Source organism: Pseudomonas crudilactis (genome assembly GCF_013433315.1).
GTDB lineage: Bacteria > Pseudomonadota > Gammaproteobacteria > Pseudomonadales > Pseudomonadaceae > Aquipseudomonas > Aquipseudomonas crudilactis.
This window is the reverse complement of the sequence record NZ_WXVV01000008.1, coordinates 57,672-112,620: the sequence shown is the minus strand read 5'-3', so window position 1 is coordinate 112,620 and position 54,949 is coordinate 57,672. Positions and strand designations below refer to the sequence as shown.

The following is a 54,949-nucleotide window of genomic DNA, read 5'->3' as shown; positions in this document are numbered from 1 at the left end:
CGAAACGCTGGCGCACGTACACCGAATTACTCGTGTTGATCAGCTCGATATTGCGTTGGTACTCCTCGATCACCGTGCGCGACATGCGCCCGAAGTAACCGTTCTCCAGGTTCACGGGGCCAGGTTGAACATCGTATCTATCGCCAAACGTTTGCCAAAAGGCTTCGTCACGGGCGCGGCGGGTGTTATCGGGCATGGTCGGCTGACTCTAGAGAGGAGGGCGCTTCAATGGCGCGGGGCAGGTTTGCCGTGTTTGGCGCGCAGCGGTTCGAGCAGGTCCGAGAGGCCGTTATGGTCGATTTCCTGCATCAGCGCGAGCAAGCCACCGAGTTCGCCGTGGGGGAAACCTTCGCGGGCAAACCAGTTCAGGTATGGCCCCGGCAGGTCGGCAATGATCCGGCCCTTGTACTTGCCGAAGGGCATTTCGCGGGTGATCAGCAATTCGAGTTTTTCGGGATTCATCAGGGATTTCGTCTGGCTTCAAATCAGCTTGGAAAATACAGGCATTCTGCATGCAGGCCAAATGACAGATCATGCAAATAACCGTGATACAGATAGTTCACTTATCTTTAACTTGTTGATAAATAAAGAAATTTTATAAATAAAAAAGCTGGCACGCACACTGCAATATCCCTTGCATCTTCAACCAATCGCAAGGAATTGAAAAATGACCGACATGAATAAAGAAGCCATCTCTGTACTCAATGACCTGATTGAAACCAGCAAGGACGGTCAGGAAGGGTTCAAGACTTGCGCCGAAGACATCAAGCATCCAGAACTGAAAACCCTGTTCGTGACTCGCTCCGCTGATTGCGCCACCGCTGCAGCAGAACTGCAAGCCGAAGTTCGCAAGCTGGGCGGCGATCCGGAAACTTCCACCAGCGTCAGCGGCGACCTGCACCGTCGCTGGGTCGACGTCAAAGCCATGTTCACCGGCAAAGACGAAGAAGCTGTGCTGAACGAAGCCGAGCGCGGTGAAGACCATGCGCTGAAGGCTTACAAAGAAGCCCTCGAGAAAATCAGCAAGCACAATCTGGTAGGTATTCGTGACCTGGTTGAACGCCAATACCACGGCGTACAACGCAACCACGACCAGGTGAAAGCCCTGCGTAACCAGGCTCGCGCTCGTTCTTAAGCGCTTGTCGGTAACAAAAAACGCCAGCTAGTCTGGCGTTTTTTTTGTGTATGGGGGAAAGCCAAAGCAAGAGCCCCTCACCCTAGCCCTCTCCCGGAGGGAGAGGGGACTGAACGAGGTGTTCTTTCGAGCTACATCGACCTGAAATATCCAGTCGAACTCAAGATCTTAAAACAGCGGAGATCGGCTCCCTTTCCCCCTCGCCCCCTTGGGGGAGAGGGCTGGGGTGAGGGGAATCAGCCAATGCTGATCGGCGGCAAAGTCGGCAACGTCACCGTCTGCTGCTTGCGCGGTGCGAGGATTTCAGCCTCGCCATCCACCACCAGCTCATCCTTCTGGTTGAACACGCGAGTGGCAATGCGCACCCGAAACTTCGGCAATTTCTCGAGAATTTCCAGGCGCACGGTCAACGTGTCGCCAATCTTCACCGGCTTCTGAAAGCTCATCTGCTGACCGATATAAATGGTGCCCGGTCCAGGCAGTTCGCAGGCCACCGCAGCACTGATCAGCGCACCGCTGAACATGCCATGAGCAATGCGCTCCTTGAACATGCTCGCGGCGGCAAACTCGGCGTCCAGGTGCACCGGGTTGTGGTCGCCCGACATCGCGGCAAACAGTTGAATGTCGCGCTCTTCGACGGTCTTGCTGTAGCTGGCGGTCTGGCCGACTTCGAGGGCTTCGTAAGGGATGTTGGTAACCTGGGTCATCGGTCTCGATTCCTGTGACGGATTCAGTGAATCCACAAAAAATTATTCGCTGCGGTGAGGGCGCGGATGGCTCAGGGCCTGATCGATCCAGGCCAGCACATCAGCGATCACTTCGTCGCGGTTGGTTTCGTTGAACAATTCGTGCCGCGCTTGCGGGTAGATCTTCAGTTGCAGGTGCTGGCTGCCGGCCGTGCGCAAGGCATTGGCCAGATCTGTCAGACGCTTGCCTTCACTCACCGGATCACATTCGCCGCCGATTACCAGCAGCGGCAGGCCCGGGTCGATCTGGGCGAGATTGGACGCTTTGCTGATCTGCTGCAAGCCGCCGAGCAGGTCGATCCACAGTTGATTGGTGCAGCGAAAGCCACACAGCGGGTCGTTGGCGTACAGGTCAACCTCGGCCGGATCGCGGCTCAACCAGTCGAACGGTGTGCGCGCCGGTTTGAATTTGTTATTGAACGAGCCGAACGACAGCCATTCGATCAGCGCACTGCGGCCCTTGCCACCCTGACGGAGTTTTTCCAGGCGGGCGATCTGTTGCGCAGCGCGATACAGCGCAACGGGCTGAAAGTTGGAACCACTGAGGATCGCCCCGTGCAGGCTGGCGCTGTGGTGCAGTAGATAGCCTTGGGCAAGATAGCTGCCCATGCTGTGCCCCAGCAGAATGATCGGCACGCCGGGGTGCTGCTGGCCGATGTGCTGGTTGAGGCTGGCCAGATCGCCGAGCACTTTGCACCAGCCATCATCATCGGCGAAGTGGCCGAGGGTGCCGTGATTGGCGGTTTTGCCATGTCCGCGCAGATCCGGGGCATACACGCCATAGTCTTTGTCGCAAAACGTGTCGGCCAGTCCTGCGTAGCGACCACTGTGTTCCGCCATGCCGTGGGCCAGCAGGATCACCGCTTTCAACGGCGCCGTAGGCAGCCATTGATTGACGAACAGGCGGCTGCGGTCATTCGCGTCCAGCCATAGGGTGTCGTGGATCATGGCGATTCCTTTGCTCAGAGTCGGAACATTGTATAGCGCGTCTGATCAGCCCACGCCACGGCAGGAAGATTCACACGATCAATGACGGCTTTGCCCATATTTGCCTCGATGGCCATTGCTGCTAGTGTCCGTGAAGCTCCGCTTTTTCAGAAATGACAGAAAGCGGCCCGGATCGGCTCAGGTAAAGAGGACAAGAACAATGCAACCTGATTTCTGGAACGACAAACGCCCGGCCGGCGTACCGCTGGACATCGACATGGGTGAGTTCAAGTCGGTGATCGAGGTGTTCGAGCGTTCCTGCAAGAAGTTCGCCGATCGCCCGGCGTTCAGCAACATGGGCATCACCCTGACCTACGCCGAACTCGAGCGCCAGAGCGCCGCTTTCGCCGGTTATCTGCAGGCGCATACCGATCTGGTCCCGGGGGATCGCATCGCCGTGCAGATGCCCAACGTCCTGCATTACCCGATTGCCGTGTTCGGTGCATTGCGCGCCGGGCTGATCGTGGTCAACACCAACCCGCTGTACACCGCGCGGGAGATGCGTCATCAGTTCAAGGATTCCGGCGCACGGGCACTGGTGTACCTGAATATGTTCGGCCAGAAAGTCCAGGAAGTGCTGCCCGACACCGACATTCAATATCTGATCGAAGCGAAGATGGGCGACCTGATGCCCAGCGCCAAGGGCTGGCTGGTCAACACCGTGGTCAGTAAAGTGAAGAAGATGGTCCCGGCGTATTCGCTGCCGCAGGCGATCTCCTTCAAGAGCGCACTGCGCATGGGCCGCGGCCTGGGCATCAAGCCACTGAAAGTCAGCCTCGACGACATCGCCGTGCTGCAATATACCGGCGGCACCACCGGGCTGGCGAAGGGCGCGATGCTCACCCACGGCAATCTGGTGGCGAACATGCAGCAAGTGCGCGCCTGTCTCGCCCAACTCGGCCCGGACGGTCAGCCGCTGTTGCGCGAAGGCCAGGAAGTGATGATCGCGCCGCTGCCGCTCTATCACATCTATGCCTTCACCGCGAACTGCATGTGCATGATGGTGTCCGGCAACCACAACGTGCTGATCACCAACCCGCGCGACATTGCCGGCTTTATCAAAGAGCTGAAGAACTGGCGGTTCTCGGCGCTGCTGGGGCTGAACACTTTGTTCGTGGCGCTGATGGAGCACGCGGATTTCAAGACTCTCGATTTCTCCAGCCTCAAGCTCACCAACTCCGGCGGCACCGCGCTGGTCAAGGCTACCGCCGAGCGTTGGGAGCAAATAACCGGTTGCCGCATCACCGAAGGTTACGGCCTGACCGAAACCTCACCGGTGGCCTGCACCAACCCGTACGGCGATCATTCGCGGCTGGGTACGGTCGGTTTGCCGGTGCCTGGCACGTTACTGAAAGTCATCAACGATGACGGTGTCGAGCAGCCGATGGGCGAGCGCGGCGAGTTGTGCATCAAGGGCCCGCAGATCATGAAGGGCTACTGGCACAAACCGGAAGCTACGGCCGAAGTGCTGGATGCCGAGGGCTGGTTCAAGTCTGGCGATATTGCGTTGATCGAACCGGACGGTTTTGTGCGCATCGTCGACCGCAAGAAGGACATGATCATCGTCTCCGGTTTCAACGTTTATCCGAATGAAATCGAAGACGTGGTGATGGCTCACCCGAAAGTGGCCAACTGTGCGGTCATCGGCGTGCCGGACGAGCGTTCGGGCGAGGCGGTGAAGCTGTTTGTGGTGGCGCGGGAAACCGGGGTCAGTCTCGAAGAACTCAAGGCTTACTGCAAAGAGAATTTCACTGCGTATAAGGTGCCGAAACACATCGTGTTGCGTGAGTCATTGCCGATGACGCCTGTCGGGAAAATTCTGCGGCGCGAGTTGCGCGATATCGCGTAGCCCTTAACCGCTGCGCTTCGCGCATTCGCGAGCAAGCTCGCTCCCACAGGGAAAGAGTAATCCTTGTGGGAGCGAGCCTGCTCGCGAATTTTTTGTTTGATGTCCCCGAAAACCGGGGCTTTCAAGGAGGTCTAGGATTTTTGCTCTAAAATGACTGCTAGATAGTCTTGAGTCATGAATATGACTGTAGGGGCCGCTTTTGGCTCTAGTCGACCCTTGGCAAAGCTGCTACTCTCGGCGCGCTTTGTGACTTCTCGGCCTATGTAAAAGCCAGATTCACCAATACCAAACACACACCAATAATAATCGCATCAAATGCGGTGAAGAATTCGCGTTGCTGAGGAGTGGGCTTCCATGATCGAAGACTTTTGGAAGGATAAATACCCGGCTGGAATTGCTGCCGACATCAATCCGGACGAGTATCCGAACATTCAGGCAGTGTTGAAGCAATCCTGCCAACGCTTCGCCAACAAACCGGCTTTCAGCAACCTGGGCAAGACAATCACCTACGGTGAATTGTACGAATTGTCCGGTGCGTTTGCCGCGTATCTGCAACAGCATACCGATTTGCAGCCCGGCGATCGAATCGCCGTGCAACTGCCCAACGTTCTGCAGTACCCGGTGGCCGTCTTCGGTGCGATTCGCGCCGGGCTGATCGTGGTCAACACCAATCCGCTGTACACCGCGCGGGAAATGGAACACCAATTCAACGACTCCGGCGCCAAAGCCCTTGTTTGCCTGGCGAACATGGCGCATCTGGCTGAAACCGTGGTGCCGAAAACCGGCGTCAAACACGTCATCGTCACCGAAGTCGCCGACCTGCTGCCACCGATCAAGCGCCTGCTGATCAACAGCGTCATCAAGTACGTGAAGAAGATGGTGCCGGCCTATCACTTGCCAAAAGCTGTCAAGTTCAACGACGTGCTGAGCAAGGGCCAGGGTCAGCCGGTGGCCGAAGCCAATCCGCACAGCGGCGACGTGGCGGTGCTGCAATACACCGGCGGCACCACTGGCGTGGCCAAGGGCGCAATGCTGACCCATCGCAACCTCGTCGCCAACATGCTGCAATGCAAAGCGCTGATGGGCTCCAACCTCAACGAAGGTTGCGAGATCCTGATCACGCCGCTGCCGCTGTACCACATCTATGCGTTCACCTTTCATTGCATGGCGATGATGCTGATCGGCAACCACAACATCCTGATCAGCAATCCGCGCGACCTGCCGGCGATGGTCAAGGAATTGTCGAAGTGGAAGTTCAGCGGTTTCGTCGGCCTCAACACGTTGTTCGTGGCGCTGTGCAACAACGAAGGTTTCCGCAAGCTGGATTTCTCCGCGCTGAAAGTGACCTTGTCCGGCGGCATGGCCCTGCAACTGGCCGCTGCCGAGCGTTGGAAAGCGGTCACCGGTTGCGCCATCTGCGAAGGTTACGGCATGACCGAAACCAGCCCGGTGGCCACGGTCAACCCGATCCAGCACATTCAGATCGGCACCATCGGTATTCCGGTGCCATCTACTTTGTGCAAAGTCATCGACGATAACGGTGTCGAGCAGCCGCTGGGTGAAATCGGCGAGCTGTGCGTCAAGGGCCCGCAAGTGATGAAGGGCTATTGGCAGCGTCAGGAAGCCACCGATGAAATGCTCGACAGCGAAGGCTGGCTGAAGACGGGCGATATCGCGCTGATCCAGCCGGACGGCTACATGCGCATTGTCGATCGCAAGAAAGACATGATTCTGGTCTCCGGTTTCAACGTCTACCCGAACGAACTGGAAGACGTGCTGGCGACCCTGCCGGGCGTGTTGCAGTGCGCGGCCATCGGCGTGCCGGACGAGAAGTCGGGCGAGGCGATCAAGATCTTCATCGTCGCCAAACCGGGCGTGACCCTGACCAAAGAGCAGGTAATGGATCACATGCGTGCCAACGTCACGGGTTACAAGGTGCCGCGTTCGGTGGAGTTCCGCGATGCGCTGCCGACCACCAACGTCGGCAAGATCCTGCGTCGCGAGTTGCGGGATGAAGAGCTGAAGAAGATCAAGGCCAAGTCCGCCGCTTAAAACACCAAGCCCCGCAGATGCGGGGCTTTTTGTTGGTGCAGCAGGGTTTGAGATATCTGTTGTTCGGTTAAACCAGCCCCTCACCCCAGCCCTCTCCCGAAGGAGAGGGCTAGGGTGAGGGGCAGGGGGCTGCACAAATCCTACTGACGGAACGGCGCGAAATTCACGTTAGTTCCCGCCGGACGCATGTCCTGCAGATACGAGTCCTTGTCCGCACTCAATTCCAGGCTCAACGCGGCTTTACGCTTGCCTTCATTGCGAATCACCAGCCCTTCGAGCTTTTCACGCAAAAACACCGTCGGCACTTTCAGGTGCAGCAGTTCGCCGGTGGCCGGGGTGTGCATCAGCAGGTGAATCCACTCGTACTGACCGATGGCCAGGCGCGACACCGGCAGGTCGAACCACCAGATGTTGCGGTTACGGTTCAGTTCGGCGAAGTGGCAGTTGTTGGTGCCGAGCACGGCACCGCCCAGTTCCTTGTTGCGTCGGGCGATGGCCTGCGTTTTATCGAGTTTCATAACATTCCTGCGGGATCGGTTCCTGGCGCTTGGCGCCCATATGTTGCGCATTCTCGGGGCTACGCACGCAAACATAAAGCCCAACCTGCTCGTCGCGACGAAATGAACCTCCGAAAATAAATGAAACTTGGCGCAAACCCGGCCAGTCAATCATTACGTACTGACTTTTCCCCCTTAATGCACCAAGGAGAAACACCATGAGTAGCACAGGCGATAAAGTAAAAGGCATGGCCAACGAAGCGGTCGGCAACGTCAAGCAAGGCGTCGGCAAAGCCACCGACAACACCAAGCTGCAGGCCGAAGGCAAGATTCAAGAGAAAAAAGGCGAAGCCCAGCAAGCTGTCGGCAAAGCCAAAGACGCCGTCAAAAAAGGTGTCGACAAGGCGTAATCCAGCCTTGAACGAAATACACGAGCGGCCATCCAAGGATGGCCGTTTTTGTGTCGAAATCCTGCTGACACCCGGCAAGGTTCGCCAAACAGGCTACCTTGATGTAAAAAACGGCCCCTGAGTCGCCACGACTTCAACCTGTACTGCGGCGAAAGGAGACGCGAATGATATTTCCAGACATGAAAGGTCTGCCCCTGCATCGGGTGATGATGCGCACGGTCACTGAATTCGTCGACGACGAAATGTCGACCTACGCCTCGGCACTGGCCTACCAGATGCTGTTTTCGCTGTTCCCGTTCATTCTGTTTCTGATTGCCTTGATCGGTTTCCTGCACTTGCCGGACTTCTTCTCCTGGCTGCGCCTGCAATCGGAACTGGTCCTGCCGCCGCAGGCACTGGAACAGGTCAATCCGGTGATCGACCAGTTGCAGCAGTCCAAGGGTGGCCTGCTTTCAGTCGGTATCGTGATCGCCCTCTACACCGCTTCCGCCGGTGTGCGCTTGATGATGAGTGCGATGAACGCGGCGTACGACGTGGTCGAAGGCCGACCGGTCTGGAAGCGCTTCCCGTTGTCGATTTTCTACACCGTCGGCATTGCCGGGATGCTGCTGGTGGCCGCCGCGCTGATGGTGCTCGGGCCGCAGGTGATGGGCTGGATCGCCGCGCAGGTCGGGCTGGAAGACTTCATCGTCACCGTGTGGACCATCGCGCGCTGGCCGGTGATCGTGATTTTGATGATGGTCGCCGTCGCCCTGATTTACTACGTCATGCCCGACGTCAAACAGGAATTCCGCTTCATCACACCCGGCTCGGTATTGGCGGTAGTGGTGTGGATCATCGCCTCGCTGGGTTTCGCCTTCTACGTGAAAACCTTCGCCAACTACAACGCGATGTATGGCAGCATCGGGGCGATCATTGTGCTGTTGCTGTACTTCTACATTTCCGCTGCGGTGCTGTTGCTCGGCGCCGAGATGAACGCGGTGATCGAGCACATGTCCAGCGAGGGCAAGGACGCGGGTGAGAAAGTCCCCGGCGAACTCGATGAACATCCCAAACAACACGTCTCGGGCCTGGGCCGCGATCATTCGCTCAAGCCGGACACTGACGAAGTCTGATCATGATCCGTGAAATTCTGAAAATGGGCGACGAGCGCCTGCTGCGTATTGCCCCGCCAGTACCGGCCGAGATGTTCGACAGCCCTGAGCTGTGGCAACTGATCGACGACATGTTCCAGACCATGGAAAGCGTCGGTGGCGTCGGCCTGGCTGCGCCGCAGATCGGCGTCGACTTGCAACTGGTGATCTTTGGTTTCGAACACAGCGAACGTTACCCGGACGCTGAAGCGGTGCCGCAGACGATCCTGATCAATCCGCTGATCACACCGTTGAGTCCGCTGACGGAAGAGGGCTTTGAAGGCTGTCTGTCGGTGCCGGGTTTGCGCGGTGCGGTGGATCGTTATCAGCAGATTCGTTACGAAGGGTTTGATCCGAAGGGTGAGCCGATTGTGCGCGTAGCATCAGGTTTCCACGCACGGGTTGTGCAGCACGAATGCGATCACCTGATCGGCCGGTTGTACCCGTCGCGCATTACCGATTTCAGCAAGTTCGGTTTTACCGAAGTGATGTTCCCGGATCTCGATCCCACCGCTGACGACTGATCCCCGAGAACACCACAATTCCCCTGTAGGAGTGAGCCTGCTCGCGATAGCGGTCTGTCAGTGACATTTTCGGTGACTGACACACCGCTATCGCGAGCAGGCTCACTCCTACAGGGTTTTGTATTAGGCGGAGGGTCTCAGCTCCATCGCAATCATCGGCTTGCTCCGCGCATACCGGCTCAATCGCTCCGCCATCGCCTGGGGCAGCGCCGGGTCGAAGGTGAACCCGCGTCGCTCATAAAACTCACGCAAATCCGGATGACAGAAGAGCCACACCGGCTCGCTCAGATCCTGCACCGCCGTGGCGATCAACTGCGCGGCAACGCCCTGTTCGCGACACCCCGGCTCCACAAACAGCCCGGTCAACCAGTGCCCGCCAGACACCGGCCGCAAGCACAGCGCGGCAACAATCTCTCCCCGCCGCGCGACCCACAATTGCGCATCGCGAACCGCTTTCATCGAGGACTGGTGGCTGCGGTAGAACTTGTTCATCAACGGCCATAACGACTCGTCGAGCAAGGTGTAATGGGTGTCAGGCATGGGTTCGGACTGTCGGTGGGCAAAGCGGCGATTATAAAAGAACGCACGGCTCTGGATAGGTGTATACCTGACCTCACATCCCCTGTGAGTGGAGTACGCATCATGTCCAAAGGTATGGATTCAAAGAAAGCCGCGAAGAAGAAACCGGCCAAGACTGCGATTGAAAAACGCGCAGAGAAGAAAGCCAAGAAAGTCGACATCTTCGGTCATTGATCACGCCTTTCCGGAGCCCGGTTCTCGGGCTCCTGCCTTGACCTGAAAATAATCTGCAAGATCCAGCATCGTCGTTGCACAGAAGGGCAAGACTCCCGTTTGAGCAACGCCATGCCTCATTACTTCGACGCCGCCCATCGTCAGCAGATAGAAACCCTGCGCCAACGCTTTACTGCCCGCACCGAATGGCCGACCTGGCTGTTGCTGATCGGCGTCTATGCAGGCTGGTTTGCCATTGTGCTCAACAGTCACTGGCTGGGCCGTGCCTTGAGCACGCTGTTGCTGATTCCGCTGGTGGTGTTGTGGCTGTCGGTGCAGCACGAGTTGCTGCACGGGCATCCGACGCGCTGGGTGCGCCTCAACAAGATACTTGGCTACGCGCCCTTTGCCGTGTGGTATCCGTACACGCTGTATCGCGACAGCCATTTGCTGCATCACCGCGATGAGGATCTGACCGTACCCGGGCTCGATCCGGAAAGCCGTTACCTGAGCCGCGCTGGCTGGCAGGGCAGTTCTCTGTTCGAACGGAGCCTGCACTGGCTGAACAAAACCGTGCTCGGGCGTTTCGTGCTCGGCGCACCGCTGGCGCTGATGGCACTGGCCCAAGAAGAGTGGCTGCGGCTGAAGAATGGTGAGCGCCCGGCCTGGTCGATGTGGCTGACCCACGGGCTGTTCACGTTATTGATGCTGTGGTTCATCGCCCGTTTCAGCGCGCTGCCCGTCTGGCATTACCTGCTGCTGATCAGTGTGCCGGCGCTGTCGATCGCGATGATCCGCTCCTATTATGAACATCGCCCACATGCGCAACCGGAACAGCGCACAGTGCTCAATGAGGCCGGTTGGCCTTGGCGCTGGTTGTTCCTGAATCTCAATTTTCATCTGGTGCATCACGATTTGCCCAAGCTGGCGTGGTACGACTTGCCGAAGGTTTACCGGATGCATCGCGAGCAATGGATCGCGCGCAGTGGCGGGTTTCTCGTTCAGGGGTATGGCGAGTTCTGGCGGCGCAATGGCTTCAAGCCGATCGACAGTCCCGTGCATCCTTACCACTAACCCGAGAACACTACCGCCCCCTGTGGGAGCGAGCTTGCTCGCGAATGCGGCTTATCAGTCCAAAATGTTTTGAATGACTCACCGCTTTCGCGAGCAAGCTCGCTCCCACATTGGCTATTTGTAACTCGGGAAAAATGTGTATGACCCAACACCACACCGACCTCCTGATGTACATCGCCCCCGAGCCAATCCGCGCGGCGAATGAGCGCTGGATTGCACGCATTCTCGAACGCTTGGGGCGGTCGAGGCTTGATGCGCAAAAGCTTTCTCTACCCGAACTCTGGTTATCCCCCGATCTGCTGCTCACGCAAACCTGCGGCTACCCGCTGATGACTGCATTGCGCGGACACGTGCGCATCGTCGGCCGCCCCCGTTACGAACTCCCCGACGCCAGCGCCGGCAACCATTGCAGCCTGATCCTCAGCCGAGTTGACGACCCACGCAAAACCCTGGCGGACTTTCACAACAGTCGCGGGGTGATCAACAGCGAAGACTCCAATAGCGGAATGAACCTGTTGCGCCAGCGCTTGGCGCCACTGAATCAGGACGGACAATTCTTTGCCTCGGTCGGCATCAGCGGCGGCCATCGCGAGAGCCTGCGCTGGCTGCGCGAAAACCGCGCCGATCTGGCCGCCATCGACAGCGTCACCTACGCCTATCTGGCGCAACATGCGCCGGAAGACGTCCGTGCCTTGCGGGTGGTCGCGCGCAGTGCCCTGAGCCCGACCTTGCCGTTCATTACCGTCGCCAGCGCCACGGATGAGCTGATCGAGCAGCTCCGACAGGTAATGAATGAAACCTTGCGCGAACTCCCTGATGTCGCACAGACCTTGGGATTGCCTGAGGTGTTTGCGGCCAGTGAGCGCGATTATCAAATCCTGCTCGACTATCAGCGTGAGGCTGAAGAACTTGGCTATGGCCGCTTGCGCTAAAAGATCGCAGCCTTCGGCAGCTCCTACAGGGGATCGGTGTAGGAGCTGCCGAAGGCTGCGATCTTTTGATCTTTTATTTGTAAATGGAATATAAAAATTCGTTTTAAGTATTTTTAACGAATAAGGCGCCTTGTTACGATCGCGCCACCGGAACACCGGACATTCAGCGAGCCTTAACCAGGAGCCCCTATGTCCGGCGCCGAGCTTTCCCATCGCAACACCGTGGACGATCTGTTTCGCGCTCACTATCGCTGGCTCTGTGCTTACCTGCGCGGTCATCTGCACGACGCGGCCGGCAGCGAAGACATCGCCGCCGAAACCTTCGCGCAATTGCTTGAAGCCCCGTCGCTGAGGGCCATCCGCGAACCCCGCGCCTTGCTGACGACCATCGCCCAGCGCCTGCTCTATCAACGCTGGCGGCGCGGTGATCTGGAGCGTCGTCATCGCCAGCAACTCGATGTCGATTACGCCGTTTCGCCTGAAGATCTCGTCACCCTATCGCAAACCCTCAACCGCCTCGATCACAGCTTGCAACGCTTGCCCGACAAGGTCCGCACGACGTTTCTGCTCGCCCGCATCGACGGCCTGACCTACCCGCAAATCGCTGTCGAACTGGGCATCTCCCAGCGTTCGGTCAGCGAGTACATGAACCGTTCCCAAGCGCTGTGCGATCGCCACAGCGCCAACCAATCCCTGCAAGACAAGAGGTCCGCATGAGATCGATCAAAACCCTGCTCGGCACGTCGCTGCTGGCGTTGAGCCTGAGTGTCGGCGCTGTTTCGGCGACGGAAAAAACCGCGCCGATCCACTTCGGCGACATCACTTGGGAAAGCGGCAGTTTCATCACCGAAGTGCTGCGCCTGATCGTTGAAAAAGGCTACGGCAACCCGACCGACACGTTGCCCGGCAGCACGGTCAGCCTGGAAGCGGCGCTGGCGAAAAACGATATTCAGGTGATCGGCGAGGAATGGGCCGGGCGCAGTCCGGCGTGGGTCAAGGCGGCCGCCGAGGGCAAGGTGTTCGGTTTGGGCGACACGGTCAAAGGGGCCACCGAAGGCTGGTGGGTGCCGGAATATGTGATCAAGGGCGACCCCGAGCGCGGCATCAAAGCCTTGGCACCAGAGTTGAAATCGGTGGCCGATCTGCCGCGCTACAAAGACGTGTTCCGCGACCCGGAAGATCCGTCTCGCGGGCGTTTCCTCAACAGCCCGACCGGTTGGACTTCGGAGATCGTCAACAGCCAGAAGCTCAAGGCCTATGCGCTGAACGACAGCTTCGTGAATTTCCGCACCGGTTCCGGCGCTGCACTGGATGCCGAGGTGGCATCGTCGATCAAACGCGGTAAACCGGTGCTGTTCTACTACTGGTCACCGACGCCGCTGCTGGGGCGATTCAAACTGGTGAAACTGGAAGAACCGCCGTTCGATGCCGAGGCCTGGAAGACTTTGGCCGATGCCAACAACCCGAATCCAAAAGGCACCCGGTCGATGCCGGCGAGCCTGGCGATTGGCGTGTCAGCGCCGTTCAAGACGCAGTATCCGGAGCTGGTGACATTCTTTGAAAAGGTCGATTTGCCGATTGATCTGCTGAACCAGACTTTGGCGGGGATGAGTGAAAAACGTTTGCAGCCGAGAGTGGTGGCGCAGGCGTTTTTGCGTGATCAGCCGCAGGTCTGGAAGCCTTGGGTGCCAGCTGAGGTGGCGACCAAGGTGAGCGGAAGTCTGTAAGTCATTTCTGTTGTTTTTGTAGTGCTTCTCATGGCGCCTTCGCGAGCAGGCTCGCTCCCACATTGCAATGCGTTTCTCCTGTGGGAGCGAGCCTGCTCGCGAAAGCGCCCGCTCCGGCAACAATTCTCCCCGCGCTGAACCGTTTCTTGTGCAAAAAGTGCCAGATACTGGCCGACTAGTGGCCTTGCGCAAGGCTTGCCGCTGGCTATGCTTCTCGTAACTAACTATGTCGACCGTCATGTCAAAACGTGGCTGAAACGCAGGGTTGGTCCGTGAATTCATGCTGCCAGAGTGCGCAACCCAAGGCACCGACACTGAACCAACAAGGAGCGTCGCTTACATGGAAGTTCTTCAACGCGTTAGGGCTGGCCCGCGTGCGGGCTATCAAGAGAAGGATGTCTTGATTAGAGCGTCGCTGCATGGACTCTCCGATTGATCATCATTTATCACCTGACAACTTCCTCCCGTGGAGGAATGCGTGTGCCTGTTCTGTGGAACGTAGTGGTGGATCGTGAAAGAACTGAACTTTCATCAAATCAAAAGTCCGCGCGGAAGGTGATACAACCATGTTCAACCTACATCACAAGGCTGACCTGCAGCAGATCGAGCGATTCAGCTGCGCCTTGACCGAGGCCAACGCTAAGCTGGAAGCGATCAGCCGTTCAATGGCAATGATCGAGTTCACCCCTGAGGGCATCGTCCTGGATGCCAATGAAAATTTCTGCAAGACCATGGGCTACAGCGCCGATGAAGTGCGCGGCAAACATCACCGGGTGTTTTGTGAAGAGGCTTTCTATCGCAGCGAGGAGTACGCCAAGTTGTGGCGTGATCTGGCTCGCGGTGAGCCGATCAGCGGCACTTTTCTGCGCTTGAACAAGGCCGGCAGGGAAGTCTGGCTCGAAGCCAGTTACATGCCGGTGTATGGCCCGGACAAGCAAGTTCAAAGCGTGATCAAAGTGGCGGCGGACATTACCGCGCGGATCAACAAGGAACATGAAGAAGAAAGCATGCTGGCCGCGATCAGCCGCTCGATGGCGGTGATCGAGTTCACCCCGGAAGGCAATGTCATCGCCGCCAACGACAACTTTCTGAAGACCATGCAGTACTCGCTCAACGAAATCGTCGGGCATCACCACAGCATGTTCTGCCATCGCAGCGAAGCGGAATCCTCGCAATACAAGGCATTCTGGGCCTCACTCAATCGCGGCGAATATCACTCGCATCGTTTCGAGCGCAAGAACAAGTCGGGGCACATGGTCTATCTGGAAGCGTCGTACAACCCACTGTTCGACGCCAAGGGCCGCCTGTACAAGGTGGTGAAATTCGCCAGCGACATCACCCATCAGATGACCACGTTGCAGAACGCCGCCGAATCGGCCCACAGCACCTCGGTACAAAACGACGCCTGCGCGCAAAAAGGCTCACAGGTCGTGCAGCAAACGGTGCAGATCATTCAGGACATTTCCCGCGACCTCAATGAAGCGGCGGCGAGTATTGACGCGGTGAGCAAACAGTCGGACATCATCGGCACCATCGTGCAGACCATTCGCGGGATTGCCGATCAGACCAATTTGCTGGCGCTTAATGCTGCGATTGAAGCGGCGCGAGCCGGTGAACATGGGCGCGGTTTTGCGGTTGTTGCGGATGAAGTGCGCAGCCTCGCGGCAAGGACAAGTCAGGCGACCCTGGAAATTGTCGATGTGGTGCGCAAGAACCATGACCTGTCGCTGAGTGCGGTATCGAGTATGCAATCAAGCCTGAGCCGCACCGGACTGGGAGTGGAGCTGGCGAATGAGGCGGGGGAGGTGATTCTGGAGATTCAGCAGGGCTCAAGGCATGTGGTGGATGCGATCAGTCAGTTCAACGAAACCCTGCAACTGAACTGATTTCTTCAGCTGGATACAATCAATGTGGGAGCGAGCTTGCTCGCGAAAGCGATGTGTCAGTCGGTGGAAATTTCACTGATACACCGCCTTCGCGAGCAAGCTCGCTCCCACATTTGATTTCAGGCGACCTGGAGATCACAGCGCAGCGAGAAACTTGTCCGCCTGCTTGTCGCTGTCCTTCACGTCGTTGTCTTTCTCCGCCTGCGCCAACTTCATCTTGTCCTGCAAGCGCTCGGCGATCTCTTTGCCGATGGCCAGTTGTTTCTCCGGCGGCATGGCTTTGATGTCGTCTTCGGTCAGCCCCATGGACTGCAGGATACTGTCGCGCAGACGCTGTTCCGGCGTCTTGCTCATGTAGTCCTTGAATTCTTCGGTAGCCGAGGTGCCTGTGGTCTTGGTGGACGTGACGTCGGTCGACTGCAGGCCCACGCGGGTCTTGGCAAACGCTTCGTCGACGTTGTCGCTGATGCGCGAGGCTTCGCTGACTTGCTGGGTCGCGATCTGCGTGGCCGAGTCCTGCACCTTGGCGGTGGCTTCGGCGGTTTGCGCCTGGGTCTGGTTTTGCAGGGTTTGCAGCATGGCGCCGTGCAGGCCACCTTGCAGACCGGCCGCAGCGGTGGACGTCGCATCGTCATTCAGCGCTTTTGGCAGATGAATGATTTGCTGTTGTTTGGCACTGATCAACATGATGTGTGGACCTGTAGGTAATTGCTGACTGGCGTAGCGGAGCAATTACCGTGCCTTCTGAATGAATCCTTTTATTTCAACAAGTTGTTCGTCAGTCAGGTGTTGGTGGCGGTCATCCCTTGCCGATAAGCGGCAGGGGATGACCGTTGCCACCCTCAGCGATGGGCAATGTTCTCCAGCGCCAGATTGCGTGTATGCGGGCCGAACCAGCCGATGGTCAACATCACGATCAGCATGCTGCTGACGATAAATGCCAACACTCCCGGTGTGCCGAAGTTGTCGAGAAACAGACCGATCAACAGACTGCTGAACACCGTCGACAAGCGACTGAACGAATAACAGAAACCCACAGCGCGGGCGCGGATGTTGGTCGGGAACAGTTCGCTCTGGTACGAGTGATAACTGAAGCTCAACCAGGCGTTGCAGAAGGTGATCATCACCCCGCAGAAGATCAGCCCAAAGGCGCTGGTCTGCAAGGCGAACAAAGTACCGAAGGTCATCGCGCCGAGGGCCGAGCCGACGATCTGCCACTTGTTCTCGAAACGGTTGGCGAACTTTACGAACAGCAACGGCCCGAGCGGGTAGGCGAGGGTGATGATGAACGCATACATCAAACTGTGGGTAACGCTGACGCCCTGGCCGGAAAGCAGCGCTGGCAACCAGTTGCCGAAGCCGAAGAAACCGATCGCCTGGAAAATGTGGAAGACGATCAGCATCAATGCGCGTCGGCGATACGGTGGCTGCCAGATATCGGCGAAGCGGCCCTTGCCTTCGACGTCGACCGGTACCGTTTCCGGCGTATCCAACGGTTTACCGTGATCCTTCTCGCAGCGTGCTTCGATGTGGTCGAGAATCCGGTTGGCTTCATCAAAGCGGCCATGCTGCGCGAGCCAGCGCGGCGATTCCGGCAGACGCTTGCGCAGCCACCAGATAAACAGCGCAAACACCGCGCTGGCCAACACCACCCAGCGCCAGCCGCTGATGCCGAACGGCGCTTGCGGCACCAACCACCACGACATCAATGCCACCGCCGGCACCGACAGAAACTGCACGAAAAACGCGAAGGCAAACGCCGAACTGCGCATGCGCTTGGGCACCAGTTCCGAGAGGTAGGCGTCGATGGTCACCAGTTCGATACCCAAACCGATGCCGACCAGAAAGCGCATGCAGATGATGCCCAGCGCCGAACTCTGAATCCCCATCAACACCGTCGCCACCGTGTACCAGACCAAGGCGAAGGTGAAGATCGCGCGGCGGCCAAAGCGATCGGCCAACGGGCTGAGCAGGCTGGCGCCGAGGAACAGGCCAAGGAACGTCGCCGAGGCAAACGCCGCTTGATCGGAGAAACCGAACACACCCTGATTGCCGGTGGCAAAGATGCCGTCGCGGATCAGACCGGGGCTGATGTAGGCGGTCTGGAACAGGTCGTACAGTTCGAAAAAACCACCGATCGACAGTAGCGCCACTAGCCGCCAGATCGTTGCGACCGCCGGAAGGCGATCGATGCGGGCGGACACCTGAGCGGCGCGGATCGGGTCGATGCCGTCGCTTTGCGCGGCGGCGGGGGCGTGAGCAGTCATGGGCTGATCCATTTTTTATTGATGGAAAAGCTTAGCCTGCTATCGGAGTTAACGGATTGTGAATATCGGCGGTTTATCCGGGTAAACCGCTGATTTCTCGCAATATCCGCTTACGAATTAACGATTTATGCCGCAGCCGCCGAATCGGGCAGCGCGGAGGCTGGCAGCCCGAAGATCCGGTCGAACAGCCAGTTGAAGGCGAACGTGTAGCACGGAATGAAAATGATCAGCGCCAGATCCAGCAGAAACGCCTGCACCAGGCTGATGTTCATCCACCAGGCGATCAACGGAATCAGGAACACGATCAACGTCAGTTGAAAACCGACCGCGTGAGCGATGCGCCGTTTCACTGTGCGGGTTCGCGATACCTGCCGACTCTCCCAGTGTTCGAACATCGAGGTGTAAATGAAATTCCAGGTCACGGCGATCGTGGTGATGATCACCGCCAATGGCCCGGTGCTGCCCGGGGAGGTGCCGGACAACAGCGCCAGACCGAGGGCGGAGAAGGTCATGCCGATCACTTCGTAGAGCGACACGTAGACCAGTTTGCGTTTGACGCCTTGCATGGGGTTTGCCTCTTTCTTGCCATTTGTTGGCCAGCGGGACTGGCGAAGGCGGCGAAAGATAGCTTCAATAGGGCTGACAGAAAAAGTAAGTAGTTTTCAGTTTTGTTGATAGGTGTGGAAAGTGAATTTCAACAGCGACAGCATCGAGCTGTTTCTTGCGGTGATTGAGCGCGGCTCGTTTTCGGCGGCGGCGCGTGCGTTAGGTCGGGTGCCTTCCGCCGTCAGCATGAGCATTGGCAACCTTGAAGCCGAACTGGGTTATCTGCTGTTCGACCGCAGCCATCGCGAACCGCAACCCACGGCAATGGCTCTGTCGCTGGTACCCCATGCGCGGCTGATTGCCGAGCAGCTCAAACAATTGCAAGTGCACGCGGTGCAGTTGTCGCTGGGGCTGGAAAGCAAGTTATCGATCGGCGTGGTCGCGGACATCGACCGCCGGCGTTTGCTGGCTGCGATCAAGGTGATCGCCGAGCGGCATCCGCTGCTCGACATCGAAGTGCTGACCGCGCCGCAGGATGACGTGCTGGCGATGTTGCACAGCGGTCGGGTCAGCATGTGCCTGGCGTTCGCCGGGTTGAGCATGAACGTGCTGGAGCGTTTTCAGTTTGTCGGCAGCGAACGGATGATCGCTACGCTGGCGGCGGACAGTCCGCTGTTGCAGGGGCAGGATGTGTTTCTTGAAGACCTGGTGCATGTGCGGCAGATCATCGTTGCCAGTCGCGACTTGCCGATCAGTGAAACGCGGCCGTTGGTGGCAGAGTCGTACTGGCGCACCGACAGCCTCGAGACAGCGATGGAGATGGTTGAGGCGGGGTTGGGCTGGGGTAATTTTCCGCTCTCGGTGGTGCAGGCGCGGCTGGACAGCGGACGGCTGAAACGGCTGAATTTCCGCAATATCGAAAACGGACTGGTGATGCCGGTGCATGCGGTGTGGCTCAAGAGCCAACCCTTACAAAAAGGCGCACTGGCCTTGGTCGACCTGCTCAGCCACTGAACCCGCCGCAGATCCCCTGTAGGAGTGAGCCTGCTCGCGATAGCGTTGTGTCAGGCGATGCATGTGTTGAATGACACACCGCTATCGCGAGCAGGCTCACTCCTACAAGGGTTGTGTTTCAACTCAGCATTTGTGAGCACCACATAAAACTGTAGGAGCTGCCGAAGGCTGCGATCTTTTGATCTTGTTTTTAAGAGCAAAATCAAAAGATCGCAGCCTTCGGCAGCTCCTACAGGGGATCGCGACAGTTTCAGGTACTTTCGCGGATCTTCAGTTCGAAACCCATATCTTCAACTGGACGGGCAACGCTGTTACCCGCCATCAACGTCAGCATCTGCTCTGCCGCTCGCCGGCCAATCGCTTCACGCGGGGTGTTGATGCTGCTCAGGCGCGGCACCATGTGCTCGGACATCGGCAAGTCGTTGAAACCGAGAATCGCCACTTGCTCGGGAATCTTGATGCCGTGGCGCAGCGCTTCCAGCAACGCTCCCTGCGCCAGGTCGTCGTTACCAAAGAAGATCGCATCGACATCCGGATGCGCCGCGAGCAACTGCATAAACAATTCCCCACCCAAGCCCACCGATGAAGAGCGAGGCGTCAGCACTTCCAGATCCGGGTCGTAACGACCGGCCTTCTGCAACGCTTTGCGGAAACCTTCGCCACGCAACAAGGTGCGCTGATCGAGTTGCGCACCAATGTAAGCCAGACGTTTGCGCCCACGCGAAAGCAAATGCTCAGCCGCCGTTTCACCGGCACTCAGTTGCGAAAACCCCACGCAATTCACGCCAGCGGCACTGTCCAGCTCCATCATGTACACGCAGGGAATGTTGCTCGCCTCGATCATCCGCCGCGAACTTTCCGTGCGGTCAAACCCGGTCAGCAAGAAACCACGTGGCTGATAGGCCATGTAGTTGCGCAGCAGGTTTTCTTCTTCATCGCGCGAATAGTGGAAGTTGCCGATCAGCACTTCAAAGCCTTTGGGCGTGAGCACCCGATGAATGGCTTCCAGCGTATCGATGAACAGCAAGTTGGATAACGAAGGCACCAGAACCACCACCGAATGGCTCTGCGCCGAGGCCAAAGCACGGGCGGCAGGGTTCACTACGTAGTTGAGTTCACTGGCTGCTTTCTGCACTTTTTCCACCAGTTCGGTGGCGACCGTGCTGACCCCACGCAAGGCGCGCGAGGCGGTAATCGGGCTGACACCGGCCAGGCGGGCAACTTCGTTCAGGGTGGGACGGCCGGTGGTGCGGGTATTTTTATCGTTTTTAGGGGTGGTCATCGACGGCTTGCCAAACAAAAATCAAGGCACTAAGGTAGCGCTGTCCTGATGCAGCTGTAAATGCGTAAGCGAGGTCCTGCCTGATCTTCGCTTTTTGGCGTTGGGAACAAACCTGCTGCAACCCAAAAAAACGACAAGAAGGCGTCGGCAACTTCTGCCTGTGCACTAGAGTCATAGCTAGCAAAGGTAGCGCTGTCTGCGCGCTGAGGTGTTATATGAGTCATCCCATCACCGCCCTGGTCATCATGGGCGTTGCCGGTTGCGGCAAGACGTGCGTCAGCGAGGCCCTGTGCCAATTGAGCGGCGCCACTGCCATTGAAGGCGATACTTTCCATCCGGCCGCGAACATCGAAAAGATGAGCGCGGGGATCCCCCTGAACGACGACGACCGTGCCGGCTGGCTCGACAGCCTGTGCGATGAACTGCGTCGCGTCGATGCATCGGGCAAACGCCCGGTGCTGACCTGCTCGGCCCTTAAACACAGTTATCGCGAAGTGTTGCGCAGTGCCTTGCCGGGCCTGGGCTTCGTGTTTCTTGAATTGACCCCTGAAGTCGCCGCTGAGCGTGTGTCCCATCGTCCGGGCCACTTCATGCCGGCCACGTTGATCGAAAGCCAGTTCGCCACCCTCGAATCGCCCAAGGGCGAGCCGTTGACGTTGGCCCTGAATGCCTCGATCCACAGTGTTGAAGAACTGGCGTCCCAGGCTCACGTCTGGTGGCAGGCCCACGGTCTGAAGCAGGCGGTATGAGTGTGTTGAAAGAGCTAGCGCGGTCCTCCCGACTTCTGTTTAACCCGCTTTAATAACAACAACAATCCAGGAGACACCCCCCATGTTTGGCATGTCCCACGACGCGTTTCTGCTGCTTGATGCAGTGGTCACGGTGATCGGACTGATTGTCCTGATCACCAAGTTCAAGCTGCACCCGTTTATTTCCCTGACCATTGCCGCCGCGTTCCTCGGTCTGACTTCCGGTATGCCGGTCGGCACCATCATCAAGGCGTTCCAGGACGGTTTCGGTGGCGTACTCGGTTTCGTCGGCATCATCCTCGCGCTGGGCACCATGCTCGGCAAAATGATGGCCGAATCGGGCGGGGCGGATCAGATCGCCCAGACCCTGATCCGTGCGTTCGGTAAAGAAAAAGTCCAGTGGGCAATGATGTTCGCCGCGTTCCTGGTGGGCATTCCGCTGTTCTTCGAAATCGGCTTCGTCCTGCTGATTCCACTGGTGTTCATCGTTGCCCGTCGCACTGGCGTGTCGATCATCAAGATCGGTATCCCGCTGCTCGCCGGTCTGTCCGCCGTGCACGGTCTGGTGCCGCCGCACCCGGGCCCGCTGTTGGCCATTGGCGTGTTCGGCGCTGACATCGGCAAGACCATTCTCTACGGTCTGATCGTTGCGCTGCCGACCGCGATCATTGCCGGTCCGATCTTCGGTACGTTTATCGCCAAGCACATTCCGGGTCACCCGAATCAGGAACTGGTCGATCAACTGGCCCGCGAAAATGACGACTCGGCCACGCTGCCGAGCTTCAGCATCACCCTGATCACGGTGCTGTTGCCGGTGTTCCTGATGCTGCTGAAAACCTTCGCTGACGTGGCGTTGCCGGACGGTCACTTCTTCCGCACCTGGATGGACATGATCGGTCACCCGATCTCGGCGTTGCTGCTGGCGTTACTGCTGTCGCTGTACACCTTCGGGCACAAGCAGGGCATCGGTTCCCAACAGATGCTCAAGTGGCTCGACGCAAGTCTGGCGCCAACCGCCGCGATCATCCTGATCATCGGTGCCGGCGGTGGCTTCAAGCAGATGCTGGTCACCAGCGGTGTGGGCGACGTGATCGGCCACATGGCGGTCAGCGCACAGATCTCGCCGATCCTGCTGGCGTGGCTGGTGGCAGCGGTGATTCGTATCGCTACCGGTTCGGCGACTGTGGCAACCATTACTGGCGCGGGCATTGTGGTGCCGGTGGTGGGGATGATTCCGGGCGTTAACCGTGAGTTGCTGGTACTCGCTACGGGCGCCGGTTCGTTGATTCTGTCGCACGTGAATGACGCCGGTTTCTGGCTGGTGAAGCAGTACTTCAACATGACCGTGGCTGAGACGTTCAAGACCTGGACAGCGATGGAAACCATCCTCTCGGTGGTTGCGTTGGGCTTTATCCTGCTGTTGTCGCTGTTCGTTTAAGCGGCTTCACGCAGGCACAAAAAAACCGCAGCGATGCGGTTTTTTTGTGGGTGGAGATATCACGGCTGAACACACAACCAATGTGGGAGCGAGCTTGCTCGCGAAAGCGGTGGGTCAGTCAGCATTGTTGTAGCTGACACGACGCCTTCGCGAGCAAGCTCGCTCCCACAGGGGATAGGTGTCAGGCGGAAGTTTTTGGAGTCAGGCCATCGGCCCGGAACATGCCGCGAATCCCGCGTACAGCCTGACGAATGCGGTCCTGGTTTTCGATCAGCGCAAAGCGCACGTGGTCGTCGCCATACTCACCAAAACCCACCCCCGGCGAGACGCACACCTTGGCCTCGGCCAGCAGTTTCTTGGCGAATTCCAGCGAGCCCAGATGCGCATACGCCTCGGGAATCTTCGCCCAGACATACATCGACGCCTTCGGATTCTCGACCATCCAGCCCAGCTCATGCAGGCCTTTAACCAGCACATTGCGACGCTGGCGATACTGCTCGGCGATGTCGCGCACGCATTGCTGATCGCCTTCCAGCGCGGCAATCGCCGCGACTTGCAGCGGAGTGAAGGTGCCATAGTCGTGGTAGCTCTTGATCCGCGCCAAGGCGTTGACCAGTTCCGGGTTGCCGACCATGAAACCGATGCGCCAGCCGGCCATGTTGTAGCTCTTGGACAGGGTGAAGAACTCCACCGCGATGTCCTTGGCCCCCGGCACCTGCATGATCGACGGGGCTTTCCAGCCGTCGTAGACGATGTCGGCGTACGCCAGGTCGTGAATCACCAGCACGTCGTACTGCTTGGCGAGGGCGATCACTCGCTCGAAGAAATCCAGCTCCACGCACTGCGCGGTCGGGTTCGACGGGAAGCCGAGGATCATCATTTTCGGCTTCGGGATCGAACCGCGAATGGCCCGTTCCAGTTCATCGAAGAAGTCCACGCCTGGCACCAGCGGCACCGAACGGACCTGGGCGCCGGCAATCACCGCGCCGTAGATGTGAATCGGATAGCTCGGGTTCGGCACCAGCACGGTGTCGCCCTGATCGAGGGTCGCCAGCATCAAATGCGCCAGGCCTTCCTTGGAACCGATGGTGACAATGGCTTCGCTTTCCGGGTCGATATCGACCGCGTAGCGATCCTTGTACCAATTGGAAATCGCCCGGCGCAGACGCGGAATGCCCTTGGATGTGGAGTAACCGTGGGTGTCTTCGCGTTGGGCAACTTGTACGAGTTTTTCGACAATGTGCGGCGGCGTGGCGCCGTCGGGGTTGCCCATGCTCAAGTCGATGATGTCTTCACCACGACGACGCGCGGCCATCTTCAGCTCGGCGGTGATGTTGAAAACGTAAGGGGGGAGTCGATCTATGCGCGCAAAGCGGCGCGGCGAACCTTGTTCGGCCATTGTTGCCTCGGATAACGTAAGCGCCCGGAACCGTCCGAGCGACGCTGGTCACTGCGGTGACCTGTGGCGGAAGATAAGGTCAGTGATGGCATACTGTCCAGCCCGTTTGTAAACAATTTTGTCCCAAGGAAATCGGTAGATGGAATTCACCAGCGGCTTCTTGCTGAGCCTTTCGCTGTGCCTGGATATCGGCGTGGCCAACATCGCCATGATCACGCTGGCGATGCAGCGCGGTTACTTTCAGGGCTTTGCACTGGGCCTCGGCACCTGTGTCGGCGACCTGATTTACGCGGTGCTGGCGCTGGCCGGCATGACCGTTTTGCTGCAATACGAAAGCGTGCGTTGGGTGTTGTGGATCGGCGGTGCGGCGCTGCTGATCTACTTTGCGGCGAAGATGATTTACTCGGCGATTCACCACGAGGCGCAGTTGGCGGCCACGGCGGAAGTGGGGCAAAACTCCCATCGCAAGGAGTTCTTCCGGGGGATATTTCTCGCGATGTCGTCGCCGAGCGCGATTCTCTGGTTCGCCGCTGTTGGCGGTACGTTGATCGCCCGTTCCGGTGGCGGTGGGCCGGTGAGTTCGGCGCTGTTCCTTGGCGGATTCCTTTGCGCCGGGCTGCTGTGGTCGGCGGGTTTATGCTTTGCCGCAAGCCATGGTGGCAAGCTGTTGGGCGACAAGCTGTTGCGCTATTCCTACATGGCATCTGCGGCGATCTTCTGCTATTTCGCGGTGTATGTGATCGTATCTGGCTATAACGAATTCGTTGGTTCGGGCGCCGTCGAGCAGTTGCACGCGCTGTAAACGTGCGAATCGGCTTTGGCTTTCTATACTCCCAGCCGAACCCCTCTTTTGTTCCAGGAGTCGAGTCATGGATGAGCAAAAACGCGTCGAAGTGGCTGAACCTCGCTTCGAACATGGACACTTCCTGCTGATTGCAGGCTTTCGCGGTCGATTTACTCAAGACACAGCAAAAAACATCCCGGCGCTGTGGGAAAAGTTCTTGCCGCACCTGGGAAAGATCCAGGGACAAAAAAACGAAGTGACCTACGGCGTCTGCAGTAATTTCGACGACAAGGGTGGCTTTGATTACACCGCCGGGGTGGAAATCAGCAAGCTTGATGACCTCGACCAGAAGGTCTACCAATGGATCGAAGTGCTGCCTCGCCAGTACGCAGTGTTCGAGCACAAAGGACCGCTCGAACAGTTGCCGCAAACCCTGCAATACATCTACAAGACCTGGTTGCCGACCTCTCATTATGTGGAACTCAACGCCCCGGAACTTGAGCGTTACAGCGCCGACTTCAACCCGAAGAAGCACACCGGCAAACTGGAAATCTGTGTACCGGTCGATACCAAGGCCTGAGCGGGGCAAGCCTGAGGCGGATCATTAATCCGCCTCATGGTTTTTAACCCCGCTTGCCTTTGCCCAACCGTCGCGCCCGCAACAGGTCGATGCCTAACGTGATAAAGCCGAACGTACTGATGCCCAACACCATCAACAGGCCGATTTCAACGCTGCTCATAAGCGGTTTCCCCCAAGGGTGATCAGAGATACACCGCAGAAATAGCCCGGCCCGCCCCCGAAGAAAAGCACTTATACGCAGGCTTTACGCCGCCCGTGCGCATCGATATGCAGGCCTTATTCCTTTATGCTTTCGGCACTTTCTTCTGCTGATTTCCGAGCTGCCATGAACACCGTCATCCGCAATGTCACCGCCGCCGACCTGGACCGCTGCTACGCCATCGAAACCGTTGCCTATGAGGGTGACGAAGCGGCTACCCGCGAAAAAATCGCCACGCGCATCGCCACCTGGCCGGAAGGCTTTGTTGTGGCTGAGGTCGATGGCATCGTCGCAGGCTTCGTCAATTCCGGTGCGGCGTTTGACGTGCAGATGTCGGACGAGGCATTCAAGGAACTGATCGGCCACGACCCGCAAGGGCCGAACGTGGTGATCATGTCGGTGGTGGTGCACCCGGATTATCAGGGGCAGGGTCTGGCCAAGCGTTTGATGGGCGAGTTCATCGAGCGTATGCGTGCGATGGATAAAGCGACGATTCATTTGATGTGCAAGGAACAGCATATTCCGCTGTATGCCGGGTTTGGTTTTGCCTACATCAAACCGTCGGAGTCGGATCACGGCGGCATGGCGTGGCACGAGATGATCCTGACTCTCTGACTTTATGGATGATTACCCCTGTAGGAGCTGCCGAAGGCTGCGATCTTTTGATGTTGCTTCTTAAAAGATCAGCATCAAAAGATCGCAGCCTTCGGCAGCTCCTACAGGGGACCGTGTTCTGTCAGTAGAGAGTATCGGTGACCCGTTTAGGCGCTTCGCGGTCGTAGGTTTCGGCGTCGAACTCGCCATCATTCAGGCGCTTGTGGAAAGCGCCGGCAGAGGGCAGGGCCGAGCGCGGCAGGTGCGTTTCCGGATTCCACGCATCCGAACGGACGAACGCTTTCGAGCAATGAAAAAACGCCGCTTCCACCGTCACCAGCAACACCGTTTTCGCCGGTTTGCCATTCACCGCAAAGCTTTCCAGCAGCTGTGGATCTGCGCTGATCGTTGCCGTGCCATTGACCCGCAACGTCTCGCCAATCCCCGGAATGATGAACAGCAGCGACACCCGAGAATCCTGCAGCACATTGCGCAAGGTATCGATGCGGTTGTTACCCGGGCGATCCGGCAGGGCCAGGGTGTTTTGATCAATGATCCGCACAAACCCCGGCGTATCCCCACGCGGCGAATTATCCAGGCCATCGGCCCCCACCGAGCTGACAATCACCAGCGGTGACAGGCGCACCATCGCCTGATAATCCTCGTTGAGAAAACCGATCTGCTTGCGCACCGCCCGCTCGTGGGGCAGTCCGTAAATCGCTTCCAGCGCTTCGATTGAGTCGATCATCGTGCATTCCTCGATGACTTAGAAAAACAGCCCCATACGCCGCTCGTAACCGATCCGGCCCTTGTACGCTTCACCGCTGTCGACGTAACCGTGTTTGGCGTACAGCGCGATGGCCGCGTCGTTATCCGCGTCCACCGACAATTCCAGCCCCTTGATCTCCGGCCACGCCAGACGCGCAACCTCGGGTAGCGCTTGCAGACAGGCCTTGCCGTAACCCTTGCCTTGTGCGCGGCGATCGACCTGCAACGCATGCAAGGTGGCGCTGTGTTCATCGGCCCAGGCCGGCAAGACCGGCGGGCGCTTGAGCAGCAGAAACGCTACCGGCACGTCATCCGCCAGCAGCGCAAAGCCTTTTACGCCGGGGCCGGGCTTCGACAGCAGCGTGTGCAACGCGCCATGGATATCACCGGAGAACTTGATCTGCTCGGCATGGATTTCAATTGCCTCGACTTGCTCACGCTGTAAAGCGTTGAGGCTGTCGTACGGCACGAGTTGGGCTGACACGGGAATTTCCTTTTTCCTACAAAGATAAGCCTCGGATTCTAGCGATTTTGGCCTCAGTGGAAATTTTTTGTTTCGACTGTCGATCTGCCTGTTTGCCGAACGACTAAGGGTGTCTTCACAACAAAAACCACGGAGAACACCATGAGCGCACAAACCGAGATCCAGACCCTGATCAACACCTACCGCGAAGCCGTCATGACCAAGGACGTGGAGAAAGTCATGGCGTTGTACGCCGACGACATCGTCTCTTTCGACGCGATCAAGGCCCTGCAATTCAAGGGCAAACCGGCCTACCGCTCGCACTGGGTGGCGTGCATGGAAATGTGCCCCGGCCCGCACGTCTTCGAATTCCACGAAATCGTCATCGAAAACGCCGACAACATCGCCTTCGCCCACTGGGTGGCCAACTGCGGCGGCACCAACGACAAGGGTGAAACCCAGAGCTGCTGGATGCGCGTCACCGCCTGCTATCGGCAGATCGGCGGGGCGTGGAAAATCGCCCATGAACACTGGTCGGCGCCGTTCGATCCGATGAGTGGCGCAACCCTCTTCGATGTGACTCCCTGATCTTCAGCCATAGTTGAACCGTCCGATTCAGGAGAACGCCATGAAGTATTTATGCCTGGTCTACAGCGATGAACGCCTGCTGCATTCATCCCCCGACAGTCCGGAAGACGCTGAGTGCTGGGCTTATGCCGAGTCGATTCAGGGCAGCGGCCGGATGGTTGCCGCCGAGGCGCTGGAGTCGGTGCAGACCGCCACTACCGTCAGGATGCGCAACGGCAAACTGTCGATCACCGATGGCCCGTTCGCTGAAACCAAGGAGCAATTGGCCGGTTTCTACCTGATTGACGCCAAGGATCTCAACGAAGCGATTCAGGTCGCCGGCAACATTCCGGCGGCGCGGGTCGGTAGCGTTGAAGTGCGCCCGGTGCGGCAGTTGAATGTCTGAAGTCCGGGCGCGGGTCGAGCAGGTCTATCGCGAAGACTCGCGGCGGATACTGGCGACGCTGATTCGCCTGCTCGGCGATTTCGACCTCGCCGAAGAAGCCTTGCATGAGGCGTTCTTCGTCGCGGTCGAACGCTGGCAACGCGACGGCGTGCCGGACAATCCGCGCACCTGGCTGGTCTCGACCGGGCGCTTCAAGGCGATTGATGTATTGCGCCGCCGCGCGCGGTTCAAGGCCTCGCAACCCCTGTTGCTGGCGCAACTGGAAGAACTGGAACAGGCCGACTGGAGTGGCGAGGACGTGGAAGACGATCGCCTGCGGCTGATCTTCACCTGTTGTCACCCGGCGCTGGCGGCGGATGCGCAAGTGCCGCTGACCTTGCGTGAAGTCTGCGACCTCACCACCGAGGAAATCGCCCGCGCCTTTCTCTCGGCGCCAGCGGCGATAGCCCAGCGCATCGTGCGGGCGAAAGCCAAGATCCGTGACGCGAAAATCCCTTATCAAGTACCGAGCCTGAGCGAATTGCCCGAGCGCCTCGACAGCGTGTTACGGGTGATTTATCTAGTGTTCAACGAAGGGTATTCGGCGTCGGTCGGGGCTGAATTGACGCGTGAGGATCTGACCCGTGAGGCGATCAGGTTGGGGCGGTTGTTGATGGAGTTGCTGCCGGAACCGGAGGTGATGGGGTTGCTGGCGATGATGTTGTTGCACGAGTCGCGGCGTCTGGCGCGCACTTCGTCGAGTGGTGAACTGGTGCTGCTGGATGATCAGGATCGCTCATTGTGGGACAGCGCGTTGATAGCTGAAGGCTGTGCGCTGGTTGAGCGTGCGCTGACCACGCGGCGGTTTGGGCCCTATTGCCTGCAAGCGGCGATTGCCGCGGTGCATGCCGAGGCGCCAACGGCGGCGGAGACGGATTGGGAGCAGATCGTTGGTTTGTATGACGTGCTGCTGCGGGCGGTGCCTTCGCCGGTGATCGAGTTGAACCGGGCGGTGGCGGTGGCCAAGCGCGATGGGGCGCTGGCGGGGTTGAATTTGATTGAGGGGATTTTGGCCCGGGGTGAGCTGCAGGATTACCACTTGGCGCATTCGGCGCGGGCGGAGTTTTGTCGGCAGTTGGGCAGGGTGGAGGCGGCGCGTTCGGCGTATTTGCGGGCCTTGGAGTTGACCCGACAAGAGCCGGAGCGGCGGTTTATTGAAGGGCGGCTCATGGCGCTGGAATCGCCCTCACCCTAGCCCTCTCCCAGGGGGAGAGGGGACCGATTGGGGGATGCTGTACAAGTACGCCGACCTGAACGCTCAGCGGTGAATCCATAATCGACTCGATATTTCAGGTCGATGTATGACGCAAGACACCTCGGTCGGCCCCCTCTCCCACCGGGAGAGGGCTGGGGTGAGGGTGGCTCTATCTTCAACGCTATTCCAGCATCTTGCTCAACAACCAACTCCCCGCCGGCCCCGGCGGATACAGGCGCGACCACAACGCATCAACAAACACCGGCTTAGGCCAGCCGCGCACTTTCAACTCCACCAACAGATCATTGCCAAAGCGCTGCGCCAGCCAACGTGGCAACGGCGCCCAGCCAAAGCCCTTCTCGGCCATTTCCAGCAGCATCAGGTAACTCGGCGCCGACCACACCCGACCTTTGCCGCGACTGTCATACGGATTGACGATCGTCGCCAGACGCAATTCGCGATGCTGCTCGAGGATCTGCTGATCAATGTGATCAAGCTTGGCCAACGCATGGTCGCGATTGACGAACAGGGCGATCTCCGTGCGTTCGGCCACGGTCGAGGTGACCAGATCCGGCGGATAGTTCTCCTGCATCTCGGCGAACGCCAGATGCGCGCGACCGCGCTGTACCAGCTCGATCAGGTCATCGCACTCAGCGATCAGGCATTCCAGTTCCAGATCCGGATAACGCTGCTCAAACCCGACCAACGCCGCTTCAAAACGGTCCGACTGATAGGTGTCGGAAATCGCCACGGTCAGCTTCGGTTCGACGCCTTGGGAAAGTTGCCGCGCAGTCATCTCGAGGCGACTGCTGGCCGCCAGAATCGCCTCGGCACGTTGCAGCATCACATGCCCGGCCGGGGTCAGCGTCGGTTTGCGGCTGCTGCGATCAAACAGCTGCAGATCCAGATCGATCTCGAGACTGGCCACCGCCGCGCTGATGGTCGACTGGCTGCGCCCGAGCTTGCGCGCCGCTGCGGAAAACGAGCCTTGCGTGGCGGCCTGGACAAACGCCAGCAGTACTTCCTGCGAGATCATCAACTATCGCCTTGATCGATGGTTATTGGTTATGAAGTATCGGTATCAAGATAGATCATGGCAACCATCTTCACTCAAGGAGTCAGGCCATGACTGCCAACAAATCCATCACTGAACGTATTTTCCAGGCCATCGGTTTCGAACTGCTGGCGATTCTGATCTGCACCCCGTTGCTGGCGTGGATCATGCAAAAACCGATGCTTGAAATGGGCGCGGTGACCGTGTTGATCGCCCTGTTGGCGTTGGGTTGGAACGTAGTGTTCAACCGCTTCTTCGACCGTATGCTTGCGCGCATGAACGTGGCGCACAACGCCTGGGTACGGGTGGTGCACGCGCTGCTGTTCGAGGGTGGTTTGATCGTGATGGGCGTGCCGCTGATTGCCTGGTGGTTGTCGGTCAGCCTGTGGCAGGCGTTTTTGCTCGACATCGGTGTGCTGCTGTTTTTCCTGCCGTACACCTATGTGTATCACTGGGGATATGACGTGGTGCGTGAGCGCGTGATGATGCGTAATGCGTGTCAGGGTTAAACAAAAAAATCGCAGCCCGAAAGGCTGCGATTTTTTGTGCCTGGTATTTAGAGAAACATCCCGCCGGATGCCTCGACCCGCTGACCATTGATCCACTGCGCACCCGGCGACAGCAACAGTGCCAACGCCCCGCCAATGTCATCCGGCTGACCGGCACGACCCAGCGCAGTGTTGTCGGCGACCATCGCATTCACTGCCGCGTTGTCGCGAACGGTGCCGCCGCCAAAGTCGGTTTCAATCGCACCTGGCGCCAAGGTATTCACGGCAATCTGCCGTGCGCCCAGCTCTTTCGCCTGATAGCGGGTCAGGACTTCAATAGCGCCTTTCATTGCGGCATAAGCGCAGGCGCCGGCAATGGTGAAACGCGCTAGACCACTGGAAATGTTGATGATCCGCCCGCCGTCGTTGATCAGTGGCAGCAGTTGCTGGGTCAGGAAGAACGGCCCTTTCAGATGGACATTCATCAGCAGGTCGAATTGCTCGACGGTGGTCTCGGCGAAACCGGCATGCAAGCCGACCCCGGCGTTGTTGATCAGGAAATCAAAGCGCTGGCGGTCGAAGGTCTGCTGTAACGCTTGCTCAACACGTGTAGCGAAATCGGCAAAGCTCTCGCTACGGCCAACGTCCAGTTGCAGCATCACGGCTTTGCCGCCGAGAGCCTGGACATCTGCGACCAGCGCTTGGGCTTCATCGGCACGGCTGTTGTAGGTGCCAATGATGTCGATGCCTTGAGCGGCGAGGTGCAGAGCGGCGTTCTTGCCCAGGCCACGACTGGCGCCGGTAATCAATGCGATTTTGCGATTCATGGAGGCTTCCTCGATTGCGGTGAGTGGTGATGAACTCAGTTTATTTGTCCGCCCTGAGGTGATAAACAGAGTGAATCCGGAATCACTGATCGGCTCAGCCGAACAATCGACAGGTGCCTAATGAACAAACTGGAACTGCTGCGCACCTTCGTCCGTGTCAGCGAACTGTCGAGTTTTACCCTCGCCGGGGAAAATCTCGGTCTCCCGCGATCGACCGTTTCCGAGCATGTGCAAGCGCTCGAAGCGCTGCTCGGCACGCGCCTGCTGCAACGCACCACGCGCAAGGTGCAGGCAACTCAGGACGGCCTGGTGCTGTACGAACGCAGCAAGGATCTGCTCTCGCACATGGACGAAATCGAAGGGTTGTTCCGCCAGGACGAGGCGTCGCTGACCGGGCGCATTCGTGTCGACCTGCCGAACATTCTCGCGCGGCGCCTGGTCATGCCGCACCTGCCGCAGTTCATGGATCGGCACCCGAATCTGGAACTGGAAATCAGCAGCACCGATCGCCGCGTCGACCTGCTCAGCGAAGGCTTCGATTGCGTGGTGAGGATTGGCGCGCAACCGGATCAATCAGTGGTCGCGCGGCACCTCGGTGACTTCCCCATGGTCAATTGCGCCAGCCCCGCCTACCTCGAACGCTACGGTGTGCCGCAGTCGCTGGAAGATCTCGCGCAGCATCGACTGGTGCATTATGTCGGCGTGCTGGGTTCGCGTTCGGAAGGGTTTGTGTACGAGGAGGGCGGGCAGGTTAAGCGCTTGCCGATGGCAGGCAGCATTACTGTCAACAGCACTGACGCTTACGAGTCGGCGTGCCTCGGCGGCTTCGGTCTTACTCAGGTGCCGCGTACCGGCATGCAACCGCATCTGGCTAACGGCGAACTGGTGACGGTGTTGCCGCAATTCACGGCGCCGGCGATGGGCATTTCATTGCTGTATGCGCGACAGCGGCATTTGCCGTTACGGGTGCGGGTGTTTATGGATTGGCTCGGCGATCTGATTCGCTCCGCGCTCTGAACCTGAATACAAAACCAATGTGGGAGCGAGCTTGCTCGCGAAGACTGCGTGTCAGTCAATTCAGAGTTGACTGATCCACCGCTTTCGCGAGCAAGCTCGCTCCCACAAGGATAGTTGTGCGGTTAGAAGATCTGGGTGAACAGCCAATACAGGCTGCCCGACAGCAGAATCGCGGCCGGCAGCGTCAGCACCCACGCCATCAACAGATTGCGGATGGTCCTCATCTGCAACCCGCCACCGTTGGCGACCATGGTCCCGGCCACGCCCGAGGACAACACATGCGTCGTCGACACCGGCAAACCAAACATGTCCGCCGCACCAATGGTCAGCATCGCCACGGTTTCCGCCGAAGCACCTTGCGCATAGGTCAGGTGGGTCTTGCCGATCTTCTCGCCAACCGTCACCACAATCCGCTTCCAGCCAACCATGGTGCCCAGCCCCAGCGCGATGGCCACGGCGATCTTCACCCACAGCGGAATAAACCGCGTGGCGTTGTCGATCTGCTGCTTGAACAGTTGCAGTTTGCTGCTGGTGTCGGCGTCGAAATTGCCGACCTTGTTCTTGTCCATCAGGCGAATGCTTTCGCTGGCCAGGTACATGTCATTCCGCACGTTGCCCATGGCTTCAGCCGGGACTTTCGCCAGCGAACCGTAGCCTTTGACTTCTTCACCAATGTGCCCGGTGAGGGCGGCGAGGGCGGGGATCAGTTGCGGCGTGGCTTCCTTGCTGCGCACGTAGTCGGAGAGGACGGGACGCGGATCGGCCGGCGCCGGCAGCGGTGCACTTTTCACCAGCGCTTGCTGGGTGACTTGCGCCACAGCGGCGAACTGCAGCGATTGTTCTTCCGGCATGGTGCGGTTCAAGGCGTAGGCCATCGGCAGTGTGCCGACCAGAATCAGCATGATCAGGCCCATGCCTTTCTGGCCATCGTTGGAGCCGTGGGCGAAGGACACGCCGGTACAAGTCAGAATCAGCAAGCCACGAATCCACCACGGCGGCGGGGTGTTGCCTTCCGGGGCCTTGTACAGCGAACGATTCTTCACGAATGCGCGCAGCGCCAGCAGCAACAGCGCCGCGCAGCCGAAACCCACCAGCGGCGACAGCAGCAAGGCGTAACCAATCTTGGTCGCCTGCGCCCAGTCGACACCGCTGGTGCCGTCACGGCCATGCATCAAGGCATTGGCCACGCCGACGCCGATGATCGAACCGATCAAGGTGTGCGATGACGAGGCCGGCAAACCCAGCCACCAGGTGCCGAGGTTCCACAGGATCGCCGCGATCAGCAGGGCGAAAATCATCGCGAAACCGGCGGACGAACCGACCTGCAGAATCAGCTCCACGGGCAGCAGGGCAATGATGCCAAACGCCACCGCGCCACTCGATAGCAGCACCCCGAGAAAGTTGAAGAAGCCCGACCAGACCACCGCGACATTCGGCGGCAGCGAGTGGGTGTAGATCACTGTCGCGACGGCGTTGGCGGTGTCGTGGAAGCCGTTGACGAACTCAAAGCCCAGGGCAATCAGCAGCGCCACACCGAGCAACAGGAACGGCGTCCACGTAGTCACTACCGTGCCGAGTTCGTGCATGTCGTGCATCAGGCTGTAGGCGGTGAACAACATCCCCATCGCCAGCACGGCGAAAAAGATCACGTAGGTAAACGGGCTGGTTTTCTTGTCGAGGGCTGGCCTGCCGCTGGCGGCGGACGCGGGGCTGGCGGTCAGGGAGGGAGTAGCCATGAGCGGACAATCCTGAGCGAGGGAAGGAGTGTCGCCCATGATCGTTGCAGAATGTTACAGAGAGACTGCGTCAGGTCAGTGTTTGCGGTTTTAGCTCCACCGCTGATCCGAAGACTAAAGAAGATCCCTGTGGGAGCGAGCTTGCTCGCGAAAGCGGTGTGTCATCCGACAATGATGGTGACTGACACTCCGTCTTCGCGAGCAAGCTCGCTCCCACAGGGGATCTGCGGTGGTAGTGCATTTCGTGGTCAATAATCCCCGCGCTTACGAAACGCCCAACGCCCGGCAATCACGGTAAACGTCGCCACCAGCGCAACCAATATCCAGAACCCCTCCGGATCCTGCGACAACGGCACGCCACCCACATTCATCCCGAAAAAACCGGCAATGATGTTGATCGGCAACGCCAGCACAGTCACCACCGTCAGAGTAAACAGCGTGCGGTTGCTCTGTTCGTTGAGGTTGGCGGCGATCTCTTCCTGGAGCAGTTTGATCCGCTCACCCAGCGCAGTGAGGTCGTTGATGATCAGCGCAAACTCCTCGGTGGACTTGCGCAGCTCCTTGACGTCCTCCTTCTGCAACCACGGCGGCGGCCGGTTGAGCAGACGCAACAACGAACCCGGTTCCAGCGCCAACAGCCGTTGCAGACGCACCAGCACCCGCCGGTTGGCACCGAGTTCGGCACGGTTGGTCGACAGCCGTGAGGAAAGCAATTCGTCCTCGACCTGATCAACGCTCATGCTGGTCTTGCGCACGATCTGCGTCAGCACCTCGCCCTGATCACGGAGCAGATGCACGAGCAGTTCCGAGGGCGAACGAAAGCGCTCGCCGGCCTTCACTGACGAGCGCAATTTATCCACCGAGTGCAGCGGTTGCAGGCGCGCGCTGACGATCAGTTTGCTGCGCACGCAGACCCACAGCGTCGACACGTCCGAGGAGACCATGCTGCTGAGGTTGAACACCACGTCGTTGACCACCGCCAGCAACGCCGAGTCGACATGCTCGATGCGCGTCGACCGTGAGCCTTCGTGCAGCGCCTCGAAAAACTCTTCGGGCAATTGCAGATGACTTTTCATCCAGCGCTCGCACGCCGCATGCGCCAGATTGAGGTGCAGCCAAAGAAATTCGCCACTGTCGCTGTCGTCCTGCAAACAGCGCAATGCCGTCGCCGAGTCAACTTCGCGACCGCGTTCGCCGGGGAGGAAGCGATAGCCGTAGAGCAGGCCAAACAGATCGGGATCGCGATGGCTGATATCGAGGCTGTGGTTCATGAAGGCTCGCTGCGAGGAGGGTGTGTCGGTCGCGCAAATGGCAGGTTCACTGAGCCGCATCATCGCAATGTCACATGACGTTTATGTGACAGCAAAGTGACGTCAAATCAGCGACTTACCGACGGTCGGAATTTCTTCAAGAAGCGCTCTGGTACGCCGATCACGCTTGGGTTACGTTGCGCGCGCTTGGCCATGAGCCAAGGCTCGCCGACATGGATGTCCGGCACAATTTCACGCCCTACCGGGCGTGCCTCATCCTTGTTCTGAGTATCTTTCGATGCTGCAAAAATCCCTGAGAGCGCAAATTCTCGCCTTGCTGAGCGGCAGCCTGCTGGCGGTGCTGTTGATCGCGCTGGCCTGTTTTCATTTTCTGTCCAACGGCGTGCAAAGCTACAGCCAGTTGATCGCCGGTCCCTTGCACACTTCACAACTGATCGATGAAGCCAACCTGCAATTCAAGGTGCAGGTGCAGGAATGGAAAAACGTCCTGCTGCGCGGCAAGCAACCGGCGGATCTGGCCAAGTACTGGGGCCAGTTCGAAGACCGGCAGCGCGATGTGCAGAATATTCTCGGCGAACTGGCTGGCCAGAAAGGCCTCGAGCCGAGCCTGAAAAACCGTATCGAACGCCTGCGCGATGAGCATCGTCAGCTCGGTTCTGCCTACCAGAAGGGCCGCGATGCCTACGTGGCTGCCGGTGGTGATCCGACGGCAGGTGACGCGGCGGTCAAAGGCGTTGACCGTGCCGCCAGTGATCAGATGAGCGAACTGGTCGCCGAGTTGCGCAAGCAAGGCACCGCGCAGTCGGCGCTGATCAGTGCCGAGGCCGATCGCACCGTATGGCTGGGGCTGCTGGTGATGCTCGCGTCGGGTCTGTTGATCGGCCTGCTCAGCCTGTGGCTGGTCAACCGCAACCTGGTCGAGCCGATCCGCAAACTGATCGATTACGTCACTCAGTTGAGTCGCGGCAAACTCGCCGAGCGTGTGGTCAGCGACCGTCAGGATGAACTGGGCAATCTCGCCGCTGCGGCCAACACCCTGCGCGATTTCCTCGCCGACACCTTCACCCGTTTGCAACGCAGTGCGTCGGATCTGGACAGCGCCAGCGGCGAGTTGAACGCCATCGCCACGACCATGGCCGGCGGCACCAACGAGCAGTTCAACCGCACCGATCAGGTGGCCACGGCGATGAACGAAATGTCCGCCACCGCGCAGGAAGTGGCGCGTCACGCCGCAGACGCCGCACGTGCGGCCGACGATGCCGACCAGTCCGCCCAACAGGGTGAAAAGGTCATGCAGAGCACCATCCACTCGATCACCCAGATGCGCGGCGAAATCGCCAACACCGCCACGGTGATCCGTCGTCTGGAAGCCGACAGCGGTCGTATCGGCAAAGTGCTGGAGGTGATTCGCGGCATCGCCGAACAGACCAACCTGCTGGCGCTCAACGCTGCGATCGAAGCGGCGCGCGCCGGTGAAGCCGGGCGTGGTTTTGCCGTGGTCGCCGATGAAGTGCGCAACCTCGCGCAACGTACGGCTGAGTCGATCATCGAGATCAACCAGATCATTCAGAGCGTGCAGACCGGTGCGGTGGATGCGGCGCATGCCATCGACAGCGGCCAGACGCGCAGCGAAGAAAGTGTCGAGCAAGTGACTCAGGCCGGCGCGATGCTGGAGCGCATCACCCACGCCGTGGAAGCGATCCGCGACATGAACCGTCAGATCGCTACTGCTGCCGAAGAGCAGACCTCGGTGGCCGAGGACATCTCGCGCAACCTCACCGAGATTACGTCGATTGCCAGCACCAACCTCGACAACGTGCAGCGCACCGAAAGCGCCAGCCAGAACCTGCATAGCCTGTCCGGGCAACTCAATGAAGTCACCGCTCGCTTGAGCGCCTGACGCTATCGGACGTGTACCGGTTCGGATACCGAGTCGGTACACAGTCGATCTCAAATCGATACGGGCGTGGTCGATGACCGGTTATCTATAACCGGCATTGGAGCCTTTCCATGGTCAGCATCACTTCTGTTTCGATCAATCAGACCGTCACCACACCCACCAGCAAAACGTCGATCAGTGACGTTGGTGACGACACGTCTACCTCAGCAACCGCCAGCACGGGTGCGACGGCCGATACCGGTAAAGTCGCCGCCGGTGGTGGTGCCGCTCCGGCGGGTGACAGCGGTTCCAGCAGCAGCGAGGAGTCGGATTCGGTGAAAGAACTGCGCAAGCAGATTGCCGAGTTGCAGAAGCAATTGCAGGAACAGCAACAGGCGTTGCAAGCGGCGCAGGCGAAGCAGGAAAGTTCGGATGCGAAGGTCGCCGAAGTGGCTGCCGCACAAGCGCAGATCACTGCCACCTCGGCCTCCCTGTCCACCGCCACTGCCTCGCTGTTGCAGGCGTTACAGGATTCCGACTCGAGCACCTCGGGTTCGCTGGTCAGCACCTCGGCGTGATGCCTTTTCCCCTCACCCTAGCCCTCTCCCAGAGGGAGAGGGGACTGACCGCGGTGACTATTTGAGGTGCGCCGACCTGAAATATCGAGTCGAACTCAGGCCTTGAATAGCCCGCGGTCTGCTCCCTTTCCCCTCGCCCCCTTGGGGGAGAGGGCTGGGGTGAGGGGGAGAAAATCTCACTGACAACACATCAACCACGCCAAACACCAGACACAAAAAAGCCGCACGATCTTTCAATCGTGCGGCTTTTGGTGGTGCGTTCAATCAAGTGTCTTGCTTGTTGCTCAACACCTTGCCAGTGGTCGCATCAAAGTCCACGTCGAACTCTTTACCATCAGCCGTCTTCAGCTCAACTTCATACTCATAACCATTGAAGTGGTTATCCAGGTCGGTGTCAGTAATAGTCGCACCCGGATGCAGTTTCAGCGCTTCGGCGTTCATCGACTCCAGCGACTTGATCTTGCCCGACTTGACCAGTTCAGGAATCTGGTCAACGCGAACATCAGCCTGAGCCAGGCCAGCGGTAAGAGTCAGGGCGGCAGCAGTAAACAGGGCAGTCAAAGTTTTCATCGGTTCGTTCCTTGGGGTGATTCGTTTAAGTGGCCTCAGGTTAACCAGCGCAACTTAACTCACCCTTAAAACTCCGCACCCAAACAAAACGGGCAAGCCACACACCCGCACAGAACCTGTGGAAGTGTGGCTTGCCCGCAATGAAGGCGCCTCGATTTCAGATCAGAAGCCGTTGTTCTTCAACACCTGATCAACACTGCCAGCCGCCGGGCGTTTGTAGAACTTCAACAGTTCGCTGGCGCGGTTGGTGAAGATGCCGTCGACACCAGCGGCCATGACTTTCTCGAAGTCCACCGGCTCATCAACGGTGTAGACATGCACCAGCAGGCCTTGATCGTGGGTGTATTTATTCATCCACGGTTGCACCAGATCCGAATAGCTCTGATCGCCGCCCTTGGTCAGCTTCGCCGAAGGGCCGGTGCCGATTGCACCTTGAGCCTTGGCGTAATCCACCCATTGCTTGAATTCGGCTTCGGACTTCGGCTCTTGTTTACCGTAGAAAACGTTTTTGTCCTTCTCGCCGGATTCGGCAAACGTTACTTTCGATTTCGGCTCGATGCTGCCTTCACCCACCCACAGCAGGAGGATCTTCGGCACCTGCGGCATTTCTTTTTCCAGCAGTTCGAGGCTGTTTTTCTCGAAGGTTTGCAGGATCACTTTGCCTTTGCCCTGACCGACACCCAGCGCACTTTTCGCCAGTTTCGAACCGGCCGGGCTCAGCCAGCCACGATCCTGCAGTTTTTCCTTGAGGTCTTTTTCGATCCCGGGAAACAGCTGCGGCTCTTTGGTCTCGATGTACAGGCCCGGTTTGTGTTGCGGGTTGGCCTGGGCGATGTCGATGATTTCATCGAGGGTCAGAATTTTCAGTCCGGCGTAGGACGGGCGGGCGCGATCCGGGTACTTGGCGTTGAACCAGCTGCCGGCATCGAGGGTTTTCAGTTCGGCCATGGTGAACGCGGTGGCCGAGGCGTCTTTGCGCTCCGGAAACTTGCTGGCAACGTCAGTGGTGCGTTGCAGGTTGTCGTCGTGCAGGGCGAACAGCACGCCGTCCTTGCTGCGCTGCAGGTCCATTTCCAGGTAATCGGCGCCCAGATCACGCGCCAGTTTGTAGGACGCTGCGGTGGATTCCGGTGCATCGAAGGACGCACCACGGTGAGCGATTACCGCCGGGTGCGGGATGCCGTGGGCCGCGGCGACGGCGGCAGGATCCGTCTGGCTGGCGGCGTGCGCCTGACCGAGGCCGAGCAGCAGGCTCAGGACCAGAGCGCTTTTGGTGAAAGTGGCGGGCATGTTCGAGTTCCTTTCGCAGGGCATTTTCAAAGACGTATCTTTTAACAACTGAATCGATTGCGTGCTATCGCCAGACCGACATAAACGTATTAAAAGCGATTTTTCCTGCACTTTTGTGGCGCCGTTTGCAGTACGCTTGCCCTCGGCAGACGTCCCGGCAGAGGGCTCGCCGTGCAGTTGCCCTGCGTGTAAACCATCGATCACCTTTCGTGAGGTTTACCATGCGCATCACCTCCCAACTCATCTGCCAGGCTGCTGACGATCTCAAAGGATTTGTCGGCCTTAACCGTAAAACCGGTCAGTACATCGTGCGATTTAGCGAAGATTCGTTCGGCATGGACGTGGCGGATGACGGCATTATTCCTGTGAACGAATTTGTCTGGGCGCCGGCGACAGCGCAGACCATGACGCTTAAACGCGAGTTGATTCAGTTGTTGCTGGATCAGCATATCGATGAGCGGATCAACATCACCGAGCCGTTGCGGGTGTATATGAGCAAGGTTGACGTGCCGGAGATTGTGGCGGTGCGCAGTCTGGTGCGCGGCTGAGACGCTCTGTGACAGTGCAGGCCTCTTCGCGAGCAAGCTCGCTCCCACATTGGATCTGCGTCGATCACAAATCCACTGTGGGAGCGAGCCTGCTCGCGAAGGCGGCCGCCAATGCGCCGCCCTTTTATTGGCCGAACCGATACTCCCGCTCCACCCGACACACCCGCGTATGAAACGCCGAATACCATTGCGAACGACCACGCGCCTGAATCTCCCGATGCTCAGGATGCTGCCGCCACGCCAGAATCGCCGCTTCGCTCTGCCAATACGACACCGTAATCCCCACGCCATCCGCCCCACGAACCGACTCGACACCCAGAAACCCCGGCTGCTCACTCACCAACACGGCCATGCGCTCGGCCGCCTCGGCATAGCCGTTGTCACCTTCGGTGCGAGTCGACGTAAAAATCACCGCAAAGCAATCAGTCATCAACGTGACTCCCCACAAGCGTCAACAAACGCGCGCACCAGCGGCGGCATCAACCCTTTGAGCGCCGCACGTTCCGGCTGGAACAACGTCGCGACAAAGAAACGGTGATCCGTCAGCTCAATCGCGCGCAAATCCCCTGACGAATCATGCCCCACTGCCTGTAGCCGATCGCCCAACAGTTGCTGTTCGAACTGCGGGTTCACACCGAAGCGGCAGCGATAGCCTTCACGAATCTGCGACGTTTCGTACGCCTTGGCGATCAACGAACCGGGCACCAAGTGAATGCTGTCCACCGCTTCTACCAGCGAACAGGTCAACGGCGTGAGTACCGCACGTTCAGATTCAGGTGACGTCTCACCATGCTCGGCATCCTCCCAACCCAGCACGTTGCGGGAAAATTCCAGCACCGCATGTTGAAAACCACCGCAGGTGCCGAGGAAAGGGCGCTGCTGTTCGCGGGCAAAACGGATCGCCCGCAATGCGCCGGCTTCACTTTTGTAAGGACTGGCGGGGACGCACCAGAAACCGTCGAACCGCTCGAGCGGCGTATCGGCGTGGATCTGCTCGGTGGGCAACCATTCGAATTGCACGTTGCGGTTGAGGTGTTCGGCGACCAGCCCGAGGGCGACGGGAATGGCTTGGTGAGCGGTGACCTGCGGGTCGTAATCGCCAATCAGGGCGATACGGATGGCGCTGTTTTCCATGGAGGTTCCCTGCGCTTGTTGATTGATGGCAGTCACTATAGATTGGCGTTCACGCACTCAACATTGGCGTTTGCCCAAGTGATCAATGCAGCGACGCACTATCAGCTCGACTATCCCGATCTGGCCCTGATTCTCGCCTTGGTACGCGGCGGCTCGCTGGCTCGGGCCTCGCAGTTGTTGAAAGTCGACGTGTCGACGGTGTTCCGCGCCGTGCGCCGTCTCGAAGCTGCGCTCGGCCAGCAACTGTTCGAAAAAAGCCGTGCCGGTTATCTGCCGACAACGTTGGCGCAAACACTGGCCGAGCAAGCCGAGCGCGCCGAACAAGCACTGGAAGCCGCGCGCATTGGTGTAGAGCAGGGCGGTGAAGTGGTCAGCGGCACGGTGCGCCTGACCTGCACCGATTCGGTCTTGCAAGGTTTGCTGCTGCCGGCGCTGGCGCAGTTCATGCCCAATTACCCGGCACTGACCATTGAGCTAAGCACCTCCAACGATTTCGCCAACCTCAGTCGCCGCGATGCTGACATCGCCCTGCGCCTGACGCGGACACCGCCCGAGCATCTGGTCGGACGACAACTGGCGAAGATTTCCTACCGGGTCTGCGCCAGTGCGCGGTATCTGAAGAATGTCGATGCATCGGATCTGACGACGTTGACCTGGATCGCCCCGGACGACTTTCTACCCGATCATCCGACGATTGCGTGGCGCCGCCAACACCTGCCCGGCGTGACACCGGGCTATCGTTGCAACAGCATGTTGTCGGTGACAGAGCTGGTTCGCGCGGGCCTCGGCGTGGCGGCGTTACCGGACTTCTTGATTACCGACGGTTTGCAGGCGTTGAGCGAGCCGCTGCAGGGTTATGACACCGCGCTGTGGCTGCTGACCCGCCCGGATTGCCGGGCGTTGCGCTCGGTGGTGACGTTGTTCGATGAATTGGGGCGGGCGCTGCGTTTGCCGTGATCAGCGCTGCGGGTTCTGGCGCATGTGGTCGTGCAACTCGCTGGTCAGGCTGGCGATGCGTTCGGTGAGGTTTTTGGTCATCTCGGTGAGGCGGGTGTTCTGCTCCAGCAGCTCAAGCAGTTGCGCGGTGTTCTTCGCCGCTTGGGCCTGACGCTCGGTATTGGCCTGTGCCAGGTCTTCACGATGTAGTGCGTCAGCATCGGCCTGCGCCTTGTCGCGGGCAGCCTGGCGTGTTTGTGCGAGCAGAATCAGCGGCGCGGCGTAAGCCGATTGCAGGCTGAAAGCAAGGTTCAACAGGATAAACGGGTAGACGTCGAAGGTGGTCACGCCAAACACGTTGAGACAGATCCACAAGAGCACAATCAGGGTTTGCGCACCGAGAAACATCGGCGTGCCGAAGAACCGCGCAAACGCCTCGGCGCGCAGGGCGAACGTGTCGTTACCGAAGGTGGTGCTGAGGTGGGCGTGGGGGCGGTGGAAGCGCAAGTGATCGACGGGAGCTGTTTCAGGCGATGCGGGTTTTTCAGTGGTCATGATGCACTCGGCAGGGCGTGGGACGTGTAGTCACTATAGCCCTGCGTTGTGGTGACCGGCCCCTTCGCGAGCAAGCTCGCTCCCACAGGTAGCCGGGGTGTTCACACATATTGTGATCAACCTAATCCCTGTGGGAGCGAGCCTGCTCGCGAAGGCCGCGACGCGGTCTACCTGCCTTTAACCCGGCACCCGCTCATTGGCAAACATGCTCACCGCATCCACCGCCTCGCTGGCGCCATCACGAATCTGCAAAATCACAGTGCCTGCCTGATTCGCCAACTCGACCCCTTCCGCCGCGCGCCCCCGGGTGCCTTCCATGCTCTTGATGGCCTGGCGGGTCTCGTTCTGGATCAGCCCGATCATGCTGGAAATCTCCGCGGTCGAGCCGCTGGTTCGAGCCGCCAATTGCCGCACTTCGTCAGCGACCACGGCAAACCCGCGCCCCTGTTCACCGGCGCGCGCTGCTTCGATCGCAGCGTTGAGCGCCAGCAGGTTGGTCTGATCGGCAATCGCGCGGATGGTGTTGACGATGGCGGTGATCTGCTCGGAGCGTTCGCCCAGTTGTGCAATCAGCGTTGAAGACTCAGCAATGTCTTCGGCGATTTCACGCATTTCGCTGGCGGCTTGCTGGATCACCTGCGTACCTTGCTCGGCGACTTTTCGGGTTGCCACGGAGATGTGATACGCCGCGCTGGCACTGCGTGCGTCCTGTTCGTGTTGCTCGACGCGGGTAGTCACGTCGGAGGCGAACTTCACCACTTTGCACAAGCGCCCGGCTGCGTCATAAACCGGGTTGTAGTTGGCTTCGAGCCATACGGTTTGCCCGCGTTTATCGACGCGTTCGAACTGACCCTGGAAAAGCTCGCCCTGGTTCAAGCGCCGCCAGAAATCTTCGTAGGCGCTGCTGTTGACCAGTGCCGGCGTGCAGAACAAACGGTGATGTTTACCTTTCAGCTCGGCGAGGGTGTAACCCATGCGCGTCAGAAAATTCTGATTGGCTGTGAGAATACTGCCGTCGAGGTTGAATTCGATGACCGCCATTGCCCGGTCAATCGCCTGCAACTTGGCGTTGGCTTCGCTTTCCTGCTGCACCTTGGCGGTCACGTCCATCGCGTACTTGACCACTTTCACCACCCGTCCCGACGCATCCTTGATCGGGTTGTAACTGGCCTCCAGCCAGATCGGCTGGCCCTTGCCGTCGACGCGTTCAAATGTACCGGACTGAAACTGGCCGTTTTTCAGGCGTGACCACAAATCAGTGTACTGAGCGCTGCGCCCGAACTCTGGCGTGCAAAAGCGTCGATGAGATTGGCCGATCGCTTGTTCGGCGGTGTAACCCATGGTCTTGAGAAAGTTGTCATTGGCACGCAGCACCACGCCATCGAGGTCGAACTCGATCACCGCCATCGAGCGATTGATCGCATCGAGCAGGCCGGCTTGTTCGGTGAGGGTGCGCTGAAGATCGTCGATGACGGATTTGTGGCGATTGAAGAACATGTTCGCACTACTCTGGAAGTGGGGAGGATCGAGGATTCAGTCCCTATTTCCGCGCCGGCAGACCGAATGCGCGGACGGCATTCGGCAATGTCTGCTCAATACCAGTATTCCTTAGCTGGCAGATGGCTACTTATACAAAACTTCATAAACTTGTACAAGAAAGTAATTATTTGTAATTTTGTATAACTTTTCGAGCGTCGGCGTTGTCCGTCGCGGTCCTGGTCAAGGCAGCGTTGATGGTGTTGAGGCCCTTGTGTTTAGCGGTGTAGAGCGTTTTATTGGCATCGTTCTGCCAGTCGAGGACATCCTTGTACAAGGATTGATAGCGCGCCAAACCGATACTAAGGCCCACTCGCAACTCTGGCACCCGCGGATGACAACATGAATTCAAGGCTTGACCAACGCTCCATCAACTCTCCAGGCCTCATGCAGCGGCAACTGGCGGGGTCACACAGAGCGGGTTACAGGAGGAGGGCGGATTAGCGTTGATAGCAGGTTAAAAACATATCCAGTGCGGATTCGGCGACGGTGTTCTGCATCTCGACATCGAGGGCTGCGCGGCCCATCGACATCTGTGGCCAGAAGGCAAAGGTCTTGAGCAAGCCTTGTACTTGATGGGCGGCGAATTCCGGATCGACCGGTTTCAGTCGACCGTCAGCCTGCGCAGCGCGAATCCACACGGTCAGGCCTTCCTCGCGCTCGCCCATGCGCTCGATCATGTTCTGCGCGCGCTCCGGCGAATGAATGGTCGCAGCAATTGCCACTCGGGCCAGGGTCAGAAAGTTTTCGTCGGCCATCAACTGCACTTTGGCCTGAAGCATTTGCCGCAACTGATCACGTAGAGGCTGATCGCGGTTATAGACGACCGATTGCTCAGCGCTGATTCGTGCCCACAACTGGTTGAGAATTTCGGCGAACAGCTCTTCTTTGCTGGGGAAATGGTTGTACACCGTGCGCTTGGATACACCGGCGGTGGCCGCGATTTTGTCCATGCTGGTGACTTCGAAACCGTTGGCACGGAATTCAGTAATCGCCGCTTGAATAATGGCTTCGCGTTTACGGTCGGTGAGGCGCTGTGGAGCTGTCATAAGTACGCTTTGGCAGAGAAAAGATGAAATTACACTTGGCAGTTTACTTGTCATCCGCTTTGATGCAACCTAGAAACTACACCGATCAGTGTAATGTTGCGTTAATCCTCGCAACTTAAAAAGCAGAAGTTCGGCCTATGCGTGCAGCTTTGGCCATTTATCGTCCCACCGTAGAAAAACCGTGAATTGCGCGGTTTTTCTGGAGTCATTCAGTCATGGCCAATCCAGTTTCCCTTCCGGATAACACATCCACGCCTGAAGCCTCGCGGCAGCATCAGGGGCTGTTTCGCAATCACGCACCCGTGCAGCGCGAAGGCCTACGCAAAATGCTGCGGATCATGTGGAACATGATTTTCCACAAACCGCGCAACACGCGCCCCGCCGCGCCGATCCCGGTGCAAACGTTGACCCGGGAAGAACTGCTGGCGGCACCCAATCACAGCGTCTATCGCCTCGGCCACTCGACCCTGCTGCTGAAGCTGCGCGACAAATTCTTCATCACCGACCCGGTCTTCGCCGAACGTGCATCGCCGGTGCAATGGGCCGGGCCGAAACGTTTCCACCAGCCACCGATCAGTATCGACCAGTTGCCGCCGATCGAAGCGGTGATCCTGTCGCACAACCATTACGACCACCTCGATTACCAGGCCGTGCTCAGACTGGCCGCCAAGACCAACCTGTTCCTGACCCCGCTGGGCGTCGGCGACACCCTGATCAAATGGGGTGTCGATGCCAGCAAAGTCCGTCAGTACGATTGGTGGCAGGGCGCAGAGATTGCCGGCATCCGTTTCGTCGCCACACCGTCGCAACACTTTTCCGGCCGTGGCCTGTTCGACGGCAACAGCACGCTGTGGGCGTCCTGGGTGATGATCGACGGCGACACGCGGATCTTCTTCAGCGGCGACAGCGGCTACTTCGACGGCTTCAAACGCATCGGCGAACAGTACGGCCCGTTCGACCTGACCCTGATGGAAACCGGCGCCTACAACGTCGAATGGCCACACGTGCACATGCAGCCAGAAGAAACCCTGCAAGCGCACATCGACCTCAAGGGCCGCTGGCTCTTCCCGATCCACAACGGCACCTTCGACCTGGCCATGCACGCCTGGCACGAACCGTTTGACCGGATCCTGGCACTGGCGTGGGAACGCAGTATTTCCATTACCACGCCGCAAATGGGTGAGGCGTTTAACATCACTCAGCCGCAACGCGGAGAGGCGTGGTGGTTGGCGGTTGAAGGGGAGAGTGACGCGGTGGTGCAGAGCGCCTGATAGCTCGCCCAGTTCGCCCCTTCGGGGGCGATTGTCTTACTCAGCCATCGCAAAATCCCCACGCCCCATCGCTTCCGAAGACACGCCCTGAACACTCGCACTACGCCCCGGTGCAAACCCGGGAAAGAACACCAGCCCCTGCGCCTCGAACCGGTAAGCCAGGGCCAGTCGCGCCGCATCCGCTACGTCCTGCTGCGCCTCAAACCGATGAATGTCTTCAACCGAAACCTCAGCCTCCCGCGATAGCTGTTCCACGCTCCAGCCCAGCATCGCTCGGGCCTGGACGCAGTGCGTCGGGGTGAACTGGAAAAGGGCAATGCGTTCGAGGATGTGGTTCATCGCAAGAGAGGCCATGGTGTGCTCCGGGCTCAAGAGTGCTGATTGAAAATGTACTGTGTTTTTGTACAGTTGTTTTCGGCCGGGATCAAACGCATTTTTTGATTTGCCCTAATTCGCTGCCTGCAACCAGACGGACGGTGCCTGCCCGAGGATCCGACGGAACATCGTCGAGAACGCCGCCGGGCTTTCATAACCGAAGTCCAGCGCGATGCGCGTCACCGCTTCACCCGCGGCCAGTCGTGCCAGCGCCAGAACCACGCAGGCCTGCTGCCGCCATTGCCTGAAGCTCAATCCGGTCTGTTGCCGAAACATCCTGTTGAAGGTGCGCAAGCTTATGTGTAACTGCTGGGCCCACTGCTGTGGAGATTGATGGGCGTACGGCTGATGCAGAAAGGTCTGACACAGAGACAGGAGCTTTCCGTCAGTCGGTAGCGGAATGTGCAACGGCAGCGGCGCACTGCGCGTCAATTCATGCAGCAACAGATCAATTAACACACCATCGCGGCCTCCCAAGTCATAGGCCAGCGGCACCTCCACCGCCTCCATCAGCAAATGCCGCATCAACGGCGACACACTGATCACCTGGCAGCGCTCGCCCAAATCCACCGCGCCCGGTTCGATATACACACTGCGAGTGCTGACCCCGAGCATCATCACCTCATGCGCCACCCCCGGCGGAATCCACACCGCCCGCTGCGGCGGCACTACCCAGTTACCGTCATGGGTGCTGACCTGCATCACACCGGTCGCGCCGTACAACAACTGCGCCCGCCGATGCGTGTGAAAGGGCAGCAAGTGACCGTGGGAATAATCCGTACCGATCGCCACCACCGCGCGCGGCGTGTCATCCAGCAGATTGATCGAAATATTGCGCATCAGACGTTTTCCGGTGATTGGCGTAAACGCAAACATTATTGGCTGAATTGCTGAAGCAGGCCAGGCGCCGTCGCTCTATCGTCGACCGCTCTCCATCCACGGACGCTTCGACATGTTCTATTTACTGCTGACCCTCTTCGGCTGCCTGACCGGCATCACCGCCGTGCTGTTCGGCTTCGGCGGCGGCTTCGTCGCCGTGCCGCTGCTGTATCGCATGCTCACCGCCAGCCACGGCGCCGACGACCCGATCAGCCAGTCGGCAATGCACATCGCCGTCGCCACTTCGACCTGCGTGATGATCGTCAACGCCCTGATCGCCACCGACAAACACCGTCGTGCCGGCAATCTCATCCGTCATTACCTGTGGCCGCTGGGCGGGTTCATCGGGTTGGGCGCGGTCGTTGGCGCAATAGCAGCGATGTGGGTCAGCGGCGAAGTCATTCGCTACGCGTTCATCGGCTACCTCGGCGTGACCATCATTGATTGCCTGCTGCGACGCGGCTTTCTCACTCAGAACCCAGACGTCATCCCACGCCGACTTGGCGCTACGGAAACTTCCGCAGGTGGTGTAGGCATTGGCGCCATCGCGACGTTTCTCGGTGTAGGAGGCAGCGTCATGACCGTGCCGTTGTTGCGTCGGTGTGGCCTGAGCATGTCGCAAGCGACGTCCATGGCCAACCCGCTGAGCGTGCCGGTGGCAGTGGCCGGCACGCTGACGTACATGGCGTTGGCCGGGTTCAGTCAGGCTGACTTGGGCGCGTGGTTTGTCGGGTATGTGGATTTGCTGGCGTTTGCTGTGCTGACGGTTGGCTCGCTCATCGGGATTCGCTTGGCCACGCCATGGATCGGGCGGATACCAGACCAGGTGCATGCCTGGGTCTATATCGGGTTGCTGATTATTGTGCTGCTGTGCATTTCGCTTAAATGAATCATTGCCAGGTTACAGCGGAAGAAATCAAAATCGGTAACTGAGCGCCGTCCTCCAGCAACTACCAGAGAACCAGGATGTTGATCTTCAATTGCACCGAAGCCGCCAGTAAGTTTTTCAGCCGTGTTCACAAAGGCAAAAAGATCACGCCGGTGGACACTAATCCGCCGTCCTCAATCATTGAAGATGATGAGTCGAACGGCGCTGATGAGCAGTGGCTGGTGCACGCGATAACGGTACAACGCAAGCACGTGCTGCTGGCCATTCACATAAAAACCCGCTATTGCCTGATTTTCGCTGATGCGAAAAAGGCTGACACAGAAGACTTTGTTGATCGATTCGTGGATCGTTGGGTCAAGGGGATAGTGATCAACGCACATCATCATGACCTCGGGCAGTGGCTTAACCCTGAGTTGATGTTGGCGCGGCTGAAACAGACTTGTGAGCATCAACGGTTCTATCGACGTAGTCATCGCAGCGCGCAAAAACACATTGATGAAATTGCATGGATGTTTCAGGACAAGGTCGCCCATACGGGATCTTTGCCGCCGGATGAAATCACTGCGATGGTTTTTGACGAGCAAATGAATGACACGCCCAGGAACAGCAAGGGCGCCAAGTCTTACTACTTTCCGGATGAGGAAATGGCGCTTCACTGGCTGCGTCACTACTGCTTTCTCGATGACGTCCAGCTTCATGCTGCCAAGGAACGTCGCCAACAGATGGCTCGGGAAATTGCGGCCCTTGAGCACGAAGCCTGGCTTAAAAAGTACGAGCAAGAAAACTCGAATAGTTAAACCGTCCCCGCCATAATCCGCAGCGTATTTTTCAGCGCCGGCGCCTGTGTGCCGACGCGACCACCGACTCCTTCAAGGATTGATTCATGCTCAAGGGACTGATGCGCCTGGCACCGTGCGCCGCTGTGCTGTTCTCACTGATCTCCACTGCCCATGCCGAAGATGGCCGTCGCGTATTTACCGGCACATTGGGCAAGACGGCGATTGTTGTTGAACTCAACACCACACAGCAGGACGAAGTCACCGGCCGCTATTTCTACGAGAAATATCACCGCGACCTGGCACTCAGCGGTTCGCTGCAGGACAGCACGCTGAGCCTCGTCGAAGGCAATAACCGCTACGGTGACGACAAGCCGCTGCCGACCTTGAAGCTGGAAGAAACCGGCAGCGGCTGGCAGGGCGAATGGCAAAGTCCGCAGGGCAAGAAGTTGCCAGTGAAACTCACCGAGGCCAGACTTCCCGCGCCCACCTCAGCAACTTTGCCGTTCATTGCCGCACTCCCATACGGCGAGCCTTACGAGTATTTGCGCCTGCAGGGGCTGAAGCTCAAACCGGCGAAGAAAGAAAACTTCATGGGCTATGACCTGCAATGGTGGACCGAGCCTGAGACAAAGATTTCGCTGTTCAGCGTGGAGTCCGGATTGTCGAAAGATGATCAGCAACGGGTTAACCAGCAGTTGCTCGGGCGTCTCTGGAATGAAGTCATCAGCTATCACGGCTGCCAATTACAGGGCGGGGAGAACGTGGAGTTCATGCAGCAGGCAGAACCGAAAATGATCTCGCCAGCCGTCGTCAGTCTGAACATCTCGACCAGCTATTACTGCGGCGGCGCGCATCCTGATTTTGGCGATTCCCCCCTCAACATTGATGTGAAAACCGGCCACCCATTGTCACTCGAAGATGTGCTGTGGGTCGGAGAGGGCAAACCGCTGCTACATGCCGAGCGCGACAGCCTGGGCGACAAACCTCTTAGCAAAGACGAAAGTAACGCGCGCTATCAGTACGTAAGCAAAGAGTTGGTACCTTGGGTGATCAAACAATTCACCGCCCTGTACCCCGCAGAAATGAAGACACCGACGGGAGATGACGACTGCAACTTCCAGGATGAGAGCATCTGGGGCACTTCACCTTGGTACTTCACCGAGAAGGGCTTGTACCTCGGCGCTTACTTCGCTCGCGTACAACGCTCTTGCGATAGACCTGACTGGTCGATCCTGCCGTACTCCCTCGTCAAACAACACCCCGGCGCAGTCAAACTGCAACTGCCCCAAAGCTAACCGTCACTCCAGCCCCGGCGCTTCACGAATAATGAAGTGATCCAGGTTCTCGATATTGGCATTGAAGACCTCGAAAGGCTTTTCGGGGTTCTTCTTGCCGGGCACCTGCTTCAACTCCGGCGTCACCCCATAGAAGAAACAGAACAACGCCTTGTCGCTATCCACCGCGTGCTTGATCTCCTCCAGAAACGCCTTGCGCTTGCGGTAGTTGTCGATCAGCTTCTTGTTCAGATAAACACTGACCGGATACGGCTTCTTCTTACTGTCCTCGGGCTTCTTGAACCAGACCTTGTCCTCGAAATCGATACGAAAACTGGCACTGTGGAAGTCCTCGATCTTCTTGATCCGCCCCCAGTAAATCAGCCCCTTGTTGTCCGTCAGATACTCGATCTTCTTGAAGAACGAACTGTACGGCGCCGTATGCTCGCCGACCTTCAACGGCATCCGCTTGAGCAACTCCTTGTCCGCGAAGTTGGAAACAAAACACTCCACCGGATGCGCAAACACACTGGTCTTGTCCGGCGCCGATTCACGATCCGCCGACTCTTTACCACTCTCCGCCGCCACCCGCACCGGATCATCGCGCAACACATCCGCCGCCCCCGCTGGCGCGACAGGCTTGCGCACATACTCACGGCGGGTCAGCAACAACTCTGATGGGAAGTGTTCCTCACGCCCGTCATCCACCTCGCCATCCGCCGTTTCAACGCCCGAAGCCGAGGCCTTCAAACTCACATACGGACAACCCGCCACGTGCTGCGTCGTGGGCAGATTCTTGAAGTGCGGCGTGCGCACGTAATTCACATTCTTGGCGTTGAACGTACCCAATTCGTTGGAAGCCTCGAACGCTGAACGACAGGCATCGTTGGGGCACTGGAAGTGTTCCTTCGCGGAGTCAAACGCCACCGTCTCATCGAAATTGAGATCGCGAACATCATAGATCGACAACTTGTCGTCGAGGCTGAGGCAGTAGGCGAGATCGAATTTCATGGTGGGGCTCGGATCCTTGAGTGGGGGAGGGGTATTAATAGCGGGAGGTGGCGCGGGTTGCACTGATTGTTTTCAGGATGATGCGGAATCTGTGGGAGCTAGCCTGCTGGCGATTGGCGGTATCACAAAATACCGAATTCAGGCATCAACTCAGCTGGAACACGTTTCAATTATGGTGAGTGGATTTATCCTCGATGGGCAGCGAAGCTGCCTTAAACCAGACAAATACGAACATTTAGATGAAGCACAAGCGATTCGCTGGGTGACTGCTCCGCAGTGAATCGGAAATGAATCTGATCGTCACAGGATCAAGCTCAATCTCATGGTTCTCGCTTCAGTCGATCCAATTTTTCATAAAGTGATTCGGTGAACTCTTTGCTGTCGTTCGAATGATGGCAGCGCCGATGACAGTTCGGACATAGCGCGACAGCGTTGCTAGTTCGATCCGAACCCTTTTTCGCCAAGTGTTTAACGTGATGAACTTCAAGGTAGGGCGAATCATCTTTAGTGAATGGCGCCGGTTGGCTGCATCCTTCACATATCCCGTTGGCGTTTTTACGAACCCAAGCTCTAACACTAGGATCGCGAATATAAGTTCTGCTTTTAGCAGATACACGCTTCGGGTTCAAAATCCCTGCAGGCTCCTCGTTGAGAGGTAGCTTCTCCAAAGCTGCCGCTCTCCGCTCAAGCGCGTCTTCATCGGCGGTCGGAGCAGTGGGATCACCAGGCGTGACTCCCTTTGCAATCAATACGGCTCGGATTGCGGGTTCAACGTTGGCTCCCCCAACATTTTTGGCAGGCATATAACCTTTGATGAAGTCTCGGTGCATTCTCATTAAAACAGCAGAGATATTTTGCATCCGAAACTCTACTGAGCTTTCAGTACGGCCGGACAAGGCTGACGCACGTAGAACCCGATTCTCGTGTGCCTTGTTGTATTTTTGATCGGCCAACTCTAGCTCAAGCATTTTTAGATAAGCGTCAACAGCTGCCTCAATCTCAGCAACAGTCCAGGGTGTGTTCTCTTCTTTTTCGCTCATAAAATCGCCGAGGGTCGGAAACCCTCGGACGATACTGAGTGGCCATCACGGCTGTCTAGGAAAATTCCTACAAAGATAAGCGACAGTTCTCGCAAGTGGTCTCACAAGCACGACACCTACCCCATCAAATGCTTCGAAGATTGAAACACCTCCGCAGCCTTCCTCCACCAAGGCTTAGCGACAGTTACTCGCAGCTGTGGCTGATCCTGCAACAAATACGGCATGTCTCGTAGCCGAATCCAGCTTTCATCCTGCCAATGCAACAGACTCACTGACATCTCAGGCCATTTCAAAAAACTCAGCATAGGCATATCCGAATTTTCCAAGGACGCGGCATCGCGTAAGGCTGGAACTACTTGATGGGTCAGCCATTCACGCAACGGACGATTCCCTGGGACGTAGTGATACACCAACAGCGCATACACGCCGGACTCACTGAGCATCAACTGCTTGTCAGGTTGGCGGTGATACTCAATCCACAGAAAACGATGCTGATCCTTGTCCAGTTTACTAACCATTCGATCACTGAGATGGACGCCCATCAGGCGACCAATATCGCGTGCGCAAAACCATGGCTGGCCTTCAAGGAGGAGGGCATGGAGAGAGAGTTTGTGCAGAGTGAAGATAGTCGAACTGTGAGGTTCAGACATGGCAGGCCTCCAATGCTGGAAGCATGTAGATCATCTTGAGGTTGAAGCTGATTTCCTTCGGGACGAAGGAGACATTTTTAGGCATATCCATTTACCTCTGTGTGATGTCAGCTTTCTTAAGGCTGGGTGCCGGGAGCTAAGAAACCCCACACAGAGGGCCGGACATATTCCCCTTTCGGGTCTTGTATTCGCCCACTCCCGGCATAACAGAGTTTTTTGATGCGCACGGGGAAACCGTAGGCACAAAAAAGCCGCTACTGTCGGGTGCGGTCGTTCCGCTGTGTGAGGTGTTTCTTAGGCACCGAGTTTGAGGCTATTGAATCATACGGGAGGGGTCAA

58 protein-coding genes and 3 pseudogenes (1 of these 61 running past the window's edge) are annotated in these 54,949 nt (G+C 58.3%); 31 read left to right on the top strand and 30 right to left on the bottom strand.

Annotated features, from left to right (window positions below):
* Both GTU76_RS11005 and GTU76_RS11000 read right to left on the bottom strand, forming a co-directional pair.
* Positions 1-196, bottom strand: the beginning of a protein-coding gene (locus tag GTU76_RS11005; protein WP_180698623.1) for an aminotransferase class V-fold PLP-dependent enzyme. The gene continues 986 nt to the left of window position 1, outside the view; only the first 196 of its 1,182 coding nucleotides appear in the window; the start codon lies at positions 194-196; its stop codon lies beyond the left edge, outside the window.
* A 29-nt stretch (positions 197-225) separates the two neighbouring features.
* Positions 226-462 carry a DUF3820 family protein gene (locus GTU76_RS11000; protein WP_003227425.1) on the bottom strand — a complete coding sequence of 79 codons (237 nt, stop codon included), beginning with the start codon at positions 460-462 and terminating at the stop codon, positions 226-228.
* A gap of 205 nt (positions 463-667) precedes the next feature.
* On the opposite strand from GTU76_RS11000, the gene GTU76_RS10995 reads away from it, so the two are divergent.
* On the top strand, positions 668-1,135 hold the full coding sequence (locus tag GTU76_RS10995; protein WP_016983691.1) for a ferritin-like domain-containing protein: 468 nt from the start codon (positions 668-670) through the stop codon (positions 1,133-1,135).
* Positions 1,136-1,371: 236 nt separating this feature from the next.
* On the opposite strand, the gene GTU76_RS10990 is transcribed toward GTU76_RS10995, so the two are convergent.
* Positions 1,372-1,842, bottom strand: coding sequence for a MaoC family dehydratase (locus GTU76_RS10990; RefSeq protein WP_016983690.1), 471 nt, complete (start codon positions 1,840-1,842; stop codon positions 1,372-1,374).
* Between the two features lie 42 nt (positions 1,843-1,884).
* Positions 1,885-2,829, bottom strand: coding sequence for an alpha/beta hydrolase (locus GTU76_RS10985; RefSeq protein WP_180698622.1), 945 nt, complete (start codon positions 2,827-2,829; stop codon positions 1,885-1,887).
* A gap of 199 nt (positions 2,830-3,028) precedes the next feature.
* Between GTU76_RS10985 and fadD2 the strand changes: the two genes are divergently transcribed.
* Both fadD2 and fadD1 read left to right on the top strand, forming a co-directional pair.
* A complete protein-coding gene (fadD2, locus tag GTU76_RS10980) occupies positions 3,029-4,717 on the top strand; it encodes a long-chain-fatty-acid--CoA ligase FadD2 (RefSeq protein ID WP_016983688.1) in 1,689 nt (562 codons plus the stop codon).
* Positions 4,718-5,071: 354 nt separating this feature from the next.
* The gene (gene fadD1 / locus GTU76_RS10975) at positions 5,072-6,769 is read left to right on the top strand and encodes a long-chain-fatty-acid--CoA ligase FadD1 (RefSeq protein ID WP_016983687.1); all 1,698 of its coding nucleotides are present in this window, start codon (positions 5,072-5,074) and stop codon (positions 6,767-6,769) included.
* Positions 6,770-6,909: 140 nt separating this feature from the next.
* On the opposite strand, the gene GTU76_RS10970 is transcribed toward fadD1, so the two are convergent.
* Complete coding sequence (locus tag GTU76_RS10970) at positions 6,910-7,287, bottom strand: hypothetical protein (RefSeq protein ID WP_180698621.1); 378 nt, start codon at positions 7,285-7,287, stop codon at positions 6,910-6,912.
* Positions 7,288-7,484: 197 nt separating this feature from the next.
* On the opposite strand from GTU76_RS10970, the gene GTU76_RS10965 reads away from it, so the two are divergent.
* The 3 genes from GTU76_RS10965 (at position 7,485) to def (ending at position 9,333) form a co-directional block, all read left to right on the top strand.
* On the top strand, positions 7,485-7,676 hold the full coding sequence (locus GTU76_RS10965; protein ID WP_008082339.1) for a CsbD family protein: 192 nt from the start codon (positions 7,485-7,487) through the stop codon (positions 7,674-7,676).
* A 164-nt stretch (positions 7,677-7,840) separates the two neighbouring features.
* The gene (locus tag GTU76_RS10960) at positions 7,841-8,791 is read left to right on the top strand and encodes a YihY/virulence factor BrkB family protein (protein WP_016983686.1); all 951 of its coding nucleotides are present in this window, start codon (positions 7,841-7,843) and stop codon (positions 8,789-8,791) included.
* A gap of 2 nt (positions 8,792-8,793) precedes the next feature.
* Positions 8,794-9,333: a peptide deformylase gene (gene def, locus GTU76_RS10955; RefSeq protein WP_016983685.1), complete on the top strand. Its 540-nt coding sequence runs from the start codon at positions 8,794-8,796 to the stop codon at positions 9,331-9,333.
* 123 nt (positions 9,334-9,456) lie between these two features.
* On the opposite strand, the gene GTU76_RS10950 is transcribed toward def, so the two are convergent.
* Complete coding sequence (locus GTU76_RS10950) at positions 9,457-9,873, bottom strand: GNAT family N-acetyltransferase (protein WP_180698620.1); 417 nt, start codon at positions 9,871-9,873, stop codon at positions 9,457-9,459.
* 324 nt (positions 9,874-10,197) lie between these two features.
* Here GTU76_RS10950 and GTU76_RS10945 point away from each other — a divergent pair, with 324 nt between their 5' ends.
* The 6 genes and pseudogenes from GTU76_RS10945 (at position 10,198) to GTU76_RS30545 (ending at position 15,684) form a co-directional block, all read left to right on the top strand.
* Positions 10,198-11,139 (top strand): fatty acid desaturase, encoded by a 942-nt coding sequence (locus GTU76_RS10945; protein ID WP_180698619.1) that lies wholly within the window; start codon positions 10,198-10,200, stop codon positions 11,137-11,139.
* A gap of 140 nt (positions 11,140-11,279) precedes the next feature.
* Positions 11,280-12,071, top strand: a complete 792-nt coding sequence (locus GTU76_RS10940; RefSeq protein ID WP_180698618.1) for a phosphate/phosphite/phosphonate ABC transporter substrate-binding protein — start codon at positions 11,280-11,282, stop codon at positions 12,069-12,071.
* Positions 12,072-12,260: 189 nt separating this feature from the next.
* A complete protein-coding gene (locus GTU76_RS10935) occupies positions 12,261-12,788 on the top strand; it encodes a sigma-70 family RNA polymerase sigma factor (RefSeq protein WP_180698617.1) in 528 nt (175 codons plus the stop codon).
* The gene (locus GTU76_RS10930) at positions 12,785-13,798 is read left to right on the top strand and encodes an ABC transporter substrate-binding protein (RefSeq protein WP_180698616.1); all 1,014 of its coding nucleotides are present in this window, start codon (positions 12,785-12,787) and stop codon (positions 13,796-13,798) included. Before GTU76_RS10935 ends, GTU76_RS10930 begins: the two co-directional genes overlap by 4 nt.
* 566 nt (positions 13,799-14,364) lie before the next feature.
* Positions 14,365-15,141, top strand: a pseudogene (locus tag GTU76_RS30550) (PAS domain-containing protein); the annotation flags it as partial.
* A 3-nt stretch (positions 15,142-15,144) separates the two neighbouring features.
* Entirely contained in the window at positions 15,145-15,684 is a 540-nt protein-coding gene (locus tag GTU76_RS30545; protein WP_224789345.1) for a methyl-accepting chemotaxis protein, read from the top strand.
* Positions 15,685-15,819: 135 nt separating this feature from the next.
* On the opposite strand, the gene GTU76_RS10920 is transcribed toward GTU76_RS30545, so the two are convergent.
* From GTU76_RS10920 to GTU76_RS10910, 3 genes are all read right to left on the bottom strand, one after another.
* Positions 15,820-16,371: a hypothetical protein gene (locus GTU76_RS10920; protein WP_180698615.1), complete on the bottom strand. Its 552-nt coding sequence runs from the start codon at positions 16,369-16,371 to the stop codon at positions 15,820-15,822.
* A gap of 155 nt (positions 16,372-16,526) precedes the next feature.
* Positions 16,527-17,951, bottom strand: coding sequence for an MFS transporter (locus tag GTU76_RS10915; protein WP_180698614.1), 1,425 nt, complete (start codon positions 17,949-17,951; stop codon positions 16,527-16,529).
* A 125-nt stretch (positions 17,952-18,076) separates the two neighbouring features.
* Positions 18,077-18,517 (bottom strand): PACE efflux transporter, encoded by a 441-nt coding sequence (locus GTU76_RS10910; RefSeq protein WP_016983676.1) that lies wholly within the window; start codon positions 18,515-18,517, stop codon positions 18,077-18,079.
* A 121-nt stretch (positions 18,518-18,638) separates the two neighbouring features.
* Between GTU76_RS10910 and GTU76_RS10905 the strand changes: the two genes are divergently transcribed.
* Positions 18,639-19,511, top strand: coding sequence for a LysR substrate-binding domain-containing protein (locus GTU76_RS10905; protein WP_180698613.1), 873 nt, complete (start codon positions 18,639-18,641; stop codon positions 19,509-19,511).
* 250 nt (positions 19,512-19,761) lie between these two features.
* Here GTU76_RS10905 and gntR read toward each other — a convergent pair whose 3' ends face one another.
* On the bottom strand, positions 19,762-20,793 hold the full coding sequence (gntR, locus tag GTU76_RS10900; RefSeq protein ID WP_016983674.1) for an HTH-type transcriptional regulator GntR: 1,032 nt from the start codon (positions 20,791-20,793) through the stop codon (positions 19,762-19,764).
* Between the two features lie 215 nt (positions 20,794-21,008).
* On the opposite strand from gntR, the gene GTU76_RS10895 reads away from it, so the two are divergent.
* Positions 21,009-21,542 carry a gluconokinase gene (locus GTU76_RS10895; RefSeq protein WP_007917804.1) on the top strand — a complete coding sequence of 178 codons (534 nt, stop codon included), beginning with the start codon at positions 21,009-21,011 and terminating at the stop codon, positions 21,540-21,542.
* An 82-nt stretch (positions 21,543-21,624) separates the two neighbouring features.
* A complete protein-coding gene (locus tag GTU76_RS10890) occupies positions 21,625-22,980 on the top strand; it encodes a GntP family permease (RefSeq protein WP_180698612.1) in 1,356 nt (451 codons plus the stop codon).
* Between the two features lie 181 nt (positions 22,981-23,161).
* Here GTU76_RS10890 and alaC read toward each other — a convergent pair whose 3' ends face one another.
* On the bottom strand, positions 23,162-24,379 hold the full coding sequence (alaC, locus tag GTU76_RS10885; RefSeq protein WP_180698611.1) for an alanine transaminase: 1,218 nt from the start codon (positions 24,377-24,379) through the stop codon (positions 23,162-23,164).
* A gap of 139 nt (positions 24,380-24,518) precedes the next feature.
* On the opposite strand from alaC, the gene GTU76_RS10880 reads away from it, so the two are divergent.
* The 3 genes from GTU76_RS10880 to GTU76_RS10870 all read left to right on the top strand — a co-directional run bounded on the left by GTU76_RS10880 (position 24,519) and on the right by GTU76_RS10870 (position 26,557).
* Positions 24,519-25,181: a LysE family translocator gene (locus tag GTU76_RS10880; protein ID WP_175553412.1), complete on the top strand. Its 663-nt coding sequence runs from the start codon at positions 24,519-24,521 to the stop codon at positions 25,179-25,181.
* A 67-nt stretch (positions 25,182-25,248) separates the two neighbouring features.
* Positions 25,249-25,743 (top strand): GyrI-like domain-containing protein, encoded by a 495-nt coding sequence (locus GTU76_RS10875; RefSeq protein ID WP_016984181.1) that lies wholly within the window; start codon positions 25,249-25,251, stop codon positions 25,741-25,743.
* 325 nt (positions 25,744-26,068) lie between these two features.
* The gene (locus GTU76_RS10870; RefSeq protein ID WP_180698610.1) at positions 26,069-26,557 is read left to right on the top strand and encodes a GNAT family N-acetyltransferase; all 489 of its coding nucleotides are present in this window, start codon (positions 26,069-26,071) and stop codon (positions 26,555-26,557) included.
* A gap of 121 nt (positions 26,558-26,678) precedes the next feature.
* Here the strand turns inward: GTU76_RS10870 and GTU76_RS10865 are convergent, their stop codons facing one another.
* Complete coding sequence (locus GTU76_RS10865) at positions 26,679-27,284, bottom strand: pyridoxamine 5'-phosphate oxidase family protein (protein WP_175553414.1); 606 nt, start codon at positions 27,282-27,284, stop codon at positions 26,679-26,681.
* A gap of 18 nt (positions 27,285-27,302) precedes the next feature.
* On the bottom strand, positions 27,303-27,788 hold the full coding sequence (locus GTU76_RS10860) for a GNAT family N-acetyltransferase (protein WP_180698609.1): 486 nt from the start codon (positions 27,786-27,788) through the stop codon (positions 27,303-27,305).
* A 141-nt stretch (positions 27,789-27,929) separates the two neighbouring features.
* On the opposite strand from GTU76_RS10860, the gene GTU76_RS10855 reads away from it, so the two are divergent.
* From GTU76_RS10855 to GTU76_RS10845, 3 genes are read left to right on the top strand one after another with little or no spacing between them, the layout of a single operon-like run.
* Positions 27,930-28,355, top strand: coding sequence for a YybH family protein (locus GTU76_RS10855; protein ID WP_180698608.1), 426 nt, complete (start codon positions 27,930-27,932; stop codon positions 28,353-28,355).
* A gap of 40 nt (positions 28,356-28,395) precedes the next feature.
* Positions 28,396-28,740: a YciI family protein gene (locus GTU76_RS10850; protein WP_008081988.1), complete on the top strand. Its 345-nt coding sequence runs from the start codon at positions 28,396-28,398 to the stop codon at positions 28,738-28,740.
* Positions 28,733-29,974 (top strand): RNA polymerase sigma factor, encoded by a 1,242-nt coding sequence (locus GTU76_RS10845; RefSeq protein ID WP_180698607.1) that lies wholly within the window; start codon positions 28,733-28,735, stop codon positions 29,972-29,974. The genes GTU76_RS10850 and GTU76_RS10845 overlap by 8 nt, the downstream gene beginning before the upstream one ends.
* A 181-nt stretch (positions 29,975-30,155) precedes the next feature.
* On the opposite strand, the gene GTU76_RS10840 is transcribed toward GTU76_RS10845, so the two are convergent.
* Positions 30,156-31,010, bottom strand: coding sequence for a LysR family transcriptional regulator (locus tag GTU76_RS10840; protein WP_016984800.1), 855 nt, complete (start codon positions 31,008-31,010; stop codon positions 30,156-30,158).
* 89 nt (positions 31,011-31,099) lie between these two features.
* Here GTU76_RS10840 and GTU76_RS10835 point away from each other — a divergent pair, with 89 nt between their 5' ends.
* Positions 31,100-31,537, top strand: coding sequence for a multidrug/biocide efflux PACE transporter (locus GTU76_RS10835; protein WP_175553416.1), 438 nt, complete (start codon positions 31,100-31,102; stop codon positions 31,535-31,537).
* Positions 31,538-31,584: 47 nt separating this feature from the next.
* On the opposite strand, the gene GTU76_RS10830 is transcribed toward GTU76_RS10835, so the two are convergent.
* Complete coding sequence (locus tag GTU76_RS10830; protein WP_175553417.1) at positions 31,585-32,343, bottom strand: SDR family NAD(P)-dependent oxidoreductase; 759 nt, start codon at positions 32,341-32,343, stop codon at positions 31,585-31,587.
* A gap of 120 nt (positions 32,344-32,463) precedes the next feature.
* On the opposite strand from GTU76_RS10830, the gene GTU76_RS10825 reads away from it, so the two are divergent.
* Positions 32,464-33,360 carry a LysR family transcriptional regulator gene (locus tag GTU76_RS10825; protein WP_180698606.1) on the top strand — a complete coding sequence of 299 codons (897 nt, stop codon included), beginning with the start codon at positions 32,464-32,466 and terminating at the stop codon, positions 33,358-33,360.
* A gap of 122 nt (positions 33,361-33,482) precedes the next feature.
* On the opposite strand, the gene GTU76_RS10820 is transcribed toward GTU76_RS10825, so the two are convergent.
* Both GTU76_RS10820 and GTU76_RS10815 read right to left on the bottom strand, forming a co-directional pair.
* Entirely contained in the window at positions 33,483-35,096 is a 1,614-nt protein-coding gene (locus GTU76_RS10820; RefSeq protein ID WP_016984803.1) for an inorganic phosphate transporter, read from the bottom strand.
* Positions 35,097-35,344: 248 nt separating this feature from the next.
* Positions 35,345-36,367: a transporter gene (locus GTU76_RS10815; protein ID WP_007917764.1), complete on the bottom strand. Its 1,023-nt coding sequence runs from the start codon at positions 36,365-36,367 to the stop codon at positions 35,345-35,347.
* A gap of 277 nt (positions 36,368-36,644) precedes the next feature.
* Between GTU76_RS10815 and GTU76_RS10810 the strand changes: the two genes are divergently transcribed.
* Together GTU76_RS10810 and GTU76_RS10805 are read left to right on the top strand one after the other, a co-directional pair.
* Positions 36,645-38,267: a methyl-accepting chemotaxis protein gene (locus tag GTU76_RS10810; RefSeq protein WP_180698605.1), complete on the top strand. Its 1,623-nt coding sequence runs from the start codon at positions 36,645-36,647 to the stop codon at positions 38,265-38,267.
* A gap of 110 nt (positions 38,268-38,377) precedes the next feature.
* Positions 38,378-38,824 (top strand): hypothetical protein, encoded by a 447-nt coding sequence (locus GTU76_RS10805; RefSeq protein ID WP_180698604.1) that lies wholly within the window; start codon positions 38,378-38,380, stop codon positions 38,822-38,824.
* 264 nt (positions 38,825-39,088) lie between these two features.
* On the opposite strand, the gene GTU76_RS10800 is transcribed toward GTU76_RS10805, so the two are convergent.
* Both GTU76_RS10800 and GTU76_RS10795 read right to left on the bottom strand, forming a co-directional pair.
* Positions 39,089-39,394 (bottom strand): PepSY domain-containing protein, encoded by a 306-nt coding sequence (locus GTU76_RS10800; protein ID WP_007917758.1) that lies wholly within the window; start codon positions 39,392-39,394, stop codon positions 39,089-39,091.
* Positions 39,395-39,556: 162 nt separating this feature from the next.
* On the bottom strand, positions 39,557-40,684 hold the full coding sequence (locus tag GTU76_RS10795; protein WP_180698603.1) for a glycerophosphodiester phosphodiesterase: 1,128 nt from the start codon (positions 40,682-40,684) through the stop codon (positions 39,557-39,559).
* A gap of 221 nt (positions 40,685-40,905) precedes the next feature.
* On the opposite strand from GTU76_RS10795, the gene GTU76_RS10790 reads away from it, so the two are divergent.
* Entirely contained in the window at positions 40,906-41,232 is a 327-nt protein-coding gene (locus GTU76_RS10790) for a DUF2025 family protein (protein ID WP_016984808.1), read from the top strand.
* A gap of 124 nt (positions 41,233-41,356) precedes the next feature.
* On the opposite strand, the gene GTU76_RS10785 is transcribed toward GTU76_RS10790, so the two are convergent.
* Together GTU76_RS10785 and GTU76_RS10780 are read right to left on the bottom strand one after the other, a co-directional pair.
* A complete protein-coding gene (locus tag GTU76_RS10785; protein WP_180698602.1) occupies positions 41,357-41,662 on the bottom strand; it encodes an antibiotic biosynthesis monooxygenase family protein in 306 nt (101 codons plus the stop codon).
* Entirely contained in the window at positions 41,662-42,366 is a 705-nt protein-coding gene (locus GTU76_RS10780; protein ID WP_180698601.1) for a CTP synthase C-terminal region-related (seleno)protein, read from the bottom strand. Before GTU76_RS10780 ends, GTU76_RS10785 begins: the two co-directional genes overlap by 1 nt.
* A 15-nt stretch (positions 42,367-42,381) precedes the next feature.
* Between GTU76_RS10780 and GTU76_RS10775 the strand changes: the two genes are divergently transcribed.
* A complete protein-coding gene (locus GTU76_RS10775) occupies positions 42,382-43,323 on the top strand; it encodes a LysR family transcriptional regulator (RefSeq protein WP_180698600.1) in 942 nt (313 codons plus the stop codon).
* On the opposite strand, the gene GTU76_RS10770 is transcribed toward GTU76_RS10775, so the two are convergent.
* The 4 genes and pseudogenes from GTU76_RS10770 to GTU76_RS10760 form a co-directional block, all read right to left on the bottom strand.
* Positions 43,324-43,857 (bottom strand): DUF1003 domain-containing protein, encoded by a 534-nt coding sequence (locus GTU76_RS10770; RefSeq protein WP_016984812.1) that lies wholly within the window; start codon positions 43,855-43,857, stop codon positions 43,324-43,326.
* Between the two features lie 177 nt (positions 43,858-44,034).
* Positions 44,035-44,472 (bottom strand): annotated as a pseudogene (locus GTU76_RS30540) (methyl-accepting chemotaxis protein); the annotation flags it as partial.
* A 108-nt stretch (positions 44,473-44,580) separates the two neighbouring features.
* Positions 44,581-45,264 (bottom strand): annotated as a pseudogene (locus tag GTU76_RS30535) (PAS domain-containing protein); the annotation flags it as partial.
* 569 nt (positions 45,265-45,833) lie between these two features.
* Positions 45,834-46,442 carry a TetR/AcrR family transcriptional regulator gene (locus tag GTU76_RS10760; protein ID WP_180698599.1) on the bottom strand — a complete coding sequence of 203 codons (609 nt, stop codon included), beginning with the start codon at positions 46,440-46,442 and terminating at the stop codon, positions 45,834-45,836.
* A 215-nt stretch (positions 46,443-46,657) separates the two neighbouring features.
* Between GTU76_RS10760 and GTU76_RS10755 the strand changes: the two genes are divergently transcribed.
* A complete protein-coding gene (locus GTU76_RS10755; RefSeq protein WP_180698598.1) occupies positions 46,658-47,713 on the top strand; it encodes an MBL fold metallo-hydrolase in 1,056 nt (351 codons plus the stop codon).
* 36 nt (positions 47,714-47,749) lie between these two features.
* Here GTU76_RS10755 and GTU76_RS10750 read toward each other — a convergent pair whose 3' ends face one another.
* Both GTU76_RS10750 and GTU76_RS10745 read right to left on the bottom strand, forming a co-directional pair.
* Positions 47,750-48,067: a helix-turn-helix domain-containing protein gene (locus tag GTU76_RS10750; RefSeq protein WP_064387600.1), complete on the bottom strand. Its 318-nt coding sequence runs from the start codon at positions 48,065-48,067 to the stop codon at positions 47,750-47,752.
* A gap of 93 nt (positions 48,068-48,160) precedes the next feature.
* A complete protein-coding gene (locus GTU76_RS10745) occupies positions 48,161-48,928 on the bottom strand; it encodes an AraC family transcriptional regulator (RefSeq protein WP_180698597.1) in 768 nt (255 codons plus the stop codon).
* 112 nt (positions 48,929-49,040) lie between these two features.
* On the opposite strand from GTU76_RS10745, the gene GTU76_RS10740 reads away from it, so the two are divergent.
* The 3 genes from GTU76_RS10740 (at position 49,041) to GTU76_RS10730 (ending at position 51,930) form a co-directional block, all read left to right on the top strand.
* On the top strand, positions 49,041-49,856 hold the full coding sequence (locus tag GTU76_RS10740; protein WP_180698596.1) for a sulfite exporter TauE/SafE family protein: 816 nt from the start codon (positions 49,041-49,043) through the stop codon (positions 49,854-49,856).
* A 77-nt stretch (positions 49,857-49,933) separates the two neighbouring features.
* The gene (locus GTU76_RS10735; RefSeq protein ID WP_180698595.1) at positions 49,934-50,653 is read left to right on the top strand and encodes a DUF6933 domain-containing protein; all 720 of its coding nucleotides are present in this window, start codon (positions 49,934-49,936) and stop codon (positions 50,651-50,653) included.
* Between the two features lie 86 nt (positions 50,654-50,739).
* The gene (locus GTU76_RS10730) at positions 50,740-51,930 is read left to right on the top strand and encodes a hypothetical protein (RefSeq protein ID WP_180698594.1); all 1,191 of its coding nucleotides are present in this window, start codon (positions 50,740-50,742) and stop codon (positions 51,928-51,930) included.
* A gap of 3 nt (positions 51,931-51,933) precedes the next feature.
* Here GTU76_RS10730 and GTU76_RS10725 read toward each other — a convergent pair whose 3' ends face one another.
* The 3 genes from GTU76_RS10725 to GTU76_RS10715 form a co-directional block, all read right to left on the bottom strand.
* Complete coding sequence (locus GTU76_RS10725; protein ID WP_180698593.1) at positions 51,934-52,920, bottom strand: hypothetical protein; 987 nt, start codon at positions 52,918-52,920, stop codon at positions 51,934-51,936.
* Positions 52,921-53,240: 320 nt separating this feature from the next.
* Positions 53,241-53,960, bottom strand: a complete 720-nt coding sequence (locus GTU76_RS10720; RefSeq protein WP_180698592.1) for an HNH endonuclease — start codon at positions 53,958-53,960, stop codon at positions 53,241-53,243.
* Positions 53,961-54,076: 116 nt separating this feature from the next.
* Complete coding sequence (locus tag GTU76_RS10715; RefSeq protein WP_180698591.1) at positions 54,077-54,610, bottom strand: BRO-N domain-containing protein; 534 nt, start codon at positions 54,608-54,610, stop codon at positions 54,077-54,079.
* Positions 54,611-54,949: the final 339 nt, after the last annotated feature.

Coding starts and splice junctions, on each gene's coding strand:
- GTU76_RS10945 (WP_180698619.1), top strand. CDS start 10,198: ATGCCTCATTACTTCGACGCCGCCCATCGTCAGCAGATAGAAACCCTG.
- GTU76_RS10790 (WP_016984808.1), top strand. CDS start 40,906: ATGCGCATCACCTCCCAACTCATCTGCCAGGCTGCTGACGATCTCAAA.
- GTU76_RS10735 (WP_180698595.1), top strand. CDS start 49,934: ATGTTGATCTTCAATTGCACCGAAGCCGCCAGTAAGTTTTTCAGCCGT.
- GTU76_RS10995 (WP_016983691.1), top strand. CDS start 668: ATGACCGACATGAATAAAGAAGCCATCTCTGTACTCAATGACCTGATT.
- GTU76_RS10880 (WP_175553412.1), top strand. CDS start 24,519: ATGGAATTCACCAGCGGCTTCTTGCTGAGCCTTTCGCTGTGCCTGGAT.
- GTU76_RS10910 (WP_016983676.1), bottom strand. CDS start 18,517: ATGCAAGGCGTCAAACGCAAACTGGTCTACGTGTCGCTCTACGAAGTG.
- GTU76_RS10915 (WP_180698614.1), bottom strand. CDS start 17,951: ATGACTGCTCACGCCCCCGCCGCCGCGCAAAGCGACGGCATCGACCCG.
- GTU76_RS10820 (WP_016984803.1), bottom strand. CDS start 35,096: ATGGCTACTCCCTCCCTGACCGCCAGCCCCGCGTCCGCCGCCAGCGGC.
- GTU76_RS10750 (WP_064387600.1), bottom strand. CDS start 48,067: ATGGCCTCTCTTGCGATGAACCACATCCTCGAACGCATTGCCCTTTTC.
- GTU76_RS10730 (WP_180698594.1), top strand. CDS start 50,740: ATGCTCAAGGGACTGATGCGCCTGGCACCGTGCGCCGCTGTGCTGTTC.
- GTU76_RS10780 (WP_180698601.1), bottom strand. CDS start 42,366: ATGGAAAACAGCGCCATCCGTATCGCCCTGATTGGCGATTACGACCCG.
- GTU76_RS10895 (WP_007917804.1), top strand. CDS start 21,009: ATGAGTCATCCCATCACCGCCCTGGTCATCATGGGCGTTGCCGGTTGC.
- alaC (WP_180698611.1), bottom strand. CDS start 24,379: ATGGCCGAACAAGGTTCGCCGCGCCGCTTTGCGCGCATAGATCGACTC.
- gntR (WP_016983674.1), bottom strand. CDS start 20,793: ATGACCACCCCTAAAAACGATAAAAATACCCGCACCACCGGCCGTCCC.
- GTU76_RS10800 (WP_007917758.1), bottom strand. CDS start 39,394: ATGAAAACTTTGACTGCCCTGTTTACTGCTGCCGCCCTGACTCTTACC.
- GTU76_RS10935 (WP_180698617.1), top strand. CDS start 12,261: ATGTCCGGCGCCGAGCTTTCCCATCGCAACACCGTGGACGATCTGTTT.
- GTU76_RS10920 (WP_180698615.1), bottom strand. CDS start 16,371: ATGTTGATCAGTGCCAAACAACAGCAAATCATTCATCTGCCAAAAGCG.
- GTU76_RS10985 (WP_180698622.1), bottom strand. CDS start 2,829: ATGATCCACGACACCCTATGGCTGGACGCGAATGACCGCAGCCGCCTG.
- GTU76_RS10990 (WP_016983690.1), bottom strand. CDS start 1,842: ATGACCCAGGTTACCAACATCCCTTACGAAGCCCTCGAAGTCGGCCAG.
- GTU76_RS10740 (WP_180698596.1), top strand. CDS start 49,041: ATGTTCTATTTACTGCTGACCCTCTTCGGCTGCCTGACCGGCATCACC.
- GTU76_RS10795 (WP_180698603.1), bottom strand. CDS start 40,684: ATGCCCGCCACTTTCACCAAAAGCGCTCTGGTCCTGAGCCTGCTGCTC.
- GTU76_RS10825 (WP_180698606.1), top strand. CDS start 32,464: ATGAACAAACTGGAACTGCTGCGCACCTTCGTCCGTGTCAGCGAACTG.
- GTU76_RS10745 (WP_180698597.1), bottom strand. CDS start 48,928: ATGCGCAATATTTCGATCAATCTGCTGGATGACACGCCGCGCGCGGTG.
- GTU76_RS10855 (WP_180698608.1), top strand. CDS start 27,930: ATGAGCGCACAAACCGAGATCCAGACCCTGATCAACACCTACCGCGAA.
- def (WP_016983685.1), top strand. CDS start 8,794: ATGATCCGTGAAATTCTGAAAATGGGCGACGAGCGCCTGCTGCGTATT.
- GTU76_RS10870 (WP_180698610.1), top strand. CDS start 26,069: ATGAACACCGTCATCCGCAATGTCACCGCCGCCGACCTGGACCGCTGC.
- GTU76_RS30545 (WP_224789345.1), top strand. CDS start 15,145: ATGACCACGTTGCAGAACGCCGCCGAATCGGCCCACAGCACCTCGGTA.
- GTU76_RS10960 (WP_016983686.1), top strand. CDS start 7,841: ATGATATTTCCAGACATGAAAGGTCTGCCCCTGCATCGGGTGATGATG.
- GTU76_RS10785 (WP_180698602.1), bottom strand. CDS start 41,662: ATGACTGATTGCTTTGCGGTGATTTTTACGTCGACTCGCACCGAAGGT.
- GTU76_RS10830 (WP_175553417.1), bottom strand. CDS start 32,343: ATGAATCGCAAAATCGCATTGATTACCGGCGCCAGTCGTGGCCTGGGC.
- GTU76_RS10755 (WP_180698598.1), top strand. CDS start 46,658: ATGGCCAATCCAGTTTCCCTTCCGGATAACACATCCACGCCTGAAGCC.
- GTU76_RS10715 (WP_180698591.1), bottom strand. CDS start 54,610: ATGTCTGAACCTCACAGTTCGACTATCTTCACTCTGCACAAACTCTCT.
- GTU76_RS10965 (WP_008082339.1), top strand. CDS start 7,485: ATGAGTAGCACAGGCGATAAAGTAAAAGGCATGGCCAACGAAGCGGTC.
- fadD2 (WP_016983688.1), top strand. CDS start 3,029: ATGCAACCTGATTTCTGGAACGACAAACGCCCGGCCGGCGTACCGCTG.
- GTU76_RS10940 (WP_180698618.1), top strand. CDS start 11,280: ATGACCCAACACCACACCGACCTCCTGATGTACATCGCCCCCGAGCCA.
- GTU76_RS10770 (WP_016984812.1), bottom strand. CDS start 43,857: ATGACCACTGAAAAACCCGCATCGCCTGAAACAGCTCCCGTCGATCAC.
- GTU76_RS10725 (WP_180698593.1), bottom strand. CDS start 52,920: ATGAAATTCGATCTCGCCTACTGCCTCAGCCTCGACGACAAGTTGTCG.
- GTU76_RS10760 (WP_180698599.1), bottom strand. CDS start 46,442: ATGACAGCTCCACAGCGCCTCACCGACCGTAAACGCGAAGCCATTATT.
- GTU76_RS10970 (WP_180698621.1), bottom strand. CDS start 7,287: ATGAAACTCGATAAAACGCAGGCCATCGCCCGACGCAACAAGGAACTG.
- GTU76_RS10845 (WP_180698607.1), top strand. CDS start 28,733: ATGTCTGAAGTCCGGGCGCGGGTCGAGCAGGTCTATCGCGAAGACTCG.
- GTU76_RS10890 (WP_180698612.1), top strand. CDS start 21,625: ATGTTTGGCATGTCCCACGACGCGTTTCTGCTGCTTGATGCAGTGGTC.
- GTU76_RS11000 (WP_003227425.1), bottom strand. CDS start 462: ATGAATCCCGAAAAACTCGAATTGCTGATCACCCGCGAAATGCCCTTC.
- GTU76_RS10835 (WP_175553416.1), top strand. CDS start 31,100: ATGACTGCCAACAAATCCATCACTGAACGTATTTTCCAGGCCATCGGT.
- fadD1 (WP_016983687.1), top strand. CDS start 5,072: ATGATCGAAGACTTTTGGAAGGATAAATACCCGGCTGGAATTGCTGCC.
- GTU76_RS10865 (WP_175553414.1), bottom strand. CDS start 27,284: ATGATCGACTCAATCGAAGCGCTGGAAGCGATTTACGGACTGCCCCAC.
- GTU76_RS10875 (WP_016984181.1), top strand. CDS start 25,249: ATGGATGAGCAAAAACGCGTCGAAGTGGCTGAACCTCGCTTCGAACAT.
- GTU76_RS10805 (WP_180698604.1), top strand. CDS start 38,378: ATGGTCAGCATCACTTCTGTTTCGATCAATCAGACCGTCACCACACCC.
- GTU76_RS10840 (WP_016984800.1), bottom strand. CDS start 31,010: ATGATCTCGCAGGAAGTACTGCTGGCGTTTGTCCAGGCCGCCACGCAA.
- GTU76_RS10810 (WP_180698605.1), top strand. CDS start 36,645: ATGCTGCAAAAATCCCTGAGAGCGCAAATTCTCGCCTTGCTGAGCGGC.
- GTU76_RS10720 (WP_180698592.1), bottom strand. CDS start 53,960: ATGAGCGAAAAAGAAGAGAACACACCCTGGACTGTTGCTGAGATTGAG.
- GTU76_RS10950 (WP_180698620.1), bottom strand. CDS start 9,873: ATGCCTGACACCCATTACACCTTGCTCGACGAGTCGTTATGGCCGTTG.
- GTU76_RS10850 (WP_008081988.1), top strand. CDS start 28,396: ATGAAGTATTTATGCCTGGTCTACAGCGATGAACGCCTGCTGCATTCA.
- GTU76_RS10930 (WP_180698616.1), top strand. CDS start 12,785: ATGAGATCGATCAAAACCCTGCTCGGCACGTCGCTGCTGGCGTTGAGC.
- GTU76_RS10815 (WP_007917764.1), bottom strand. CDS start 36,367: ATGAACCACAGCCTCGATATCAGCCATCGCGATCCCGATCTGTTTGGC.